We start from the raw sequence: 55,510 nt of genomic DNA, 5'->3' as shown, positions 1-55,510 counted from the left end.
CCTCGGGGTTGCGCCAGGGCGACCTGCCCTGCCGCCGCCCGCCGCCGCTGCCGCCGATCCGCAATGCCAGCGGTCAGGTGGCCCTGCTGGACCGGCGTGAGTGGCTCGAGGCCGCCCAGGCAGCCCTGCGCCGCAGCGCCGAAACCGACAACCCCGACCTAGCCCGCATCCTCTGCTACACAAACCGCTCCCTCGAGCAGCTGGTGCCGATCGCCCGCCGCGCCCTGCACGGCGAAATGGCCGACCAGCTGCCGGTGCTGCCAGGTGAGGTGCTGATCACCCGCGCTGCCGTGATGGCCCCCGCTTGCCGCGAGGGCGAGGACGCCGCCGAGGAGCCCGACATGCTGCTGGGCTCCAACCGGGAGCTGGTGGTGCGCGATGTCATCCCCGAACGCTGCGATCTGGCCGATTTCGGCGTGCCTGATGCGCCGGTGATCGATACCCTCACCGCCCGGGTGGAGGCCGGCGATAGCCAGCTGAGCCTGCGCCTACTGCCGCCCCTGGGCTCGGCGGCCCGGATCGCCCTCGAGGCTGTGTTGGCCCGCCTACGCCAACAGGCCAAGGACGCCGGCAAGCAGGACGGCAAGGGGCTGTGGCGCCGTTTTTTCCTGGTGCGAGATGCCTTTGCCTCCCTCGGTCCGGCCGCCGTTCTCACCGTGCATCGCAGCCAGGGCAGCACTTTTGCCGAGGTGTTTGTGGATGGCGATGTCTTCTGGCCCAGCGACACCGTGCTGCGCCGCCAGCTGGTGTACGTGGCCGTGAGCCGGGCCAGCCAGGCGGTCACGCTCCAGGCCGGCGCTCCGGGTGCCGGGCCCAGCTCCCTCGCCGAGCAGCAGCTCTGGAGCGACTGGTTGCAGGTGGATGGCTGATTGCGCTGGCCTCTCAGGCCAGCCGCAGGCCCTCGATGCCCTGCCAGCCCAGATACACCGCCAGGGCCACGCTCACCAGGCCCACCAGCAGGTCGCCCTTGGCGAACAGCCACTGCTTGCCCCGCTCCAGCAGGGGCAGCATGCGCTCTGGGCCCGCCAGCAGCAGGGCCAGCAGCGGCAGCAGCAGCAGGCTGGCGCTCACCAGGCTAAATACCCCAGTGGCCAGCAGCTCCTGGCCGCGGCCGAGCCCCGCTGACAGCAGGCTGCTGGCGGACTTGGCAAACAGGAACAGATCGTCGGGGCTGGCCACCTGCAGGCCGGCACTGATGGCAAGCAGCAGCGGCAGGGGCAGGGCACAGAACTGATCGAGGCGGCGCGTCCAGCCCGGCGGCCCCGCACCCTCTTCATTTTTATTCAGCAGCTCTTTCACCCCCAGCCCCAGCAGGGCACCGGCGGCCAGTAGGTCGAGGCCGGTGAGGTGGTCACTGCCCTTGTCCATGCTCAGCAGCAGGCTGTGGCCCACCGTGAGCAGCAGGGTTATGGCCAGGGCGGCGGTGACCAGCCAGGCAGCCACAAACAGCCCGCCCCGCAGCAGCGGCTTGGGGCCGAGCAGGAGCAGCAGCAGCAGGCCTATGTGGAGCGGTGAAAAGCCGATCGCCAAACCAAAAGCTGATAGCTCGCCGAGCAGGTTGGTACTCATGGTGGGGTCGTTACCTGGGCATTCCAGCGCACGACCGTGCGCCGTTCCCGCTCGTGGCCAAGCACCGACAGCGTGGCCGTATTCAGGTTGAACAGGGCCCCGCCTGCAGCCCCCAGCCCCAGCCAGGTGCCCGCCAGGCTGCGCAAGATATGGCCGTGGGCTACCAGCGCCACCGCTGGGGTCTGGGGGGAGGCCAGGGATTCAGCCAGGGCGATCACCCTCTGGCAGCGCTGCTCTACTTCCAGGCAGCTTTCACCGTCTGGGCAGCCATGGCTCCATACGCTCCAGTCGGGCACCTGGGCGCGGATCTCGGCGGTGCTGATGCCCTCGTAGCGGCCGTAGTCCCACTCCTGAAGGTCGGGGCAGATCTGGGCGCCCTCCCCCAGGCCCGCCAGCTCGGCGGTGCGCCGGGCCCGTTGCAGCGGACTCACCAGCACCGCCGCAAAGCGCTGGCTCGCCAGCCCTGGCGCTAGGTCCCGGGCCTGCGCTTCACCCTCCGGCAGCAGGGGCAGGTCGGTGCGGCCGGTGTGGCGCCCGTCGCGGGCCCAGCTGGTCATCCCATGGCGCAGCAGCCACAGTTCGAGCTGGGGAGGGGTGTTCAGCTGAGCCATTTCAGCGGCGCACCTCAAACCAGTCGGTGCCGGCGGCGGCTACCTGGCTGCTAGCCACGCTGTTCACCACCGCTTCAGCCGGGCCTTTCTCGCACCACAGCCGCAGCTCGGTGAGCTCCTGCGGGCAGCCCTCAGCTTCTATTTCCACCGAACCATCGGAGCAGTTGCGCACCCAGCCGCTCAGGCCAAGATCCTGGGCCCGCAGCTTGCAGGCGGCCCGGTAGCCCACCCCATGCACTTGGCCGCGCACGATCAAACGCCAGCGTTCCTGCTGGATCTGGGGCCGGGGTTCGTGGGGCTGCACGAAGCGGCGCTCGTCGGCAGCGGCGCGGCGCGCGCGGCTGCGGCTGCCAGGCGTGAGGGAATCACCGGGCATCCAGCCCAGTGGAGGTGCAGCCAGCTGGCGTGCACGTTCGGCGCTGTCCATCCTTCGCTCCGGGTTACGGTCCCCCAGCCGTCAAGCTGCCACAGCCCGTCGCCGGCCGCCACAGCTTTGTCGCAGTTCTGCAGAGGCTCCAGTTGCCAGCGGTGAAATTCATGGCCGCAAAAGCTCTCGCCCGGCCGCACCAGCAAGCCATTGGCCGTGGCGGTAGCCGTGCGATAGCCCAGGCTCAGGGCGCCTTTGCGGGCCTTGAAAGGCAGCACGCCAGCCATCGGCTGCAGCTGCCCCTCGCCATCCGCCAGCTGCTCGCCCAGCAGCAGCAGGCCGCCGCATTCGGCCACCAGCGGCAGCCCCGCCGCCGCAGCCCGGGCCAGGTCGCCCAGGCTGCGCCGGCTCGTCGCCAGCTGGGCCGTGTGCAGCTCCGGGTAGCCCCCCGGCAGCAGCACCGCTCGGCAGCCCTCGGGTAGGGGCTCATCGGCCAAGGGGCTCCAGGCCCGCGGCTCCAGGCCCACCGCCTCGAGCAGCTCGCCGGCCTCCGGATAGCGGAAATGGAAGGCCGCATCGCTGGCGATCGCCACCGGCAGGGGCTGGGAGCTATGTCGCAGCTGGGAGCTCTGGCGCAGGCACCAGCTGATCGGATTTTCGGCGCCTGGCTCGGCTGCTGGTGGGGCCAGCAGGGGCACCAGCTGCTTCAGGTCCAAGTGGCGGGCGGCCAGCTCGGCCCACTGCTCCTGGCGCTGCTCGAGGTCGTGCAGCTCCCCCGGCGGCAGCAGGCCCAAGTGACGGGAGGGCAGCTCCAGGCTGGGGTGGTGCGGCAGCACCCCCAGCAGCGGCACCTCGATGCTGGCCAGGGCTTCCGCCAGCAGGGCGTGGTGGCGCTCGCTGCCCACCCGGTTGAGCACCACCCCGGCCAGCTGCACCGCTGGTGGGCCATGGTCGCGGAAGCCCCGCACCAGCGCCGCCAGGGAGCCCGCCTGCCGCGACGCCTCCACCACAAACACCACCGGCAGGCCGAGCTGGGCCGCCACCGCTGCCGAGCTGCCCTCACTGCTGGGGCCGCGGCCATCGAACAGGCCCATCACCCCCTCCACCAGCGCCAGGTCGGCCCGGCTGCCGTGCCAGCTAAAGCAGCGCTCCAGCCACTCGGGCCCGCACAGCAGGGGATCGAGGTTGCGGCAGGTGTGGCCGCTCACCCGGCTGAGCAGCTGGGGATCGAGGTAGTCGGGCCCCACCTTGAAGGGCTGCAAACCCAGGCCCTGCGCCCGGGCCCAGGCCGCCAGGCACAGGGACAGCAGGGTCTTGCCGCTACCGCTGCTGGGCGCGGCGATCAGACAGGCCATTTAGGGGAGGCTCTCAGGGCAGCGGTCTTAGGGCAGCAGCTTGGCTGCGAGGGGGGCGGCGGCTGCCAGGAGGGGGTTGGTGGAGTCGTGGCCACCGGAGAGCAGGCGGGCCATCTCCATCTCCTCGCTCTCATTGGGCAGGGGCACCACCTCCTCGGCCAGTTCCATGCTCGCCATGCCGCCCGATTCGAGCCGCATGCAGCCGCCCGATTCGGAGCAGAGGATCACGCATAGCGGTGAGCCCTGGCTGCTTTGGCAGATCAGCCGCAGCCCCACCATGGCGCCAGGGTGGGTTTTGGGTACGCCCACTGGCACTGGCATCTGGCGGAAGCGCACGGTTTGGCCGTCGGTGCGCTCGAATTCGGCGCCGATGCCATCGCCCACCCCATCGCCATCCACCGCATAGGTGGAGATCAGGTGCCAGCCCAGCCGGTCGGCCAGCCAGGCCGCCAACAGCAAACCCTTCACCGGGTTGGAGCCCTCCACGTCGAGGTCGAGCTGCACCACGTGGTTGAGGGCATCACGCCGCGAGGGCGGATCAAACACCATCGCCAGGGATTCGCGCCAGCTGCGCAGCCGCAGCCAGTTGAGGTCGTTGATCGGCTGGCCCGCATCGATCCGGGCCACCAGCAGGTCGAGGCAGCGGCGCGGATCCCCCAGCGACGAATCCACCACCAGGCGCCGGGCGCCGGTGGCTAGAGCCGCCATCACCTCAGGGGCCTCATCGAGGCTGCTGTTCCACCACACCCAGCAGGGCAGGTCTGGGGCGATCAGGGGTTGGACCAGATCGAGGTTCTGGCGCAGGGCACCGGTGCCGCCCCTGAGCACCACCACGTCGCCGCAAGCGGAGCCGCCAGCGCCCTCCTCCGGCAGGGGGCAGTAGGCGGCCACCAGGGTTTCTAAGGGCTGGCCGCCGTCGAGGGTGGGGGCCAGGGTGATCAGTCGCCGGGGCATGTGGGCGCTGATCGCCCCTTCCACAAACTGGCCGCGCTGGTCTTCGGCGTGGTGATTGCCGCCAAGCTGGCCGAGCGCCCAGGCCAGCTTGGGATCCATCGGTGCCGTGCTCAGGGGCAAGCCGCAGCTCACCGCCGCAGCGCGGGCCGCCTCCAACACCGTTTCATTGAGTAGGCCCGTGATTGGTCCATCAAGCCGGCCGCAGCGCACCAGCTGCTGCTCCAGCCAGGAGCCCTCCCACACCACCAGGGTGAAGGTGGCGGCGCCGGGGGAGCTGCCCAATTCTCGATCCCAGAGGCGCTCCAGGTAGCCGGGCACCTGGTCGGGGGGTAGGGCGAGGGGGGCCTGGAGGGTGAGCTGGGTCGACATGGGGTCAGACTCGGGATGGGGTCAGGTCAAGAGAAATCAGGGGCGACGCCAGGCCAGGCCGTCTTCGGCCAGCAGGTTGTCGGCGGCGGCAGGACCCCAGGTGCGGGCCTCGTAGGGGTACACGGGCAGCTGGGAGGGGGCGTCCTCGATCAGTTCCAGCAGCGGCGTGTAGAGACGCCAGGCGGCCTCCACCTCGTCACTGCGGGTGTACAGGGTGGGGTCGCCCAGCATGGCGTCGGCCAGCAGGCGCACGTAGCCCTCGTCGCTTGGTTCACCGAAGCTGTTGTCGTACGAGAAGGCCATATCCACCGGCCGGCTGCGCATGCCGGAGCCGGGGGCCTTCACCTCAAATTTGAATTCAGCGCCTTCATCTGGCTGGATGCGCAGGATCAGCTGGTTGGGGGTGGGGGCGCCGCCAGCGGCATCAAACAGGTGCACGGGCGCCTCGCGGAAGGTGAGCACCACCTCGGAGAGCCGCTTGGGCAGGCGCTTGCCGGTACGCAGGTAGAAGGGCACGCCCTGCCAGCGCCAGTTGTTGATGAACAGCTTCATCGCCACGTAAGTCTCCGTGGTGCTTTCCGGGTTCACCCCCGGCTCATGGCGGTAGCCGGCGATTGGTCGGGTGCTGGATCCCCCTGGCCCGTACTGGCCCCGCACGCAACACTTCCAGGGCTCGTCTTCATTGGCTAGGCGCGCCGCTTGCAGCACCTTGGCCTTTTCGTTGCGCATCGACTCGGGGTCGAAGCGTCCCGGTGCCTCCATCGTCGTGAGGGCCAGCATCTGGGTGAGGTGGTTCTGCACCATGTCGCGCAGGGCGCCCGAGCTTTCGTAGTAGCCGGCCCGCTCCTCCACGCCCACGGTTTCGGCCGCCGTGATCTGCACGCTGGAGATGTAGTTGCGGTTCCAGATCGGCTCGAAGATCGTGTTGGCGAAGCGCATCACCAGGATGTTCTGAACCGTCTCCTTGCCCAGGTAGTGGTCGATCCGGAAGATCTGGTTTTCCTGGGCGCAGGTCTGCACCACCCGGTTGAGTTCCTGGGCGCTGCCGTAGTCGCGGCCGAAGGGCTTCTCGATCACCACCCGGCTGCGGCTCGGGTCGCTCAGCAGCCCGGCGGCGGCCAGGGAGCGGCAGCCACTGCCGTAAAAGTTGGGCGACACAGACAGGTAGAAGGTGCGGTTGCCTCGGGTGGCCCGCAGCCGGTCGATGCCCTCTAGCCGCTGGCCCAGCCGCACCACCGAAGGGGGATCCTCCAGATCCACCGGCTCGTAAAACAGCCCGGCGGCAAATTGCTCCCAGGCCACCCGGTGCTCAGCCACCTCTGAGGCCATGGCCTCCGCCATTTTGCCGCGGAATTCCTCATCGCTCCAGGGGCGGCGGGCGCAGCCCAGCACCGCAAATTCACTGGGCAGGCGCCGCTGGCGAAACAACTCAAACAGCGCCGGCACCAGCTTGCGATGGGTGAGGTCGCCACTGGCCCCAAAAATAACCAGGCATTGGGGCGGGATAACCCGCTCCTGGCGGAGTCCTACCCGCAGTGGATTGGTGAGCACAGCGCCCATGAATGCCTGTCTGGTGCCCATGGTTTAACGGGCCTGGCGCCGTCGCCCACCGCTTGCCCCACTTTGTGATGGTTTCTGTGTGGGATTCGCCAAAAAAAAGCCCGCCTTGGGGGCGGGCAGGGGAAGCGGATTTGGCTCGAAATCAATAGGTTTCGACGTGCCAGCGGTCGGCCTTTTTGAGCTGGGGACGCAACTCGGCCCAGTTCAAACCCTTGGCAGTGGCTGCGGCGGTCATCGCCTCGTCGATGCCGGGCTCCATGCCCCGCAGACCGCACATGTAGACGTGGGTCTTGGGATTCTCGATCCAGGAGAAGATCTCCTCGGCGTTCTCGCTGACGCGGTCTTGGATGTACATGCGACCGCCGTTGGCGTTTTGCTGCTCGCGGCTGATCGCCTTGGTGTAGCGGAAGTTTTCGGGAAACTCGCTGGCGTAGCGGTTGAAGTCGTCTTCGTAAAGGAGGTTGGGGGTGGTGGGCACGCCCATCAACAGCCAGGCCTTACCGCGGAAATGCCAGCCGTTCTTCTCCCGCTCGGAGGGCTCAAACATGCGGCGCAGGTAGGTGCGCATCGGCGCGATACCCGTGCCGGTGGCAAGCATGATCACGTTGGCTTCCTCGTCTTCAGGAAGCAGCATCTCCTTGCCCACCGGGCCGGTGATCTTCACCTTGGCGCCGGGTTCGATGTCGCAGAGGAAGGTGGAGCAGACGCCGTTGATCGTCTCGCCGTCCTTCTCGTATTGCAGCTGGCGCACGCACAGCGACACCGTGTTGCCCTCCAGGTTGTCGCCGTGGCGGGTGCTGGCGATTGAGTAGAGGCGCAGCTTGTTGGGCTTGCCGTTGGCATCGGTGCCGTCGGGAATGATGCCGATGCTCTGGCCTTCGACGTAGTGCAGCTGGGGGTCACCACCGGAGAGGTCGAAGGTGATGTGATTCACCCGGCCGATAGCCCCTTCCGCCAGCAGGCTGTAGTTGTCGGTCACTGTGCCGACGAACGGATCCTTCGGCTTGTAAAGGTTGACGGGAACGTCGGCGTGGGACACGGCAGCGGGTTTCGAAGGAGCGGCGTTTGCTTTGGGGGCGGGTGCTGGGCTGGCGCCATCGTCTGCGAGAACGGCGCTGATGCGACCGCCTGTCTGAGCGATTAATTGCATCAGGCCCTGGAGTTGGCCGAATGGCACGGTGAAGCGGCGCTCAGCCTGACGCTGGCGTCTCACCCCGAAGGCTTCCACCACGACGGTGAACATCCGGTTGTCGGACTGGTTGGCGCGACCGGTGGAAACACGCATGCAGACTCAGTCCCCTCAAAAACGGGCTGATCATAGGGAACACGGCCGCAGCGAATTCCCGGCAGACACCGCTAGGTTTGTGCCCCAGCACACTTACGCCGTGCGTCCTTGGCGCAGCTTCTTGCCCGATCAGGTCTGCCCGGCCAACTGGCTGAGCCGGATTTGTTGTCGAATGGGCCTGCGGATTTGACCAATTCCGCCCCAACAGCCATCTGCAGCCTCGACACCATCCAGCAGGAGATGGAGCGTCTGCCCCAGGGCACCAGGCGCCTTGCGGTGCAGTTGCGCCTACCGCTTGATCCCAGCTGGATCTGGTCCGTGCTCACCGATTACGCCAATCTCAATAGCTTTATTCCCAACCTGGCCTCCTCCCGCCAGCTTTGGCGCCGCGGCAATCGGGTGGGTTTGGAGCAGGTGGGCACCCAGCAGTTCTGTGGGCTGCGTTTCAGCGCCAAGGTGGAGCTCGAGATTGAGGAGGATCTCGAGGCGGGCGAGCTGCGTTTTTGCATGTGTCGCGGTGATTTCCGCCGCTTTGAAGGCTGTTGGCAGATCGGCCGCACTGGTGAAACCACCCACCTGCTCTACGAGCTCACGGTGCAGGGCCGGCCCGGCATGCCGATTGGCTTGATCGAGCAACGTCTGCGCGAAGACCTGGCCAACAACCTGCGCGGAGTGCAGCGAGAGGCGGAACGCCGCGCCGCCCAATCCTGATTAAACAGGAGTTGTATTCCTGATTAAACAAGAGTTGAACTAAATAACCCTTCTCTTTTGCCCATTGGGCATTAAAGGAGCTGGATTTGTGTATACCCCCAAGGGGATTCGAACCCCTGTCGCCTCCGTGAAAGGGAGGTGTCCTAGGCCTCTAGACGATGGGGGCGAGGCCACAACGCTGTAGGGCGTTGATGTATTGGAAGCTACGGGGCAGGGGGACCCTTCGTCAAGGAGAGCAGCGCTTCAGGGCCTGTTCTCAGTGGGGGCGACGCGACGATCAGGGCCCCTTGGCGTCAGCGCGGGTTGGACCTGGCCGCTCCAGACCGGCACGCTGACGTGGAAGCAAGCACCCTCGCCGGGTTCCGACACAACCCAGATGCGCCCCCCGTGCACCTCGGCGATGCGGCGGCACACCGATAGGCCCACGCCGTAGCCAGAGGTGGTGCCGGAGGTTTGGGGCAGGCGCACCCGATCCAGAAAAATCCGTTCCTGCTCCGCTTTGGGGATACCCGGCCCGGTGTCGCAAAAGCTCACCTGCACCCACTGGTCGGTGCGGTGCAGCAGGGTCAGGTGCACCCGGCCCCGGTCCGGGGTGAACTTGAGGGCGTTTTCCAGCAGGTTCAGCAATACCTGGCGCATGCGGCGCTGGTCGGCGAACACATCTGGCAGGTCGGCGGGGATGTCGGTGATCAGCTCTAGGTCGCGGCCGATCCAGAGTTTTTCCAGCTCCAGGATCGCCTCGGCGGCCACCTTGCCCAGCGCCAGGCGCTGGGGATTAAAGAGGGCCTCCCACCGGGTTGTACCCACCTCCAGCAGGTCCTTGGAGAGTTCCTGGATGTCGTCGAGGCGGCGGGTGAGTACGTCGCGGAAGCGGGTCTCGTCGATCTGGCCGAGGGTGTGGCTCTGGAGAGCGAGCTTGGCAGCCGTCAGCGGCGTGCGCAGCTCATGGGCCACCATCCGCAGCAGGCGTTCCTGCACCCCAAGGCGCTCGGTCAGGGTTTCGTTTTCCTGGCGCAGCACCAGCAGCTGGTCTTCCAGCTGCAGCTCGCGCTTGGTGCGGCTGCCATCAATTTCAGCGGGCCGCAGGCTCATGCCCAGGCTAGTAACCACCTCCATCTGCTGCCAGCGCGGCAGCCAGCTGCGCAGCTTCTGGGTGATGGCATTGCCGGCGATCACCTGCTTGGGCAGGGGGTCGAGCTTCACCAGGGCCGGGGTGGCCACCAGCCGGTGCAGCTCCAGCAGCTGGGGTTGGTGGCCCGGATCGGCGATCTCCAGGCTCACCTTGAAAGCGCACTCCTCGCTTTTGAGGAACTGGATCAGGTTGCGTAGGTCCTGGCTGGCCAGGTGGTAGCTGGTGGCGACAAGCAGCAGCTTCAGTTCGGGGCGTTCGGTCGCTCCGTCGTTGGCGACCTGGGCGGCCGTGGTGGGGTGATCGGCGCTCACGTGGCCAACCCTATGGGGAATTGGCCAGAGCAGCTCGATTTCGCTATGACTAAATAAACCAATGCCGTGCGCCCTAGGGCCGGGATGTCATGAGCATGCCTTCAAATTCCAGTCCAGTGGCGCCGCGCCCCAGGATTCAGCTCGACAGCAATACAAGGCGCTGGTTTGCCCGCAACCTGGGCCTGTGGCGCTCGCGCCGGCTGTATTTATTTGAGGATGGGGAGGCGCTGCGGCTCGACATGATGCTGCGGGTGGAGATATTCAGTGAGCCGCTGGAGGGTGATGCGGCCTATCGCTTCACTTGGTGGCCCGAGCAGGAGTTTGGCTTCTTCGAGAAAAAGCCCCGCTACGTGCCCACTGGCACCATGGAGGCCAATCTCTGCGGTCACCAGCTCAGCCGCAGCTCCGGCTACTTGAGCGGCGATCCCGCCACAAGTCAGATCCGCCAGGTTGATGAGCACGAGCTGATTTTTGAATCCCACTACCAGGAGTGGCACATCCTTGAGCACACTCGCCTGGTCGACCAAGACCGCTACCGCTCCCGTTCGATCTACTCCTGGAAGAACGGCGCTCTGGATGTGGCTGAAACCCACCACGAGATCAGAGTTGAAGAAGCGGGGGCGCCCATCCCGCACGACGCCCTGCCTTGATGCAGCAGCATGCAGTCAGCAATTTTTCTTTTCCGGTGTTCCTGATGCCCCGTAGTTTTCTGGCTCCCCTGCTGGTGCTTCCCCTGCTGCTGGTCCCGGCAGCAGCCCTGGCAGCTCCAGCCACTGAGGCGGAAATGAACCTCTACACCCGGATTGCAGCCGTAAACGTTTGCATTGCCCGGGGGGCAGGGGTGCCCTTCGATAAAGCGGTGGGCATTGCTGGCGAAACCATCGCCCAGCTGATTCAGGGCCAGCACGATGGCGTGATCAGCCAGGTGGGAGCTAAGCCGCTCAGCATCGACGACCTGCGCAAGGGATCGATCAACTCGGCTGTCCTCGGTGCCGCTGAGATCTGCCCCAAGGAGGTGCCAGCAGATGTGATGGCCAAGGTGCAGGACGCCATCAAGCAGTCGCCCGATGCCAAGCCAGCAGCGAAGCCAGCCACCCCCAAGCCCGTCACCCCTCAGCCCGCCACACCTAAGCCCAATACCACTAAGTAATTCCCATGCCGCTCGTGCGCCTCGCCGATTACCGTCCGGCGCCGTATCTGCTTGAGCGCACCGATCTGACGGTGCAGCTCCACTCCGGCCACACCGAGGTGATGGCCCAGCTGGCCTTCGTGCCCAATCCGCTGGCCCAGCCGGGACCGTTGGTGCTCCAGGGCGTCGACTTGGAGCTGCTGGAATTGCGTCTCGATGGCGAGCTCCTGCCGGCTGAGGCCTTTGAGCTCAGCGCCGACCAGCTGGTGATCACCCAGCCTCCCGCTGGGGTTTTTCAGCTGCAGAGCCGGGTGCGCATCCACCCGGAAACCAACAGCACCCTTGAAGGGCTCTACGCCAGTGGCGGGCTGTTCACGACCCAGTGCGAAGCAGAGGGATTTCGGCGCATCACCTTTCACCCCGACCGCCCCGATCTGCTCAGTCGCTTTCAGGTGCGGATCGAAGCCGATCGGGCCAGCTGTCCGGTGCTGCTCTCCAATGGCAACTGCATCGAAACCGGCGACCTCGACGCCGGGCGCCACTTCGCTGTTTGGGACGACCCTTTCCCCAAACCCTCCTATCTGTTTGCCCTGGTGGCTGGCCAGCTTGAGGAGGTGAAAGACAGCTTCACCACCGCCAGCGGCCGCGCCGTGGCCCTGCGCATCCACGTGGAACCCGGCGATGCGCCTTACACCGCCCACGCCATGGCGTCCCTGAAACGCTCGATGGCCTGGGACGAGCAGCGCTACGGCCTCGAATACGACCTCGATGAGTTCAACATCGTGGCGGTGCGTCACTTCAATATGGGCGCGATGGAGAATAAAAGCCTCAATATCTTTAATTCCAAGCTGGTGCTGGCTGACGCCGAAACCGCTACCGATGGCGAGCTTGAGCGGATCGAGAGCGTGATTGCTCACGAGTATTTCCACAACTGGACAGGTAATCGCATCACCTGCCGCGACTGGTTCCAGCTTTCGCTTAAAGAAGGCCTAACAGTGTTTCGCGACCAGAGCTTCACGGAAGATATGCATGGTGCGGCATTGAATCGCATCGAAAATGTTTCGATGTTGCGTAATAGCCAGTTTCGTGAAGACGCTGGCCCCACTGCCCATCCCGTGCAGCCTGATGCCTATCAGGCGATCGACAACTTCTACACCACCACGATCTACGAAAAGGGATCGGAACTTATTCGTATGTTGCACACCCTGCTGGGTGAGGAGGCGTTTATGCGGGGGATGGCGCTCTATGTGAGCCGCCACGACGGCACCGCCGCCACCTGCGAAGACTTCGTGCAGTCGATGCAGGATGCCGCCCCCGTGCCGCCGCCCTTTGATTTCGCCCAATTTCGCCGCTGGTATCACCAGGCCGGCACGCCGCGGCTGCACATCCAGCGCCACTGGGATGGCGAAACGGGCGTGCTCGAGCTGCAGGTGCAACAACACACCCCAGTGACACCCGGCCAGAGCGACAAGCAGCCGCTGGTGATTCCCCTCGCCCTGGGGCTGCTGGGTCAGGGCGGCGAATCCCTCCCCGTGCGGATCGAGGGAGAAACAGACCCAGCCCGACTAGCTGGAGATGGCACCCGCCTGCTGGTGATCGACCAGCCCCAGCAGAACCTGCGCTTGGTGGGACTCCCTCGCCAGCACCATCCCCCGGCCCTTTCTCTACTGCGCCATTTTTCAGCGCCGGTGATCCTGGAAATGGGCCGGCCCACCGCCGAGTTGGTGCACCTGCTGGCTGCCGATAGCGATCCTTTTGCCCGCTGGGATGCGGGCCAGGTGCTGCTGCGCCAAGCCGTGCTGGCCCGCGCCGCAGGCAGCGCCGATGGCCTGCTGGAAGAGGAGCTGATCGATGCCTTCGGCCGGATCCTGGCCGATCCCTCCCTATCCGAGGCCAGCCGCAGCGTGTTGCTGGCCCTGCCAGGTTTGCCCGAGCTGGAAGATGCCGCCGTCGCCGTTGGCGCTGAGCCCGATCCGCCGGCCCTGTTTGCGGCGCTGCTTGCCCTGCAGCAGCGTTTTGGTGCGGCCTTGGCCGTGCCCCTGACCGCTGCCCTGGAGCGATGCACTCCCCAGTGGAGCCTGGCCTGGCCCGCTGGTAACGGCGATCGCCTGCTTACGGGCACCGTGTGGAGCTGGCGGGTGGCCGCCGGTGATGCTCAGGTTGCGGCGGCCGCAGCGGCGGCGGTGCAAGGCCCCTCGATGACCCTGGCCCGCGCTGGCCTCAGGGCCCTGCAGTGCCATCCGATCGCTGAGCGCCAGCAGGCGCTGGAAGCTTTTTACCAACGCTGGCAGCACAAGCCGGTGATCCTTGATGCCTGGTTTGCCTTAGAAGCATCTGCGCCCTTTGCCGATGGCCTGGAGCGGGTGGCTCGCCTGCTGGAACATCCCCGCTTTGATCCCGCGGCGCCCAATTCGGTGCGGGCCGTGCTCGGGGGGCTCGCCGGTAATACGGCGGTGTTCCATGCCGCCGATGGCTCCGGCTACCGCTTCATGGCAGCTCGCATCGCCGATCTCGACCAGCGCAACCCGATCACGGCCTCGCGCCTGGCCAAGGTATTTAGCCGCTGGCAGAGCTACGGACCAGTCCGTTCAGCCGCGATGCACGCAGCCCTCGAGCAGCTGGCGGCAGCATCTCTCTCCCCCAACACCGGTGAGGTGGTTAGTCAGTGCCTGGGCGCAAACTAATCAGCGCAGGTAGCTCTGGTGCAGCTGGCGAAAGGCAGCTTGGCGGTAGGCAGCCCCCTCAGGCCCGGCGTGCAAACCCCAAAGGCCCTCCCAATAGAAATAGATCACGCCATGGCCCCGCTGCAGCGACAGCTGGGCTTTCTGGGCCAGGGTCGCCATGGTTGGGGTACGGCCACCGAAGCCCGCCAGGATGCCGATCTCCACAGGCATGCCCCAGCTGCGCGCCTTCACCAGAGCCGGTTGGTTGAGGTCCTTTTCGAAGCCCTTCACCGAGTGGGCGTAGTTCTGCACGACGAGGTCGTCGATCAGCTCGCCCAAGGACCAAAGCTCCCAGTCCTGCAGCCAGTGGTTGTAAGCAAAGCGGAAGGGGCCCGGCGAGAGGCTGATCACCGTGCCAGAGGGCTTGAGCTGGCCCCGCAGCTCCCGCAGCAGGGCGGTGAGCTGCTGACGCCGCCAGCGCATCCAGGCCCGATCCGTGTGGTCGTCTGGCGGCTCCCGGCCCGTGGCCGCTCGGAATAGTTCGCGGCTGTAGGGGTCGTAGCCCAGCTCCACCGGCCAGGCGAAGTGGTCGTCGAGTTGGATGCCATCGACGCTGCAGCGCTGCACGATCTCGCCGATCAGGCCAAGAAAGCGCTGCCGCACTCCGGTGTGGGCGGGGTTGAGCCACACCATTGGCTTGCCGTGCATGACCATCTCAGTGCTGCCATCCCGGCGCTGCAGCACCCAGTCGGGGTTTTGGCGCACCACGGCAGCGTCGGCCGGCTCCATCAGGCCGTACTCAAACCAGGGGATCACCTGCAGGCCGCGGCGATGGGCGGCCTTGGTGAAGCGGCAGATCGGATCGAGGTTGGGGTTGGCCTTCTCCAGGGCCGGCTCCATCGGCGCGTGGCGGGAGCGGTGGAAGGTGGTGCCCCGGCTCCACACGTTTGGATAGAGGGTATTGAAGCCCGCTTCTGCCAGCTCCTGCACCGCCCGATCGATGCGGGCGGGGTCGTAGTAGAGGGGGCTGGGGCTATTGGTGAGCCACACGCCGATGCGCCGAGGCGGAGCTGGCTGCGTTTGGGCCAGCAGTGGAGCGTTGGCAGCCCAAGGCAGGGTGAGCAAAATGCTCGCCGCAGCTGGCAAAAAAGCCTTTAAGCGGGCAAAACGACGCAACTTCACCGGAACTGCCCTCAGCGGATCTGGTTTCAGCGGAGCTGCTTTCAGCGGAACATCGAGCTCACCGAGCTCTCCTCGTGGATGCGCCAGATTGCTTCGCCGAGCATCTTGGCCACCGAGAGCACTTGCAGCTGGGGGAAGCGGTCTTCATCGCGGCGGGGAATGCTGTTGGTGACAAGCACCTCCTCGAACAACCCAGGCTCCGACATCCGCTCGATTGCCGGTGGGGAAAACACCGCATGGCTGGCGCAGGCCAGCACCCGGGTTGCCCCCCGCTGCCGCAGCAGCCGGGCACCGGCACAGATCGTGCCGCCGGTGTCGATCATGTCGTCGATCAGGATTGCGGTCTTGCCCACCACATCGCCAATCACGGTGAGGCTTTCGGCCACGTTGTGACCGGAGCGACGCTTGTCGATGATCGCCAGGGGAGCGTCATTCATCTGCTTGGCGAAGGCCCGGGCCCGCGCTACCCCGCCCACATCCGGGGACACCACCACCACTTCGCCAAGGTCGCGGGTGCGCAAATAGTCGACCAGCACCGGCGAGCCATAGATGTGGTCGCAGGGGATGTCGAAATAGCCCTGGATCTGGGCGGAGTGCAGGTCCATGGCAAGCACCCGATCCACCCCTGATTTAGCCAGCAGGTTGGCAACGAGTTTGGCGGTGATCGATTCCCGTCCGGCGGTCTTGCGGTCGGCACGGGCATAGCCGTAATACGGCACTACTGCGGTGATCTGCCGGGCCGAGGCCCGCTTGCAGGCATCCACCATGATCAGCAGCTCCATGAGGTGATCGTTCACCGGGGCGCAGGTGGGCTGGATCAGGAAAACATCGCAGCCGCGGATCGACTCCTGAATCTGGATATAAAGCTCGCCGTCTGCGAAGCGTTTGATCACCCGCGGCCCATCTGGCACGCCCAGATAGGTGCCAATTTCTTTAGCTAGTGCTTGGTTGGCGGTGCCACTGAACAGCCGCAGCCTCCGGGTGTCGTGATTCGACTGGCTCGCGCTGCCCTGGGGTGCCACGCGATCAGCGGTCAGAAAACTGGTCACGGCGGGCGCTAACGCGTCGGCTGAAACCTGATGGTAGAAGCGAGCCCCCCCACCCAGTACAAAAATCCATGACTCTTTCCCTGTCTGGTCGGCAACGCCCGTTGGTGCTGGTGGGAGCCGGTGCAGCGGCTGCGGTGGCGGCGCTGCAAGCAGAGGCGGGGCCACCGCTGGCCTCTGCCCTAGGCCTGCCCTGGGGCAACCCGCTCGCAATTGAGCAACCGCCCCAATCGCTGGCCTCCCTGGCTGAGCAGGGAGCAGGCCTGGTGCCCTTGCCGCTTGATCCCGGCCTGGTGTTGCAGGGATTCGGCCACTGGGCCGAGGCCCTTGGTGCCTGGCGCCAGCCTGTGCTGCTGCTGCTGACGGCCGAGCAGCTGCAGACGGGCCTGCCGGCGGCGATGGCGGCCCTGCTGGCCCAGTGGCAAGTGCCCTTGGCCGGGCTGGTGCAGGCCGGTGGCCCCTGGCAGCCAGACCTGCGCCGCGGCGATGGCCTGCCCTGGTTGGGAACCCTGGAGGAGCCTTTTGACCTGGCCCCTGCTTTGGCCCTGCGATGGGAGCTATTGCTGAGCCGTTGAGTTAGTCGCTGCCGGCCAGAGGGGCTCAGGGGCGCTGCTGCTGATCTCGCGCAGGCTCAGTTTGGTCCCCCGGCTGCTGTTGGGTTCCTGTTCCGGTTCGGGTGCCGGTGCCGGTTCGGGTGCCGGGGCAAGGGGCAGGCTGGTGAATTGCACGCTCTCGGCCTGGTCTAGGCCAGCCGCCAGCAGGCTCAGGGTTTCTGGCTGGCTCAAGTTGGTGACAACCCCCTGGTTGTTGAGTGATTTGAGCAAATTGGCAAGTTGGCCCAGCTGTTCCGGCATGGCCAGCTCCCGCAGCAGGCTGCGCACCACCAGCGTCTGGTTGTCCTGGCGACTCTCCTCAGGCCTGTCTGGATCGCGGTAGCGCACCAGTTGCTCCACCTGGTTGCCCTTGAGCCGTTGGAGCCCGCCCTGAAGGTTGATGCTGAAGCGCTGGCTCTTGTCGTTGTAGCGAAGAGCCAGGGTGGGATTGGCCGCGATGCTGCCGAGGCCATCCACCAGGCTGCGCAGGTTGGAGCGGCCCAGCACCAAAAAGCGCGCTGGCTGGCCCGAGTCGAGGCCTACCAGGTTGCGCACCGCATCAGCGGTGAGGGCTACGCCGCCGATGCGATACAGGCTGCCGAGACTCTGGGGGCGTTTCTGGCCCGGTAGTTGCACGGCCAGGTTGGGCGGCAGGCTGAGCACCTGCAGGGGCCCCTGGGGATTAACCCGCACCAGCAGCAGGGCATCGGCGTTGGCTGCCCCACGGGGAGCGGCCTTGTTGAGCGGATCCCCGGGACGCTCGCTGTCGAGGCCGATCACCAGCAGGGTGATGCTGCGGCTAGGGGGCTTGGCCAGGTCGGCTGGCGTCAGCTGCTGCACCGGTTCTGTGGCACGGTCGCCTATGGGCCAGAGCACACCGATCAGACCCGCGCCCATGGCCATGCCTACGGCTACCGCACCCAGCCGCAACAGGGTGGCTCCCCGGCGGGGTTGGCTTGGGGCGGAACGTCGGGCCATAGGGGCTTGTCGGCAAACCACTTTGGCCCAAGCCTCAACGCCTTGCACCCGATAGGTTGTGGCGGCGCAGATGCGATGGGGAAATCCGCTGATGGCTGCAAGTGCTCCCCATGAGCGCGCCCGGCCCCTGGCCAAGGGCAGCGTCTATCCAGCCAAAGATCTATGCAGCCAGTGCGGTCTGTGTGACAGCCGCTGGGTTGCTTACGTGAAAAACAGCTGCGCCTTTCTGGAGCAGCGCTTTGAGGCTATGGAGGCTGCGGCCCATGGCCGTAGCCGCGACCTCGACAACGAGGAGGAGCTTTATTTCGGGGTGCAGCAGCGCATGCTCACCGCCCGGCTCCAGCAACCGATCGAAGGGGCCCAGTGGACCGGGATCGTCAGCCGCATCGGTGTGCGGGCCCTAGAAACTGGCTTGGTCGATGCGGTGCTTTGCGTTGGCCAAAGCGAGGAGGATCGCTTCACGCCCGTGCCCCGCCTCGCCCGCACCCCGGAGGAGGTGCTCAGCGCCCGGGTGAATAAGCCCACCCTGTCCCCAAACCTGGAGGTGCTGGAGCAGCTGCCCGGCAGCGGCATCCGCAAACTGCTGGCGATCGGCGTGGGCTGCCAGATCCAGGCCCTGCGGGCGGTGCAACCCACCCTGCCCCTCGATGAGCTCTACGTGCTGGGCTTGCCCTGCGTAGACAACGTCAGCCGAGCGGGCCTGCAGACCTTCCTCGACAGCACCGTCAGCTCGCCAGAGACGGTGGTGCACTACGAGTTCATGCAGGACTTCCGCATCCACTTCCGCCACAGCGACGGCCGCGAGGAAACGGTGCCCTTCTTTGGGTTGGACACACCCAAGCTCAAGGATGTATTTGCTCCGAGTTGTTTGAGCTGTTTCGACTACACAAACGCTGGCGCCGATCTGGTGGTGGGCTACATGGGCGCGAGCTTCGGCCGCCAATGGCTCACGGTGCGCAACCCCAGGGGCCAGCTGCTGCTGGATCTGGTGGAGGAGGAGCTTGACGTGGCCCCTGTTACCTCCAGTGGTGAGCGTTTTGCGGCGGTGCAGCAGGGCATCGAGGCCTACGACAAGGCCCTGAAGCTGCCCATGTGGCTGGCCAACCTGATTGGTTTGGTGGTGCAGCGGCTAGGGCCGAAGGGCCTGGAATATGGCCGCTTTTCGATCGACTCCCACTTCACCCGCAACGCCCTCTGGTTGCGGCGTAACCACCCAGAAAAGCTCGAAGCCCACATTCCGGCGTTTGCCAAGGCCATTATTAGTCGATATCGGCTGCCGGCCTCGTGAATCAGGCCCACCGCCACGCCGGGGTGCTGCTGCACCCCACCTCCCTGCCCGGTAAGGGTGGTTGCGGCAGCTTTGGCCAGGCTTCCCACGATTGGCTTGACCTCCTCGGTCGCCATCGCATTGGCGTTTGGCAACTGCTGCCCCTTGCTCCCCCCGACGGCACCGGTTCGCCCTACAGCTCCCCTAGCGGCTCGGCCCTCAACCCCTGGCTGCTGGATGGTGAGCGGTTGCGGCAGGAGGGTTTCCTGGAGCCCCATGACTTAGAGGCCCTACCTGGAGCTGCGATGGCGGCCGGGCCGATGGATTTGTCTGTGGTTGCGGCCCGCAGTACGGCTCTGGGGGAGGCCCTGGCCCGCCGCTGGGGTGCCCAGCCGGCAGAGCAGCAACGGGCTTTTGCCCGCTGGCGGCGCGGCCAACGGCGCTGGTTGCCAGACCACGCCCTATTCATGGTGATCCGCCGGCTCCAAGGCGGCCAGCCCTGGTGGCAGTGGCCGGCGCCCCTGGCCCAGCGTCAGCGCCGCGCCTTAGCGCGAATTGCTACCGAGCGCGCCGACTGGCTGCTGCAGGAGCAGCTGCTTCAGTGGCAGCTGCAGCGCCAGTGGCAGCAGCTGCGCCGTCAGGCAAGCCAGGCCGGCGTGCAGCTGCTGGGAGACCTGCCGTTTTATGTGGCCCACGACAGCGCCGATGTCTGGGCCCACCGCTCCTTGTTCTCCCTGCGCTCCGATGGCTCGCTCACGGCCCAGAGCGGCGTGCCGCCCGACTACTTCTCGGCCACCGGCCAACTCTGGGGCACCCCTGTTTATCGCTGGCCCAGACACCTGCTCAGCGGCTTTAGCTGGTGGCTGGCCCGCCTGCAGCGCCAATTCGAACTGTTTGACCAGCTGCGGCTCGATCACTTTCGCGCTCTGGAGTCTTTTTGGAGCGTGCCCGGTGATGCACTCACCGCCGAAAACGGAAGCTGGCGCTGGTTTCCAGGCTGGCCGTTGCTGGCCTTGCTCTGGCTGCGCCGCGGCAGGCACCTGCCCCTAATTGCTGAGGATCTTGGTGTGATCACCCCAGCGGTGGAGGCCCTGCGTGATGGCTTCGGTTTGCCAGGCATGAAGATCCTGCAGTTCGCCTTTGATGGCGACTCCACCAATCCCTACCTACCAGCCAACATCCGCGGTCGCCGCTGGGTGGTGTACACCGGCACCCACGACAACGCCACCAGCGTTGGCTGGTGGCAGAGCCTCGGTGACGACGCCCGTCAGCGGCTGGCCGAGGCGGTGGGTGCCCCCATCACGGCGCCGGCCTGGCAGCTGCTGGAGCTGGCACTGGCCAGTCCTGCCGACCTAGCGGTGGTGCCCCTTCAGGATCTGCTGGAGCTCGATGACCGGGCCCGCTTCAATACCCCAGGCACCAGCTCGGGCAACTGGACTTGGCGCCTGCAGCAGCCGGTGCCCAGCCTGGACGGGGCCCTGCAGGGCTATGGCGCTATGGCGGCGAGCTACGGCCGGGCTGCGTCTGCTGGTGAGCTGAACTGACCGGGCTGGCCCTTGACTGGCTGCAGGGGCGAGCCGTTCCAGCTCACTAGATCGCCGGCGCTGGGTGGAGGGATGAGGCTGAGTCGGAAGCTGCCACTGAGGGGCAGGCTGATGCTGCCGCTGCTGTTATGCAGGTTGGTGCGAACTCCGCTGGCGCTCTCCAGCGTGAGCTGGCTGGGCTGGCTTAATTGCAGCTCCAGCACTCCGGCCTCTGGAATTTGGCTTGGCTTTGCCCGCCGCAGTTGCCCAACCCCCTGGCCCCTGGCGGCCAGCTCCAGGGGGCGCAGCTCGGGATAAAGCTGCAGTAGGGCTTGATCAGGCCGCGGCGGTTTGGCCTGGTCAGCGGCAGGCAGGGGCGAAATCGGCCGTAGCGCCAGCAGCCCCCGGGCTGCCAGTTGCTGCTGCTGCAGGTTCAGCGCGTAGATCAGTCCCAGGGTTAGTAGGCCGTAGAGCAGGGTGCCCTGCCAGGTGGTGAATACATCGATTGAGCCCGGCGTGAAACGACGCAGCAGGGGCTCTCGCCTTTGGCCCTGGAAACGGCGGTGTTGCTCGCTGCTGGGCAGCGCCGTTTCCAGGCTGCCGGATGGCAGCTCTAGGTGTCGCTCGATCAGCGGCACCATGGTGCGCAGGTAGGTGGCTTCCGGTAGACGGTCGCGCCAGCCTCGCTCTAGGGCCTCCAGCACTGCCGCGCTGATGCGTGTTTGCAGAGCGAGGTCCCGCAGGCTCAGGCCCCGTTCCTCGCGCCGCAGCCGCAGCCGCTGGCCTGCTGCCAGCAACGGATCAGCCGGAGCCTCGGCAGGCCCACTTGGGGCCGCTGATTGACTAGGGCGCCACCAGCGGCCAAAGCGCCACCAGCGGCCGGGGCGGCCTCGCGGGCGCTTTGGTGGCAGCGGGGTGGAGGGGCTCAGGGTGGGGGCGTGGGATTAAGCAGTTGCCATTCTTGGCGATCGAGGCGCCGCCAGCGACCTTCGGGCAATGCGCCCAGCTGCAGGGGGCCGATTGCAAGCCGCTGCAGATCGAGCACGGGGTGGCCAAGGGCCTCGGCGGTGCGCCGGATCTGACGGTTGCGTCCCTCTCCCATCCGCAGTTCGATTTCGGTTGCCTGGGGGCGCCTTTGAATCAGCACCAGCCCCACCGGTTGGCTGGCCTGGCCATCAAGGGGCACTCCGGCAGCCCAGCGCTCCAGCACCCGGTCCTCCGGTTGGCCCTTCACCCACACCCGGTAAGTCTTGCGGTGGCCGTAGCGGGGATGGGTGAGCCGCAGGGTCACCTCCCCCTGGTTGCTCAGTAGCAGGGCGCCGCGGCTGTTGGCATCGAGCCGGCCCACCGGGTGGAGTCCACTGCCGTGGCGCAGTTCGGCTGGCAGCAGGTCCAGCACGGTGGTTCGCCCCTCGGGATCGTGGCAGCTGCAAACCACTCCCACCGGTTTGTTGAGCAGCAGCAGTAGGGGCTGGGGCCGGGCCGCCAGGGGCTCTCCCCGCACGGTGATGCGATCGCGCTCGGGGTCGGCCCGATCGCCCAGCTGGGCCACGGCACCATTTACCTGCACCAGGCCTTGGTCCAGCAGCTGTTCTGCCTGTCGACGGGAGCAGAGCCCGGCGTTGGCTATCAGTTTTTGCAGCCGTTCAGTGGCCATGCCACCCATGTTCGCCCTTAAAAAGAATGGTAGGTTTGCGAAACCAAAGAGTTTCGTAAACCGGCTCGCCATGTCCGCCCTGCCCGCTCTTGGCTCCAGCCCCAGTGCCGGTGCTGCCTCGGCCCAATCAGGTGGCGACCTGGTGCGTAGCTACCTGCGGGACATCGGTCGAGTGCCGCTGCTATCTCATGAGCAGGAGATCACGCTGGGCCGCCAGGTGCAGGAGCTGGTGGGTTTAGAGGAGCTGGAGCAGGAGCTGGAGGTGCGACTGGGCAACAAGCCAAGCCAGGCGGAGTTGGCCCAGGCTGCTGGTCTGAGCGCGCCATTGCTTAAGAAGCGCTTGCAGGCGGGCCGGCGAGCGAAGGAGCGGATGGTGGCTGCGAATTTGCGGCTGGTGGTGAGTGTGGCTAAGAAGTACACGCGGCGGAATATGGAGCTGCTGGACCTGATCCAGGAGGGCACGATCGGTTTGGTACGCGGCGTTGAGAAGTTCGACCCAACCCGTGGCTACAAATTTTCAACCTATGCGTATTGGTGGATTCGCCAGGGGATCACGCGGGCAATCGCTGAGAAGAGCCGGACGATCCGGCTGCCAATCCACATCACCGAAACGCTGAACAAACTGAAGAAGGGTCAGCGTGAACTGAGCCAGCTTCTGGGGCGCACGCCGACGGTGACGGAGCTTGCCGAAGCGGTGGAACTGCCAGAAGAAGAGGTGAAGGATCTGCTGTGCCGTGCGCGCCAACCGGTGAGCTTGGAGACGAAGGTGGGCGACGGTGATGACACCGAACTGCTGGACCTGCTGGCAGGAGATGCGGAACTGCCGGAGGAGCGGGTGGATGGAGAGTGCCTAAAGGGCGACCTGCGAGCGCTGCTGGAGCAACTGCCGGAGCTGCAGGGGCGGGTGCTGAAGATGCGCTATGGCATCCCCTGCGCCGACAACCCTGAGGGTGGCGAGCCGATGAGCCTCACCGGTATCGGCCGCATCCTCGGCATCAGCCGTGATCGGGTGCGCAACCTGGAGCGTGACGGCCTGGCCGGCCTGCGCCGCATCAGCGATGCCGTAGAGGCTTACGTAGCAGGTTGAGCCTGGGTTGCTGCGATCAAGCAGTAGGCCAGCGACATGGCACCAGGGTCTGGATGTCCCAGGCTGCGGCTGCCATGGGGGCGTGCTCGCCCCAATTTTGGCAGCATTTCTGCGGTTGCTTTAGCCGCCACTAGGCAGGTTTCCGCAGCGTTCTGCAGGGCTTGATCGAGGGCCACTCCGGCCTGCAGCTCCGAGCGCAGCTGTAGGCAGTAGGGCTGGAGGGCATCCACCATGGTTTTGTCGCCGGGAACCGCCTTGCCGAGGCCGACCACGGCCTGTAGGGCGGTGTCGAAAGCTACTGCAATCTCCGTAGCTCCAACTTCACTTGCTTGAGCTATCGAGTTGCCGGCAGCCAGCAGGGCTCCACCCCATAGGGCTCCGGAGGTGCCACCGCCGTGGTCAGACCAGGCTTCTCCTGCTTCCATCAGCACTTCCCCGGTGCTGCAGCCCCGGGTGCAGGCGTTGATGGCGCTCTGCCGGGCGCCCCGAATGCCCCGCAGCATTCCGAGGCCATGGTCACCATCGCCGGCCACGGCATCTAGAGCCCCGAGTTCCTCAGCCCGCTGCTCCAAGGCCTTTTCCACCGCCTCGAAGCGGGCCAGTAGGGCGTTTTGGGCCTGGGGGAGTGGGGTAAGGGCGCCCCGGCGGTAGGCAGCACTGTCGGCGGGGGCGCTCCAGAAGCCTTCCAGTTCTGCATCCAACCAGCAGAGGCTGAGGGACACCCCGGCCATATCCAGGCTGGTGACCAGCTCGCCGCACTCACAGTCGGCCAGCACCACCCCTCTGGCCAGGAGCTCCTGGTTCACTGCGCCGAAGAGCACAAACAGCTCCTCGTATTTGAAGCTGCCCAGCCCGTTCAGCAGCACCACCAGCCGTTGCTGGTCCTCGGGCACATCCGCTGGCCGTTCCGCCAGCAGCCGTTCCACGAGTAGGGCCGCCAGGCTGTCGGCATCGGTGAGGGGCCCTTCCGACAGGCCGGGTTCGCCGTGCAGCCCCATGCCAATGGCCATGCGGCCGCTGGGCACTTCAAATAAAGGCTGGCTGGCTCCCGGCAGGGTGCAGCCACTGAAGGCCACCCCCAGGCTGCGGGTGCGCCCATTGGCTTTGCGGGCCAGCCGCTCCACCTCGTCGAGGGGCAGTCCGGCTTCGGCGGCCGCACCTGCCACCTTGTACACAACCAAGCCACCGGCAATGCCACGCCGCAGTTCCGGTTGGTCGATGGGGGCGCTGGCGATGTCGTCAGTGACCGTCACGATGCGCACGTCGATTCCCTGGCGGCGCAGCCTTTCGGCTCCGAGCGTGAAGTGCAACACGTCTCCGGCGTAGTTGCCGAAGCTCAGCAGCAGGCCTGCTCCCCGTTCCACGGCCGATCCCACCCGCAGCACCTGACCTGCCGAGGGCGAAGCAAAGATGTTGCCGCAAACGGCCCCGGCGGCCAGACCCCGGCCCACCAGGCCGGCAAAGGCTGGATAGTGGCCTGAGCCGCCGCCCACGACGACACCCACCTGGCCTGCGGGGATCGGTGCTAAGCGGATCACGCCGCCATCGGTGCGCTGAACGTGGCGGGGATGGGCAGCTACAAAGCCGTCGATGGCTTTGCTGGCGAAGTCGGAGGCGTCTGTAGGCAGGTAGCTCATGGCTTCAACTTATTCAGGCCCGTTTGGCCAAGCTACAAACGTTCACCGGGCGCTGACTACGCTGCCGCCGATGCCGCTGCCACGCCGTGATGGATTCCCCCAGCGAGCTGCCGTTCCAGGTGATCGGCGTGGGGGTGGTGCGCAACGGCGCCGGTGAGGTGCTGATCGATCAGCGCCTCAATGAGGGTTTGCTGGGGGGGTTGTGGGAATTCCCCGGCGGCAAGCAGGAGCCCGGTGAGCCGATCGTTGAAACGATCCGCCGTGAGTTGGAGGAGGAGTTGGCGATTGAGGTGGAGGTGGGCGAGGAGCTGATCGTGGTGGAGCACGCCTACAGCCATAAGAGGTTGTGCTTTGTGGTGCATCTCTGCACCTGGTTGAGCGGCGAGCCCCAGCCGCTGGCCTCCCAGCAGGTGCGCTGGGTGCGGCCTGAGCAGCTGGGCGAATATCCCTTCCCGGCGGCTAACGCCCAGATTATTGCTGCGCTGTTGGGGGCGGGCCCTTAATTCGCGGCAGCTAGCTAAGCTAAGACTTAGCTAGTCAAATAAAACAGCAAGCTGCCCCGGTCGGTCGATCAGCTCGGCGAACGCACCTCAATCAGGCGTCCAGCTTCTGGGTTGAAGGGGTCGCTCAAGCCGAGCTGGATCTGCCAGCAGCCGGCCGGTGCGCTGCTGAGTCGCTCGGGCCACTCCACTGCTAGCAAGGCGCCTAGGGCACGAGCTTCCTCCTCCTCCTGGGCAAATAGTTCGTCGGCGGCGGCGGGCAGCTCCAGCCGGTAGAGATCGAGGTGCACCAGCCCGCCGCCCTTCGGCAGCGGGTAGTGCTGGGCGAGGGCGAAGGTGGGGCTGGTGATTGGTTCCTCAATGCCGAGGCCGGCGGCCAGGCCCTGCACCAGGCAGGTTTTGCCGGCCCCTAGGTCACCTGCTAACAGCAGGATGCTGCCAGCGGGTAGACGCAGCGCCAGTTGCCGTCCGAAGGACTGGGTGGCGGCGGCATCTCTTAGGGCTTGCATCACAGGGCTTGGATCACGGGGCTTGGATCACGAGAGTTGAGGTGCTCCTTGTAGATTGCATTTTCAGCGAGCCCGAAGCCTCGGCGTCTCCGCAGATATTTCCAAATCACGCCCTCCCAGCCGGGAGCGAGCAGTACCCCAAACAAAACCCATGGTGGCTTCACCCGCCTCAACGGCTTCCGCGCCCGTGCTGCAAAGCACTAATACCTACGTGATTGCCGATCTCGGCCTGGCCGATTTTGGCCGCAAGGAGATTGCAATTGCCGAAACTGAGATGCCTGGCCTGATGGCCCTGCGCTCCAGGTTTGGCGCTGAGCAGCCCCTCAAGGGCGCCCGCATTGCAGGTTCCCTGCACATGACGATTCAGACTGCGGTCCTGATTGAAACTTTGGTCGCTCTCGGCGCCGAAGTGCGCTGGGCCAGCTGCAATATCTTCTCTACTCAGGATCACGCCGCCGCCGCGATTGCAGCAGCCAACGTGCCGGTGTTTGCCTACAAGGGCGAAACCCTTGATGAGTATTGGGCCTTCACCCACCGCATCCTTGAGTGGGGCGATGGTGGCACACCTAACATGATCCTCGACGACGGTGGCGATGCCACTGGACTCGTGGTACTGGGTACCAAGGCTGAAAGCGATCTTTCAGTTCTAGATAACCCCTCTAACGAAGAGGAGACCGCCCTCTTCAACAGCATTCGCCAAAAGCTGGCCGCCCAGCCTGGCTTCTACTCCCGCATCTACGCCGAAATTCAGGGTGTTACCGAGGAGACCACCACCGGTGTGGCCCGCCTCTATCAAATGCAGAAGAGTGGCGAGCTGCCCTTCCCGGCGATCAACGTCAACGATTCGGTCACCAAGAGCAAGTTTGACAACCTTTATGGTTGCCGCGAATCCCTGGTGGACAGCATCAAGCGCGCCACTGATGTGATGGTGGCCGGCAAGGTTGCTCTGGTGCTTGGCTACGGCGATGTGGGTAAGGGCTCAGCCCAGTCGCTGCGCGGTCTTGGCGCCACGGTGATGATCGCCGAAGTTGACCCCATCTGCGCCCTGCAGGCCGCAATGGAGGGCTATCGCGTCGTGCGTCTTGATGACGTGGTGGGCGATGTGGACATCTTCGTGACTGCCACGGGCAACTTCAAGGTGATCCGCCACGAGCACCTGATTCAGATGAAGGATCAGGCGATCGTTTGCAACATCGGTCACTTCGATAATGAGATCGATGTGGCATCCCTCAAGCAGTACGCCTGGGACAACATCAAGCCTCAGGTTGATCACATTGTGCTGCCCAGCGGCAACAAAATCATCCTGCTGGCTGAGGGCCGTTTGGTGAATTTGGGTTGCGCTACAGGCCATCCCAGTTTTGTGATGAGCGCCTCCTTCACCAACCAGGTGCTGGCTCAAATTGAGCTGTTCACCAAGGGAGACCAGTACGCCAAGCAGGTGTATGTGCTGCCTAAGCACCTCGATGAGATGGTGGCTCGCTTCCACCTCGACAAGATCGGCGCCAAGCTCACCGAGCTCTCCCAAGAGCAGGCTGATTACATCAACGTGCCGGTAGCCGGGCCCTACAAGCTCGATCACTACCGCTACTGAGGCGAGCCCGATGGGGATTGGCGAACTGGTGCAACAGCTGCCTCAGCTGATCGGTGCGGCAGTGGAGGCCAATCCCTGGCTTGGTTATGGAGCGATTTTTGCGGCGATGTTCCTTGAGAACCTCTTCCCGCCGATCCCCTCCGAATTGATCATGCCCCTCGGGGGCTTTTATGTGCAGCAGGGCCAATTGGCCCTGCTGCCAGTGGTATTGGCAGGGCTGCTAGGCACCGTGCTGGGGGCTTTGCCTTGGTATGGCATCGGCCGGCTGATCAACGAGCAGCGCCTGGAGCAATGGCTGGCGCGCCACGGCCGCTGGATTGGTATCAGCCCCAAGGAGCTGCACCGCAGCCGCGATTGGTTTGCCAAATACGGCACCGCTTTGGTGTTTTGGGGCAGGCTGGTGCCTGGCATCCGCACCTTGATATCGGTGCCCGCGGGCATCGAGATGATGCCCATAGCGCCGTTCCTGCTTTGGACCACCGCCGGCAGCCTTATCTGGACCCTGCTACTCACCTTGGCGGGCCTGGCCCTGGGTGAGGGCTACACAAATGTGGAGAACTGGATCGAGCCGGTGGCCAAGGCTGTGAAGCTGGTGCTGGTGCTGGCTCTCGCAGCCGGCGCCGTCTGGCTGGGGCTGCGCATCTGGAAGAAGCGTCGCGATTCCCACTGAGCCAGACCCGGCTCAGAAGGGCACTTCCTCCTCGCTTGGAGAGCCGCCGCCGAAGCCTCCTCCCATGCCACTTCCCATGCCGCCGCCCCCTTCGCCGTCGCGTTTGGAGCCGAGCAATTCCAGCCGGTCTACCCGGATTACGGGCTTGGTGCGCTCCTCACCGCTGGCCCTGTCGGTCCAGCGGTCAAGCTTGAAGCTGCCGATGATGCCCACTAGGGCCCCTTTGCGGACATAGTCGGCGGCTACCTGGGCTTGTTTGCCCCAGATTTCGAGGTTGAACCAGTCGGGCTCGTCGTCACGGCTGCGGCGGTTGACGGCGAGGGTGAGGTTGGCGACCACACTGCCTGATTCGAAATAGCGGACTTCGGGGTCGCGGCCGGCCCGGCCGACAAGGGTGATGGAATTCACGCCCATGGTGGATGTCTCCTGTTGCTGATGGATCAATGATGCGGCACCCGGTTCGGCTGCCACCTTTCATCAGTTCCACCGTTAGAGCCGTCTGTAACACCCTCGTATGATTCGGCCCTTGCAGGCCGGGCGTCCGTGTTTTTCCGTCGTTTCCAGTTTTCGCGCGATATCGGCATTGATTTGGGCACCGCCAACACCCTCATCTTCGTGTCTGGCAAAGGCATCGTGCTTCAGGAGCCCTCTGTGGTGGCCATGGATCTGGAGCGGGGTGTGCCCCTGGCCGTGGGCGATGAGGCCAAGATGATGCTGGGCCGCACCCCGGGCAACATTCGCGCCGTGCGGCCCCTGCGTGACGGCGTGATCGCCGATTTCGACGCCGCCGAGCAGATGATCAAAACCTTCATTCGCAAGGCCAATGAAGGCCGCGGCATCGTGGCGCCCCGGTTGGTGATCGGCATACCCAGTGGAGTTACAGGCGTGGAGCGCCGTGCCGTGCGGGAAGCCGGCCTGGCCGGCGCCCGTGAGGTGCACCTAATCGATGAGCCGGTGGCGGCCGCCATCGGCGCGGGCCTGCCCGTCACCGAGGCGGTGGGCACCATGATTGTCGATATCGGCGGTGGCACCACTGAAGTGGCGGTGCTCAGCCTGGGCGGAACCGTCATTAGTGAGTCGGTGCGAGTGGCTGGCGACGAACTAAGCGACGCCATCGGCCTTTACCTCAAGAAGGTGCACAACCTGGTGGTTGGTGAGCGCACCGCCGAAGACATCAAAATCCGCATCGGCTCGGCCTTCCCAGACGATGCCCACGACAACACCTCCATGGACGTGCGCGGCCTGCACCTGCTCTCCGGCCTGCCCCGCACCATCAACGTTCGCGCCGGTGATATTCGCGAGGCGATGGCCGAACCCCTCAATGTGATCGTGGAAGCCGTAAAGCGCACATTGGAGCGCACGCCGCCTGAGCTGGCCGCCGACATCGTCGATCGCGGCATCATGCTGGCTGGCGGCGGTGCCCAGGTGCGGGGCATCACCGACCTGATCAGCCACGAGACCGGCATCCTTACCCATGTGGCAGAAGACCCGCTGCTGTGCGTGGTGAACGGCTGCGGCATGGTGCTTGAGGACTACAAGCGGCTGCAGCGCGTGCTCGACACCCCTGACTTCGTGCGTCACCACTCCTAATCTTGATGCCGGCCGGCCGCAGGCTTCGCCTTCCCGCCCTGGGCGCTGTAGTCCAGGCCTGGCCCTGGGCCTTGCTGGTGCTGGCCCTGCTGGCCGTGCGGCTGAGCAAAGGAGCGGGTTTTACTGATGCTTACGCCCTGTTGAGCCGGCCTTTCTGGCCCGGTAGTGCCCAGGGTGAGTGGGTGCGCAGCGGCCAGGCTCTCAACGATCAAACCCGCTTGCGCCAGCTGGATGCCGACAACCGACGGCTGCGCAGCTTGCTGGAGCTGCAGGGTCAGGGGGGCCGCGAATTGGCGGCAGCGGTGATCTCGCGCCAGACAGGGGGCTGGTGGCAGCAGCTAGTGATTGGCCGCGGCGAGTTGCAGGGCCTACGGCCCGGCATGGCGGTGACGGCGCCGGGCGGGCTGATTGGCAGGATTGCCAGCGTTACTCCCACTGCTGCCAGCGTCACCCTGCTCACCGATCCCGGCAGCCGGGTTGGCGTCTGGGTGGGACGGGTTCGGCGCCATGGTTTGCTCACGGGCATTGGCACCAGCCGCCCCTTGCTGCGCTTTCTGGAGAAGGATCCAGGAGTGCGCCCGGGGGATGTGGTCGTCACCTCGCCCGCCAGCACCCTGGTGGCTCCCAACCTCACGGTGGGTGTGATCCAGTCGGTCGACGACCGGGCCGTGCCGGCCACCGAGGCCGTGGTGCAGCTGAGTGCCCCGGTTGAGGCGGTCGACTGGGTGCAGGTGCGGCTGCCATGAGTCGGCTGGCTCGCCACGGTTGGTGTGTGGCTACGGCCTTAGTTGTGCCCTGGTTGGTGCTGGCTGCGCCCGGGCCCCTGAAGTTGGCTGGCATTCCCCCGGCTTGGTCCGTGCTTTGGCTGCTGCCCTGGGCCCTGGCTGATGGACCCCTCTCCGGCGCCCTGGCGGGGGCAGGGCTGGGCTTGTTGCTCGATGCTTTGCACCCCGGCTCGATTACGCAGATCCCTGCCCTGGCCCTGCTGGGCTGGTGGTGGGGTCGGCTGGGCCGCCAGGGGCCGGCGATCGAGCGCAGCTTCAGTCTTGGCCTGCTGGCCCTGTTGGGTGCGGCCCTGCTGGGCGGCAGCCTGATTTTGCAGAGCCGGCTGCTGGGCCCCTGGCCCCTTGAGCCCGCATTGCACACCTGGCTGGCCCAAACCCTGCTCACGGCCCTGCTGGCACCGCTGCTTTGCTCCCTGCAGCTGCTGCTCTGGCGCCAGCAGATCCAGGGCGGGCGAGGCTGAGTAGATGGCATTGATCCAGAGCCGGCGGCGTTTCCTTGAGCTTCTTGGCGGCGGCTCCGCTGCTGCCCTGCTGGCAGCGGGTCTGGGCAGTTGTGGCAGGGCTGGTCCGGGGACTGATTCCGTGGCGGCCCAGGTGCTGAATTTCTGGACCCTGGACCTGGCCCCCAAGTTCAACGACTATTTGCGGGAGCTGATCGCAGCCTGGGAGGGCCAGAACCCCGGGTTGCAGGTGCGCTGGACCGACGTGCCTTGGAGCTCGGTGGAGCGCAAGTTGCTGGCGGCTGTGTTTGCCCGCACCGCCCCGGACCTGGTGAATCTCAACCCCCCTTTCGCGGCCAACCTGGCCAGCAAGGGGGGGCTGCTTAATTTAAGCGATGTGCTGCCGGCGGGGGCTGCTGATGCCTATTTGCCAGCGATCTGGGAGGCAGGCCGCCAGGGGCAGGGGGGGCAGCAATTTGCCATTCCTTGGTATTTGACCGCGCGGATCACCATGGCCAACCGCCGGCTGCTTGAGCGGGCCGGCTACAGCGCCCCACCGGCTTCCTGGGACCAGGTGCCGGCTTTTGCCGAGGCCGTGCGCCGCCGCACGGGCCGCTACGCCTTGTTTGTCACCGTGGTGCCCGACGACTCCGCCGAGCTGCTGGAGACCTTGGTGCAGATGGGGGTGAAGTTGCTAGATGGGGAGCAACGGGCGGCCTTCAATAGCCCCGCGGGGCGGCGGGCCTTTGCCTTCTGGAGTGACCTCTACCGCCGCGGCCTGTTGCCACGGGAGGTGGTGAGCCAGGGCTACCGGAGAGCCATCGAGCTCTACCAATCGGGCGACCTGGCCCAGGTGGCCACGGGCCCCGACTTCCTGCGCAACCTGCAGACCAATGCTCCCGGCATTGCAGCGGTCACGGCACCCTTTGCGCCGCTCACGGGTGCCAGCGCTGAGGCCAACGTGGCGGTGATGAATCTGGTGGTGCCCAAGCAGAGCGTCCTGGCGGCCGAAGCGGCCCGCTTCGCCCTATTTCTCACCAATGGCCCCAACCAGTTGGCCTTCGCCGAGCAGGCGCGGGTGCTGCCCTCCAACCGGCAAGCCCTGCAGCAGCTGGAGGCCAGCCTGGCGACTGCTACTGCTCTTGGGGCTGGGGCGCAGGAGGCTCTGGTGCAGCGGGCCCGGTTGCTGTCGGCCCAGGCCCTTCGCCAGGCCAGGGTGCTGGTGCCGGCGAGCCCGGGGGTGAAACGACTGCAGGCGATTGTGTACACCCAGCTGCAGCGCGCCATGCTCGGCCAGGTGGCCAGTGATGCGGCCTTGACTGCTGCGGCTGACGAGTGGAACCGCTACTCCCGGGCCCGTTGGGGGTGACCCAAGGGAGCATCGAGCGTTATGGTTGCGATTCTTCATCCCGGCGCACCGCCCATGCCTTCGGAGGACAGGCCCATTTCAGACGCCTTCTCCGATTCCCTGGGGCCTGCCCCGGTAGAGCCCAAAGCCACCGTGATGGTGGTAGACGACGAAGCCGCCGTGCGCCGGGTTCTGGTGATGCGCTTGCAGCTGGCTGGCTACAGGGTGATCTGCGCTGAGGACGGCGAGGAAGCCCTCAGCCTGTTTCACCAAGAGCAGCCCGATCTCGTCGTGCTCGATGTGATGCTGCCCAAGCTGGACGGCTTTGCGGTTTGCCGCCGGCTGCGGGCTGAATCCTGCGTGCCGATCATTTTCCTTTCGGCCCTTGATGCGATCGCCGAGCGGGTGTCGGGCCTAGACCTCGGGGCTGACGACTATCTGCCCAAGCCCTTCAGCCCCAAGGAGCTCGAAGCCCGGATCGCCACAATTTTGCGACGGGTTGGCCGCGGTTCAGCTTCTGCCGAGCCTCGCGAGGTGCCCAGCGGTAGCGGTGTGCTGCGGGTGGGTGATCTGGTGGTGGACACCAACCGCCGCCAGGTGACCCGCGACAGCGAGCGCATCGGGCTTACCTACACCGAATTCAGCCTGCTTGAGCTGCTGTTCCGAGAACCGGGTCGGGTCGTGCCCCGGGCCGAAATCCTTGAGCAGCTTTGGGGCTATCCCCCCCGCCGCGCCGCCGATTTGCGGGTCGTGGACGTGTACGTAGCTCGCCTGCGCGGCAAACTCGAGCCCGACCCCCGCAATCCGGAGCTGATCCTCACGGTTCGCGGCACTGGCTACGCCTCCCAGCGGATGGCTGAAGCAAGCCTGGCTGCTAACGGCTAGCGCTCCTGCAGGATGGGCCGATTCAGCCCCCTGTCTGCCTTGTCGGATCTGCGCGAGACCCGTCTGGAGAAAGCCGCAGCCCTAGCCGCCCTCGGCCAGGGTCCCTACGCCCTGCGCTTTGAGCCCAGCCACCGCACGGCTGCTTTGCAGCAGGACCATGCCGACCTAGCCAACGGAGAGGAGCGGCAACTGGAAGTGGCCGTGGCAGGCCGGGTGATGACTCGCCGCGTGATGGGCAAGCTCGCCTTCTTCACCCTGGCTGATGAAACCGGTCCGATTCAGCTGTTTATTGAGAAGGCCACCCTCGAGGCGTCCATGCCGGAGGACCCCGAGGCTTTCGCCCACCTCACCTCTTTGGTGGATGCCGGCGACCTGATCGGCGTGCAGGGCAGCCTGCGCCGCACCGATCGCGGTGAGCTTTCGGTGAAGGTCAAGGGCTGGACCATGCTCTGCAAGAGCCTCCAGCCACTGCCCGATAAGTGGCACGGCCTGGCGGATGTGGAGAAGCGCTACCGCCAGCGCTACTTGGATCTGATCGTGTCGCCCCACACCCGCGAAACCTTCCGGCGCCGGGCCGTGGCGGTGAGCTCCATGCGTCGCTGGCTCGATGAGCGCGACTTTTTGGAGATCGAAACGCCGGTGCTGCAGAGCGTGCCCGGTGGTGCTGATGCCCGCCCGTTTGAGACGCACCACAACGCCCTCGATCTACCCCTCACCCTGCGCATCGCCACCGAGCTGCACCTCAAGCGGCTGGTAGTGGGCGGCTTTGAGCGGGTCTACGAGCTGGGGCGCATCTTTCGCAACGAGGGGATCAGCACCCGCCACAACCCCGAGTTCACCTCGGTGGAGATCTACCAGGCTTATGCCGACTACACCGACATGATGGAGCTCACTGAGCAGCTGATTGCCCACGTGTGCAAACAGGTGTGCGGTAGCACCCAGATCAGCTATCAGGGCACCGACATCGACCTGGCGCCCCCTTGGCGGCGGGCCACCATGCACGAGTTGGTGCAAGCCGCCACCGGCCTTGATTTCAATTCTTTTGATAGCCGAGAGGCGGCGGCTGCAGCCATGGGAGCCCAGGGGCTGGAGGTGCCAGCCCTGGCCGATTCCGTCGGCCGGTTGTTGGTGGAGGCCTTCGAGCAGCGAGTGGAGGCGGATCTGATCCAGCCCACTTTCGTGATCGATTACCCGGTGGAGAACTCACCCCTGGCCCGGGCCCATCGCAGCAAGCCCGGCATGGTGGAGCGGTTTGAGCTGTTCATCGTGGGCCGTGAAACCGCCAACGCCTTCAGCGAGTTGATTGATCCGGTGGACCAGCGCCAGCGGCTTGAGGCCCAGCAGGAGCGCCGTGCTGCCGGCGACGAGGAGGCCCAAGGCGTTGACGAGGACTTCATCCAAGCCCTGGAGGTGGGTATGCCCCCCACGGGCGGCTTGGGAATTGGAATTGATCGACTGGTGATGCTGCTCACCGACAGCCCCTCGATCCGTGATGTGATCGCCTTCCCCCTCTTACGTCCGGAGGCCCGTCAGGCGGTTGGGCCTGGCGCAATGGGATAATCCCTCTAGTAGGCAATCTCCCCCATCCGGGGTCAGCGATTCCATGAGTGGCGAGCGCGTTGGTTTTCGCTTCAAACACGCGGATGCTGTGGTGAAGCGCAACCCCCAGGGTCGCTCGCGCCGGGGCTGGGTGATGGAGCCGGTGGAGCAGACCACCAGCCGTGGCACCAAGATGCCCGCCTACCGAATTCGTTGGCGGGACAGTGAACGTCCCGAGATCGTGCTGCAGCACATGCTGATCGCCGATCCCGACCCCACTCCCCCACCCGATGGTGTCAGCCTGGTGCCCCCGGCGCCCAAGGCTTGAACGCCCAAAGGCTTGAACGCCAAAAGGCTTGAAGGTCAACAGGCTGGACCACAAGCCAGCTCGATCAACTCCAGCCCCTTAGCCGATAGATCGCCAGCCCCAAGTGCTCCTTCAGGGCCAAGGTGCTCAGGTAGAGCGCTTCGGCGTCGGGCACCAAACTCTTGAGCGTGTTGCCCAAGGTGGGTTTGCCGTAGTGGGCACGATCCGGCAGCTGGTAGTCGCAGGCGACCGGCACCACCGTCAGGCCGCTGCGCTGTTGGAAGGTGGCCAGTGAGCGGGGCATGTGAAAGGCACTGGTGACCAGCAGAACCCGGCTCCAGCCCCGCCGCCGGCCCAGGGCACCGATATCGCGAGCCTCCTCGGCGGTGGTGTGGGAGCCGGGGTTGATCAGGATCCGATCGGCTGGCAGCCCCAGCTCCTCGGCCAGATCCCTGGCCCAGAGCGCTTCAGGTGGGGCGGGATCATGGCCCGTGAAGCTCACCCGTCCGCCGCTGGTCACCAGCAGGGGAGCCAGGCCCCGGCGCACCAGTTGCACGCCGCGCAGCAGCCTGTCGCCCCCTTCCGCCACTTCGACACCCTGCCGGGGTGGCAGGGCCGGCCGCAAGCCGCCGCCCAGCACCACCACCGCGTCGGCACGGGGCAGCTGCCGCGGGGTGAGCGCCGCCGCCCGATCCTCCAAGCCCCAGATCAGCTGGCGGCTGCTGAGCGGCATGGCACACAGCCAGATCAGTCCCACCCCCGTGCCACTTAGCCAGAGGCTGGCCTGACGTCGCCGGCGACTGCCTTGCTCACTGCCTTTGGCCGCCGCAGCCAGGCCCAGGAGTTGTAGCAGCAGCCCTAGACCCAGCGGGTAGAGCAGCAACGGCAGCAGTTTGGACAACAGAAAACCCATGGCGGCAGGTGGTTGGGCTGGGCGTCAGCGGCTGTGATTGTGGGCTCTCCAGGATTCTGAACAGCCTGTACGGAATACAGCAGGGCTCGGGCTTGGGACACGTCGACCGGCGGAGCTCTGCCTTTGTTTTCAGCCCTGGCGCCGGCGCAGCTGCTCTAGAGCCTGTTCGGCCTCGAAGCTGGCCCAGTCCTGCTCCAGGCTGGAGGCCTTTGGCGGGCGGGGACGGCTCTCCAGTTCGCGCAGATCGCGCTCCACGGCAGCGAAGCTCACCCCCAGTTCCCCGAGGCGTTGCCAGCGCAGCCGGCCCTGTTCCATCAGGCCCAGTTGGTGGGCTTCAGCTCGCTCGGCCAGGGCTGTGGCGCCGGCGGCGCGGGCCTTGGCAAGCCGTTCCTGCCAGCAGCGGATTTCAGCGGCCAATTGCAGCAGGGCCTGGCGCTCCTGTTCCGCCTGCCTTTGCAACTGGCGCCGCTGCCCCACCAGCCGGGCCTGGCGATCCCGCGCTTCCTGCTCGCCAAGCAGGGCTTCCTGGCTGGGGTTGGCGGCGAGAAAGGCCGCAAGTTGCTGATCCAGCTGCGCCTCCAGCTCGTCGAGCCAGCTCACGGGGCGGGCTGCCCGGCGGGCGTGGTGATCAACGGCGCCTCGATCTCTTGCTGGAGCGGTGTGATCGCCGCTTCGCGGGAGCGCAGCAGCAGCTGGGTGAGTCGGGCGATTGCCCCCTCGCCCAGGTCCTGGCTGCCGATGCGATCAAAGGCGCCCCGATACAGCTCCTCCAGTTCGGCGATCAGACCCTCGCGCACCTGGCGCATGGTGGCCCGTTGCTCTTCACGACCCATGGTTCTCCTGCCTGATGTCAGGAGTCTGCCGTCACCAGCAGGTGCAGCGAAAGGTCGTCGGCCGGATCGCTCCAACGGCCAGCGCCCCGCCAGCCGGCGCCGGCGGCGAGGGCGAGGAAGGCCACCGGGTCGTATTTGACGCTGTACTCAGTGATCAGCGGCTCGCCCATCGCAAAGCTCCAGGCCTCCCCCGCCAGCTGCACGGTTTGCGCTTCGCGGCTCACCAGGGCCATGGCGATGCGGCTGTGCTCGGGTTGCCACCGGGCGGAGTAGGCGAAGGCGTCGGGGTTGAAGCTGCCCGCCAGGTCGCGGTTGAGCCGTATCAGCAGGTTGCGGGCAAAGGCCGCCGACACGCCGGCGGCATCGTTGTAGGCGGCCTCCAACCGTGCCACGGCTTTGGGCTGGTCGATGCCGATCAGCAGCCTGGCGCCAGGGCCCAGCAGTTGGCCCAGCTGCTGCAGCAGCGCCTGCGCTTCCTCGGGGCTGAAGTTGCCGATTGAGCTGCCTGGATAGAAACCCAAGCGCCGCTGGCCGCTGAGTAAGGGGTGCTCGGGCAGCTGCCGCAGGGCGCTGTAGTCGCAACAGATGCCGAGCACGGGCACTGCCGGGTGGCGCGCCTGCAGGGCCACGCAGCTCTGCTGAAGATGATCGGCGCTGATGTCGAGGGCTACATAGGCCGGTGGCTGCAGCGCCTCGAGCAGGGGCCCCACCTTGCGGGCATTGCCGGCGCCAAACTCCAATAGCACCCCTTCCCCAAGGGCCGCCGCCAGCTCAGGCGCCCGCGCTTCCAGCAGGGCAGTTTCGGTGCGGGTGAGCCCGTATTCCGGCTGCTCGCAGATCGCCTCAAACAGCCGTGAGCCTTCGGCGTCGTACAGCAGCCAGGCCGGCAGCTGACGCGGTTGCTGGGCCATGCCCTCGCGCACCAGCCGCCGCATGTCGGCCGGTTCGGGGTGGAGGTCGATCAGTTGCATGTCAGCCGCCATCGCGGGCTAGGCGTAGGCCACCGGCCAGCCAGCGGCTCGCCGGTGGATAGAAGTTGCGGTAAGTGAGCCGTTCGTGGCCAGGCGGGGTGAGGAAGCAGCTGCCGCGCAGCACCATCTGGGAACTCATGAACTTGCCGTTGTATTCCCCCACCGCCCCGGCCGCTGGCGCGAAGCCCGGATAGGGCCGGTAGGGGCTGGCGCTCCACTGCCAGAGCACTCCGAAGGCCTGGTCAAGTTGGGGTGCCAGCAGCTCCCATTCGGCTTCGCCCGGCAGCCGGGCACCCGCCCAGCGGGCGTAGGCATCGGCTTCAAACCAGCTCAAGTGCCGCACCGGCAACTCGGCCCGCCGCGGCTGACACCCCGCCAGTGAAAACTCCTCGTCGCCGTCGCGCCAGTAGCGCGGTCCCCGCCAGCCCCGGGCCTGCACCACCGCCCAGCCCTCGCTCATCCACAGCTCCGGCCTCTTGTAGCCGCCATCGGCAATGAAGGCTGCAAATTCGCCGTTGCTCACCAAACGGGAGCTAAGCGCAAAGGGTTCAAGCCATTGGCGGTGCCTGGGCGCCTCGTTGTCGAAATGAAAGCTGCCACCCGGATGGCCGATCTCCACCAGCCCCCCCTCGTGCTGCAGCCAGGTGGGCTCTTGGGCAACGCTCGCCTGATAAGCAGCCTCCGGCTCTGGGCCATATGCCGGCTCGAGCGGGTTGCGGCTGAAGCCATCCAGCAGGTCCATCAGCAGCAGCTCCTGGTGCTGCTGCTCGTGCTGCAGCCCCAGTTCCACCAGCTCCAGCCGGGGATCGCCCGGCTCCAGCTGCTCCAGCAGGCTGAGCAGGGCCCCATCTAGCCGCTGCCGCCAGGCCAGCACCTCGGCCAGGGCCGGCCGGCTGAGCAGGCCCCGCTGGGGCCGGGGGTGGCGGGCTCCTACTGAGTCGTAATAGCTGTTGAAAAGAAAGCCCCAGTCCTCTGGCGACACGGGGCTGCGCAGCACAAACTGCTCAAAAAACCAGGTGGTGTGGCCCAGGTGCCACTTGGGCGGGCTGGCATCGGCCATGCCCTGCAGGCACACGTCTTCGGGCTGCAGGGGAGCCACAAGCTCGAGGCTGCGTTGGCGCACCTGCGCATAGCGCGCCTTCAGCTCCTGCCCCATGCCGCTGCCGCCAATCTGGGGCTAATTCAGGCCCGACCTTAGGGACCTTGCCTACGATCCCGCCACGCATTGCACGCGGATATGGCCGGCATCACTTCAGGGTTCGTGGGCGCCGTTGGCAACACGCCCCTGATCCGGCTCAATGCCCTGAGCGAGCAAACGGGTTGCGAGATCCTCGGCAAGGCCGAGTTCATGAATCCTGGGGGGTCGGTGAAGGATCGCGCCGCCCTGGGCATCCTGCTGGAGGCGGAGGAGCAGGGGCTGCTGCAGCCTGGAGGCACGGTGGTGGAAGGCACCGCTGGCAACACCGGCATTGGCCTCACCCACCTCTGCAATGCCCGCGGCTACCGGGCCCTGATCGTGATCCCCGACACCCAGTCGGCCGAGAAGATCGGCCTGCTGCGCAGCCTCGGCGCCGAGGTGCGCACGGTGCCGGCGGTGCCCTACCGCGACCCCAACAACTACGTGCGGCTTTCGGGCCGGATCGCCGCCGAAACGCCCGGGGCCGTGTGGGCCAACCAGTTCGACAACCTGGCTAACCGCCGTGCCCATTTCAACTCCACCGGTCCGGAGATCTGGCAGCAAACCGATGGGGCGGTGGATGCCTGGGTGGCGGCCACTGGCACCGGCGGCACCTATGCCGGGGTTGCCCTTTATTTGAAGCAGCAGAACCCAGCCGTGCGCTGCGTGCTGGCCGACCCCCACGGCAGTGCCCTACACAGCTGGGCCAGCCGGGGTGAGCTGGTCAGTGAGGGAAGTTCGATCACCGAGGGGATTGGCAACAGCCGCGTTACCGCCAACCTGGAGGGTGCTCCCATCGATGATGCAGTGCGCATCGACGACCAGACCGCGCTCGAGACGATCTATCAGCTGCTGTGGCAGGAGGGCCTGTTTTTGGGCGGCTCGGTGGGCATCAATGTGGCCGCGGCGGTGGCAACGGCCCGGCGGCTTGGTCCTGGTCACACGATCGTGACCGTGTTGTGCGATAGCGGCGATCGCTACCGATCTCGGCTCTATGACGCCGATTGGCTGGCGGGCAAGGCGTTACACCAACCCCAGCGGCCCTCGCTGGAGGTGGGCTGATGGCGGTGCAGGTGGGTCAGTTGATCGGTGAGCGCTACCGGCTCGAGCAACGCCTCAGCTCCGCCCCGCCGGCAGAGGCTCCCCAGGGGGAACTCTGGCGCGCTAGCGATCAGCTAGCCGCCGAGGCGCCGATGGCCTTGCGGCTGCTGGGCCCAGCCATCGACCCGGCTCGGGCGCGCCAGCTCTGGGGCCAGCTGCAGGGGCTGCTCCATCCCCAGGTGCCCCGGCTCGGGGCGGCCATTCAGGCCCAGGAGGGTTTGTGGCTGGTGCGCGAATGGCAGGCCGGCCGTACCTACCAACTGCTGCTGCAGGCCCGTGCCGAGCGCCAGTTGGTCTTCGGTGCCGGCGAGGTGCTGCTGCTGCTGCGCCAGCTGCTGCCGGTGCTGGCCGTGTTGCATAGCCAGGAGCTGGTACACGGCGACCTCAGCCCCGCCAACCTGCTGCGCCGCGACAGCGACGGGCTGCCGGTGTTGCTCGATTTCGGCCTGGTGGCAGGCACGGCCGCCGCTACCCCGGGCTACGCCCCACCCGAGCGGGTTCGGGTCGCCGATCCCGAGCCCTGGATGGATTTGCATGCCCTCGGGGTGATGGCCCTGGTGCTGCTCAGCGGCGAGGAGCCCGCCCGGCTACTGGATCCGGTCACCATGGCCTGGCGCTGGCCGGCGGCCCTCACGGCTGAACCGGCCTTGCAGGCTCAAATCGGCCGCTTGCTGGAGCGCCAGCCCGGCGAGCGCTTCGCTTCCGCCTCCCAGGCCCTGGCTGCCTTTCAGGCCATACCCATGCCAGAGAGCACCGGTCCGGTGCCCCGCGCTGACCGCACCGTCGCCCTGGTGCCCCCACCACCTCCTCCACCTGCACCAGCAGCACCTGCACCAGCAGCACCTGCACCCCCAGCACCTGAAGCTCCTGCTGAACCCGCACCGGAGCCGCCCCAGCCGCCTTCGCCCGCGTTGCGTAGCCGCTTGGAGGAGCGCGAGGAGGTCGCTGAAGGCGGCGTCTGGCCTGTGGTCATTGCCCTGGTGTTGTCGGCGGTCGTGGGCACTGCCCTGGGCTGGTGGTGGCTGAGCCGCGGTCGCTTGACCCTCCCCACCCCCGATGCGGCCCTGCAGTTGCCCAACAGCCTGCCGCCGGCGGAGGTGGATCAGCGCCAGCAGCTGCTCAACCGGCTGCGGGCCATGCAGGTGGATCGGGGCTGGTTCTTGAAGTTGGTGGACGCCAGCCTGCTGGCCCAGTTTCCAGAGCGGGGCGGCCGCCTGCCCAGCGATTCCCTCGACGACTCTCCTCTGCGCAAGGTTTGGAATGAGCTTGCAGAGGAGTGGCTGGCTCGGGTGGAGCAGCTACCCCTAGAGATTCGGCGCCGCTTGGGTTCCTACACAAACGGTGACTGGGAGAGGCGCCAGCAGGCCCTGGTTAGCCAGGGACTCAGCTCAGCGGTATTGCGCCAGCTGGTCTCGGGCAGTGCCCAGAGCCTGCTGCCCGGCCGCCCCGGCGCTGACATCCCGGCCGAGCCCTTTCGCCAGCTGTGGTTTGCCGCGGCGGAGCAGGGCCTGGCCAACGTGCAGATCGAGGCGATTCAGGCCCAGGCCCAGGCAACCCAGGTGATTTCAGCCCAGGTGGAGGCTGGTGGGGCCCGGCTGTTCCCGGTGCGGTTGCCGCCGGGCTATCGCCTGGTGCTGGGCGTGAACGGCTCGCCTTTGATGCAGATGAGTGTGTTTGGTGCCGATGGCGAGCTGCTGGAAGCCAAGGGGCCCCTGCGGGTGGTCAGTTTGGGGGTGCAGAAGAACTCCCCAGTGCAGTTGCTGGTGACCAACGAGGGCGTGGCGCCGGCCCTGATCACCCTGTCGTTGCGGGCCGATCCGCCCCCTGTCGAGACGCCGCCGGTGGCTGTCCCCGAACCCTCACCGCAGGCGCCGGCGGCCCAGCCAGAGCCTCCCCAGGCTCCGGCAGTGCCCGAACAGCCCGCCGGCCAGCCACCACCGCCCGTGCCACCGCCCGTGAATTGACTCCAGCGAGGGGGTGGGGTGTTGGGCGTCTCCCGGGTTCTGTACAAGTTGTACGGAATCCGTGAGGCATATGGGCGGGTAGGTCGAGCGCTCCGGCCCCCCAATTCAGAGCCGGGCGATTGCGGCCTTGGCGTCCTTGATGTCCTGCTTGCGCCGCTCCTCGTGACGCTTGTCGTGCAGCTTGCGGCCCTTGGCCAAGCCGATTGTCAACTTGATCCAGGAGCCCTTGAGATGCAGGTTCAGGGGAATCAGGGTGAGGCCTTTTTGATCTAGGCCAATCCGCAATTTGTCAATTTCGCGGCGGTGGGCCAGCAATTTGCGCACCCGCAACGGCTCGTGGTTAAAAAATGCGCTGGCATGGCTGTGGGGCGAAATGTGCACGTTGTGCAGCTGCAGTTCTCCCTTGCGAATCAGGCAGAAGCCATCGCGCAGGTTTGATTGCCCGGCCCGGATCGACTTCACCTCGGTGCCAAATAGCTCCAGGCCACACTCCAGGGTTTCCAGAATTTCGTATTGATGCCGGGCAAAGCGGTTGTCAGCCAGCAGCTTGTTGGCGGCATCGCGCTGGGCCTTAGCGCTCTTCTTGCCCCCGCCCTTGGCCATCGCTGCTCCGCAACCGTCCCCTTGATCTCCCGACCCTAGGGAGCCCCCGGTACCCTCGCTGCATGGCCATCGTCTCCTCGGGATCTTCGGCGCCCCGCGGCCGCCCCAGCCGCGACGAGCCACCAGCGCGTCTTGTGGATCCCGCTCCCGTGCTCGAGGAGCTCCCCGCCGCAGCCAGTGGCCTGCCCCGGGAGGACAGTCTCCGCCCTAAGCGCCTTGCCGATTACATCGGCCAGAGCGAGCTCAAGCAGGTGCTGGCCATCGCGGTGGAGGCCACCCGCGCCCGCCAAGAGGCCCTCGACCACGTGCTGCTCTACGGCCCACCGGGCCTGGGCAAAACCACCATGGCTTTGGTGCTGGCCGAGGAGTTGGGTGTGCGCTGCCGCATCACCAGCGCCCCGGCTCTAGAGCGCCCCCGCGACATCGTTGGCCTGCTGGTCAACCTGCAGCCCCATGAGCTGCTGTTCATCGACGAGATTCATCGGCTCAACCGGGTGGCCGAGGAAATTCTTTATCCAGCGATGGAGGATTACCGCCTCGATCTCACCGTGGGTAAGGGCACGACGGCCCGCACCCGCAGCCTGGATCTGCCCCCTTTCACGCTTGTTGGCGCCACCACTCGGGCCGGATCGCTGAGTTCACCGCTGCGGGATCGCTTCGGCCTGATTCAGCGGCTTGAGTTCTACGGACTCGATGAGCTTCAGCAAATTGTGGAGCGGGCTGCTGGCCTGCTCCAGATCAAGCTCGAGGGTGGGGCCGCCTTGGAAGTTGCCCGCCGCTGTCGCGGCACCCCCCGCATTGCCAATCGCCTGCTGCGTCGGGTGCGCGATGTGGCATCGGTGCGGGGCCATGGCCGCATCGGCGCGCCCCTGGTTGCGGAGGCCCTAAGCCTGCATCGCGTTGACGACCGCGGCCTCGATGCCAGTGACCGGCGTTTGCTCACCTTGATGCTCGAGGGCTACGGCGGCGGCCCCGTGGGCCTCGACACCCTGGCTGCCGGTCTCGGCGAAGATTCCTCCACCCTCGAAGCGGTGGTGGAGCCCTACCTGTTGCAGCTGGGTTTTCTGCAGCGCACCCCTCGGGGCCGGCTGGTTACTCCGGCGGGCCGCAACCACCTGGGCTGGCCGGCTAATGCGGCCGCATGACCAGCAGCCAACAATGATTCCTACGTTGTTTTCCTTGCTGCTGGGCCTGCAACTGCTGCTGCCCCAGCTATTTGATCAGGCCCTCAGCGCCAGCCGGCAGGGGCGCTTTGATGAGGCTCTACCCCTCTGGAACCAGGTGCTGGAGGTGGCCCCGGACGATGCGGCGGCCTGGAGTAATCGCGGCAATGTGCAGCTCGCCCTGGGCGATCCCCGCGCTGCCATTGCTGACCAGACCAAGGCGATGCAGCTCGACGGCGAGAGCCCCGATCCCCACCTCAATCGCGGCACAGCCGAGGAGGCCCTGGGCCAGTGGGCTGCCGCCGAAGCCGACTACCTCTGGATCTTGGAGCGCGCTCCGAGCGATGAGGGTGAACCGCGCGCCTCAGCCCTTTACAACCTCGGCAACGTGCAGGGCTCCCTGGGTGACTGGCAGGAAGCGCGCCGTTGCTTTGAAGCCGCTTCCCTAGCTAGGCCAGGCTTTGCCATGGCCCGCTCCAGCGCCGCCCTGGCGGCCTTCCAGCTGGGCGATCGCGCCGAGGCCGAGCGGCAGCTGCGCAACCTGATCCGCCGCTATCCCCTGTTTGCTGATGCCCGAGCTGGCCTCACCGCCCTGCTCTGGCATAAGGGGGCTCGCGGTGAGGCCGAAAGCAACTGGGCCGCGGCCTCCGGCCTCGATCCCCGCTACCGGCAGCAAGAATGGTTGCTTGCGACGCGGCGTTGGCCCCCCGAGCCGGTGGCAGCTCTGGCGCAATTCCTCGCTTTGGCCCCTTGAACGATGGCCCTCGAATGACGGCAACACCCTGCAGCTGGAATTGGCAGGCCCTGGGGCTTGAGCAGGCCCTGGCCGAGGTGCTGCCGGAGCTGATCCAGTTGCGGCGTCATATCCATCGCCATCCCGAGCTCAGTGGCCATGAGCAGCAGACCGCTGCCCTGGTGGCAGGTGAGCTGCGGCGCTGGGGTTGGCAGGTGCGCGAGGGTGTGGGCCGCACCGGCGTGCTGGCGGAGCTGGGGCCAGAGCAGGGGCTTGATGGCTTGCCTGCCCCCCTGGTGGCCCTGCGGGTGGATATGGATGCCCTGCCTGTGGAGGAGCGCACCGGCCTCGACTACGCCTCCATCCAGCAGGGCCTGATGCATGCCTGCGGCCACGATCTGCACACCGCCGTGGGGCTGGGGGTGGCCTACCTGCTGGCGGAGCTTGCCGAGCGCCACCCCGAGCTGCTCACGGCCAGGGTGCGGCTGTTGTTTCAGCCCGCTGAGGAAACGGCCCAGGGGGCGGCCTGGATGAAGGCCGATGGCGCCATGGACGGCGTGGCAGCCCTGTTTGGTGTGCACGTGTTTCCCAGCCTGGCGGCGGGCACGATCGGCGTGCGCAGCGGCAGCCTTACGGCGGCGGCCGGTGAGCTGGAGGTGGAGGTGCTGGGCGAGGGCGGCCACGGCGCCCGACCCCACCAGAGCACTGACGCCATTTGGATTGCGGCGCGGGTGGTGAGTGGTCTGCAGGAGGCGATCAGCCGCCGCCTTGATGCCCTGCATCCGGTGGTGGTGAGTTTCGGGCGGATCGAGGGCGGTAAGGCCTTCAACGTGATCGCCGACCATGTGCGCCTGCTCGGCACGGTGCGCTGCCTCGACACCGACGTGCACGCCCAGCTGCCAGGCTGGATCGAAGACACGGTGCAGGCCCTCTGCCGCGGCCATGGCGGCGAGGCCCGGGTGCGTTATCGGGTGATTTCACCGCCCGTGCACAACGACCCTGCCCTCACCGAGCTGGTGGCGGATGCTGGGGTGGAGCTGCTCGGCCGCCAGCAGGTGCAGTGGCTCGAGCAGCCGTCTTTGGGAGCAGAGGATTTCGCCGAACTGCTCGATGGCATCCGCGGCACCATGTTTCGGCTGGGGGTGGCGGGGCCTCAGGGCTGCACGCCGTTGCATAGCAACAGCTTCGCTCCCGACGAAGCGTCCCTGCCGGTGGGCATTGGCGTGCTCACCTTGAGCCTGCTGCGCTGGATGGAGCGGCGCCCGTGAGGCAAAGGCCCTGGCTGCGGGGGTTGCTGGCCCTCTCCTCGCCCCTGTTGATCCTGGTGGCATTGCTTGTGCTGCTGCAGCGCCGCGGCGTCGATCGGATTCCAGCCCTGCCAGCTCTGCTGATCGGCACGGGCCTGCTTGTTACCAGTGCGGTGGGCCGGCGGCGACGACGGCGTGAGCTGCTGGCGGCCCTGCGCCACGATGGGGATGTATGACCAATCCCTCTCCCGATCTTGCGGCCCTGCGTGAGGCCATTCTTTGCGGAGACCCCAGCCGGGCCATGCCCGCCCTGGTGGGTTTGCGGGAGGTGCCGGTGGAGCAGGCCGTGCCCTTACTCCTGCTCGGGCTGGAGCAGAGCATGTTCATGGTGCGCTCGCTCAGCTGCGCCGGCCTTGGGGTGAAGCAAAACGAGGCCGGCTGGCAGGCGCTGGTGGCCGCGATGCAGGGCGATGAGGACGCCAATGTGCGGGCCGAAGCTGCTAACTCCCTGGTGAGCCACAGCCTTGAGCGGGCCTGGCCCCTGCTGCGTGATGGGTTTGCAGCCGATCAGCAGTGGCTGGTGCGCTGCAGCATCCTTTCGGCTCTTGCTGAGCAGCCAGCCATTGATCCGGCCTGGTTGCTGGAGCTGGCGTCGATGGCGATCACAGACGCTGATGGCACGGTGCGGGTGGGCGGCGCCGAGATCCTGGCCCGCTTGGTGCGGGAGCAGGGCACTGCCGAGGCCCGGGTTCTGTTGCAGCAGCTTCAGGCCGACCCCGACCACCGGGTGGTGGCCGCGGCGCTCAATGGTCTGCAGAGCTAGGTTGGATGGGTCACTAGGGGTGCCCCGCTGCCGGCCTTAATCAGTTGTGCAGCTTTGGGCTGAGATCACACCCTCCGAACCTGATCCGGGTCATGCCGGCGCAGGGAAGTGGAATTGGATTGTGAAACCACTCTCAGGCTGCGCCCCGCCCTATTTGCAGCCTCAAATGCGTAGCGCCTGGATTGAGAAGCGTCGCGGCACCGCGAACTATTCCCAGATGTATTACGCCCGCCAGGGCGTAGTGACTGAAGAGATGGCCTATGTGGCCAAGCGGGAAAACCTGCCCGAATCGTTGGTGATGGAGGAGGTGGCTCGGGGCCGCATGATCATCCCGGCCAACATCAACCACCCCAATTTGGAGCCGATGGCGATCGGCATCGCCAGCCGCTGCAAGGTGAACGCCAACATCGGCGCCTCCCCCAATGCTTCCGATCTCGATGAGGAGGTGGCCAAGCTGCGCCTAGCGGTGAAGTATGGCGCCGACACGGTGATGGATCTTTCCACCGGCGGCGTCAATCTCGATGAGGTGCGCACGGCGATCATCAATGCCTCGCCGGTGCCGATCGGCACGGTGCCCGTATATCAGGCGCTCGAGAGCGTGCACGGCTCCATCGAGAAGCTCGACGCCGACGACTTCCTGCACATCATCGAGAAGCACTGCCAGCAGGGCGTTGACTACCAAACGATTCATGCCGGCCTGCTGATTGAGCACCTGCCGCTAGTGAAGGGTCGCCTCACCGGCATCGTGAGCCGCGGTGGCGGGATCTTGGCCCAGTGGATGCTTTATCACCACAAGCAGAACCCCCTGTTCACCCATTTCGATGACATCATCGAAATCTTCAAGCGCTACGACTGCAGCTTCTCCCTTGGGGACTCCCTACGTCCGGGTTGTCAGCACGACGCCTCCGACGCCGCCCAGCTGGCTGAGCTCAAAACCCTCGGCCAGCTCACCCGCCGCGCCTGGGAGCACGACATCCAGGTGATGGTGGAGGGTCCGGGCCATGTGCCGATGGATCAGATCGAATTCAACGTCAAAAAGCAGATGGAGGAGTGCAGTGAGGCCCCCTTCTATGTGCTGGGCCCGCTGGTCACAGACATCGCCCCCGGCTACGACCACATCACCAGTGCCATCGGCGCGGCGATGGCCGGTTGGTATGGCACGGCCATGCTCTGCTACGTGACTCCGAAGGAGCACCTGGGCTTGCCTAATGCCGAGGATGTGCGTGAGGGACTGATTGCTTACAAGATCGCTGCCCACGCTGCCGACATCGCCCGCCATCGCCCCGGCGCCCGCGATCGCGACGATGAACTCAGCCGCGCCCGCTACGCCTTCGACTGGAACAAGCAGTTCGATCTCTCGCTTGATCCAGAGCGGGCTCGCGAGTATCACGACGAAACTCTTCCTGCAGATATCTATAAACAGGCCGAGTTCTGCTCGATGTGTGGCCCCAAGCACTGCCCAATGCAAACCAAGATCACTGATGAGGATCTTGATCAGCTGCAGAAGGCACTGCAGGCTTCTGGCTCCATCAGCTAGTGAGGATTTCATTTGTTTTTTGACTGCTGTTTGTTGACAGCCTGCCGCCCGCGGCAGTGGACCAAGAACCTGCTGGTGTTCGCAGCGCCGCTGTTCGCCTTTCGCTTCGAGCCTGATGAGTGGCTGCTGGCGGGGGGAGCACTGGTGGCGTTCTGTTTGATCTCCAGCGCTATCTATCTGCTGAATGACTGCATGGATGTGGCGGCCGACAGGCTCCACCCCACTAAGCGAAAACGGCCGATCGCCGCCGGCCTAGTGAGCGTGCCAACTGCTCTCACCACAGCTGCGGTTCTGGCGGCAGCCAGCCTAAGCCTGGCGGCCTGCGTCGCGCCGGCTCTGGCAGGTGTGGTGCTGATGTACGGGTTGATCCAGGTGGGCTACTGCCTGAGGCTTAAGCGGATGCCGCTGCTTGATCTTTTCTGCATCGCTTCGGGCTTTCTACTTCGGGCGATCGCCGGCGCGGTGGCAACGATGCTGCAGCCTTCCCCCTGGTTTCTGCTCACGGTGGGCTTGCTGGCGCTGTTTCTCGCGATCGGGAAGCGCAAGGCGGAGCTGCGGGTTGCTCAGGATCGGGGTGTGATCACCCGGAGGGTCTTGGACCGCTACTCACTGCCGCTACTTTTGCGGCTGGAGAGCACCGTGGCCACCAGTGCTTTCGTTTGCTACTCGCTCTGGGCTGCGGGTCCGGCCTTGCGAGGGGCTTCCACCAGCTGGATGCTGCTCACGGTGCCATTCGTGCTGGTGGGAATTTTTCGCTACCAGCTGCTCAGTGACCCGGATGAAGTGGAACGGCGCAGCATCCTGGATCCAGATAGCACCAGCGAGAAACCTGAAGAGATCCTATTGGGTGACCGGGGCATCAAGTTGACTTTGGCGGCCTGGTTGGTTACAACAGCAGTGATTGGTCTTGTCAATCGAGCAAGTTGATACGACGTGGCGGATCAGCTGATTGCACTGTTCGATTCCGAGGTGACCCCGGCGCTGATAGACTGCCTGTGGTGCTTTACGGCTCATCCGAAGTCATACCGGAGGTAGCTCCGCTACTGGTTCTCGCCACCCAGAAGTCTGAGCAGGCCCTTGATGTCATAAACTAAATCGTCGTGTATTCGGTGATCGATTAGATCCCATCGAGCCGCAGGTTATTAATGGCTAGTCTACTAAGGGAGGCCAGCTGATTTGGAATCCGTTTTTGTTCCGGTAGCTGTTGGAGTCTTCTCGAAGAGGTACTTCGCGCACTTAATGCGTAGGCACAGGGGCCCTCTCTCAGGAAAGTATTTGCTTAACTTTTGTGATGCTAGGGGGCTTGAGGAGATGAGAAATACTTCGCTAAAGCGGGGCTGTCAAGGCTGATTTGAGAAGGCGGATGACTCCGCCACACCGAGTAATGGATTTCCCAAGAATTGGGTATCTATCTCGTCACCTTCAAGCACAGCAGGAAGGGGTGGTGGTTGCAGGGAGAAGTGGTGCAGGCATATTAGAATGAAACTGAGGGCTTTAAGGCTACCGACAAATGCACAGTGATGGAGGCGGCCCTAGAAGACCTGGTTACGTTCTTGCACTTCCCGCAGGAGCACTGGCGCATGGTCACGATCACCTTCCCAGCTGCGATCTCATCAACCAGCAAGGCTGGAAACGATCCCGTCTACCGGTCAACCAGATTGATGCAAAGCGCCCATCATCCTGATTGACACGGGGCAACTGGAGCATCGCCTATGTGTCTGCAAGCACACCATGGCCAAAATCCAGTAGCTCCAGGAGCCGCTGGAGATCACCGTACCGGTTCATGGCGCCTGCAGCTAAAAGCCGCCAAAATCCGCGACAGTCTCCTATTCACAAGTATCTAAATCATTGATCAATGATTGATATCCAACGAGAAATAAGTCGTTGCTAAAACTTTTAAAAAGAATATTTCTGACAGTATTCTTGTCTAATTTACGCCTAGTCCGTTTTGCGTCTTTTATGGCAGACACCAATGAGCTTACGGAGCTTGGCTTGCACAAATGACCTATTCCTGTATTTAAGATTGCCGATCTAACACCAGGCATGTTTGAAGCAACAGGAATGGCGCCATAGGACATTGCTTCAATTTGCACCATGCCGAAGGCTTCAAATCTATTAGTACTTGGTAGTAGCAATACATCAATCGTTTTATAAAACTCAATGAGATCTAAATCTTCCAATTTGCCAACGAGCTTAATATTAAAAGAATTGACCAGCTGCGAGCTGATTTCTGAATATATAGACCCACCGGCGATTTCCTTGTAGTCACCAGCTATCCAAAAAACTATATGATCTTCCTTGAGTTCATTGGCAGCCTTGATAAGTATATCAATGCCTTTTTCACGCACTAGGCGCCCTACAAATCCACAAATTAAAGCATTTTCCGCTTGTTTTTTTGTTAATAATGAGAAATCATTGTCTCTATCCTCTAGCCGATTTGGTGGGCTGATCGCTATCATCTTTGGCAGATAGTTTTTAAGGACGGAAGAACTTGTGGAATAATCCTTCGACAAAACTACAATACTTTTAGCCCTTACGAGAGCAATATGCATAGATGCTCTCGTTGAGAGAACAGCAAGCTTGTTAAATATGCTACCAACCAGGGCCATGTCACAATGATATGTAGCAATAATCGGCTTAACTGTTAGCAAAGATAAAAGTCCGCTTTCAAGCATCGGAAGATGCAAGTTGACTACATCGCTTCTTTTAGATAAATGCATAAAGAGCCTGATGAACTCGCTTGAAATATAGCCTTTGTCAAGCCTAAAAAGAATCTTGGCCCTGTAAATGCAGTAGCCATTTATTCTTTCTACTTGTTTAAGCTCTGGTGCATGAAGTCCTGTTAAAATTCTGACATCATTTGATTTTGAAAGAGATTCAGCTAATGCTCGTGCATACTCGCTTACACCACTAATATAAGGGTAAAAATAATTAAGAACGATAAGAATCTTCCTGCGTTCCATTTGCCTTAAGACCTGCCAACAATTATAACACCTGTCATAATAATACCAATTCCAGTCAATCTGCCTGCTGAGGGCTTTTCACCAAGAATTAGGATCGACAATAAAATCGTATAAATATACACAATAGCCAGCAAGGGCTGCAGCTTTGTCAAATCCATGCTTCGCAATAAATAAGTCCACAATATAATGGGCACCAAATAGCATATGCCACCAAGCCATGCGTATTTATTTAAAATTACTTGAGCAATAATTTCCGGAATCGGAAGTGATAGTGACAGACTTTCGCTTAACTTCTTCAAAAAGATAGTTCCTATGGCTGCTATTAGTGATCCAAGATTAATCAGAAAAAAATTAGTTAATGTCACAAGACTTCCTCATGATAAAGATCACATTCTCGCCGTCATTACGGCTTAAAATAGGTACTGCTAGAAAGAATTGAATCAAGGTGCGCAGTAATCTGCATAAATCAGGAAAGGAAAAAAGTATTTCCTCTTGGTGGCGTAAGGGAAGTCATAATAGCCATCTGAAAATGATGATATAATGCTGAGTCCCCAAACTGTTTTGAACATATTTTCCCATTCTTGAGCTGATTTTATATTAAGGTGCGTTGGATCACTAAAAGCTTTCCAGTCCTTCCCTTTTAATATATGAGCACCTCCAAATTTATTTGGCATGACTGCAATTACAGTTCCATTGACCGTAAGTTTGCAATTCATTTCTTGAAATATGTTGACCAGCAGGGCGTCCTCAATGTGTTCAAACACATGAAGGGCGACAATCGAGGACAAGTGGTTGTCAGGTATATCTCTCATTGACTCTAAAAACTTTGCTTTAGGTGCAATTTGCCTGGCAGCACTCAGTGCGTAAGTGTTCGTCTCAACTCCATACACCTTAGCGTGCTTCGATAGTCTTTTTGCAAAATGCCCAACTCCACAACCAAACTCTAAAACGGGGCCTACACCTGAATACTTTCTCCATAGCTTTTCATACATGATTAAGGCGGGACGATCGCCGTCCTGAGAATTATTCGAATAATATTCCTTATATCATTTTAAAAAAGCTTCATGGGAGTAGTCTTTGGTGAATTGAGCTTATCGCAAGAAAAAGAATTCTATCATCTTCCGACTGTCCTAGGCTTTTTGGGGACTTTGGTTCCCAATTGCAGTCAAATTTAAACTGACTCCAGCCAGGTTTGTATCTCACTGCAATTTTATGTGAACTTGCAGCTACACTAACAAGGACCTTGCCGTTTTCATCTTCCACGTAGACTTTCCCCGTCGAGGGCGGGTCATAGACAGTAAACTGAATTTCAAGAATGCCGGAACCTTGTTTTTTGGGACCGTAAGTTTCGATTGTGAAGCCTTTTTGTGTCCAGCAAAACGTTTTTTCGCATTTGTACCATCTAGCGCCTTGCAAGGAAAATGGTATGGAAAAAGCAAGACTTTTGGCTGGGTAAATTTTCAAGTTATCATCTTGCCAAGCCGGCTGAACATTATCCTTGATCGGGCCCAGGAAAAGTTGCTTTTTATATTTACTCTTGCTAGTTGCTAACCAATCAATACCTTTTGTATTTTTTAGAGTGTTGTACTGAATGTTATGCCTGTATCCGCTTACGTCGATAGACGTATTTTCTGGCGATGGCATCAAAACCTTGGCGCCACCCATGCTAAAAAACAGAGAATAATAATTTGTTTTCATGAATCTGTCCTGCCCCGACCAGTTTGATCCATCCAGGTAAACAACTTGTCCTTTGCGGGCTATATCTTTTGCTTCAATCGCGCTATTTGTCAAACTTCTTTCTCCTCCGGTTCGCCTAATAAGAGTATTCGCTCTATTCAAAAAGTCTGCATTGATGTAAAGTATTGAACTTAATCCAATTACGCTCAGCCAGGCTGTCCTTGCAGTCGGGATTCTTTGAATGTTTAAACTTATCTGAATTAGAAAGATGCTGGATAGAGCCAATGCCCAGCTGGGGCCAAGAAGCTGAAGGACTTTGTGCTCCCCGTAGTCATAAGATGTCTTTTCAAGGTATAATATAAAAGCTGTAGACGTGAAAAATAGAGGCATTATACCTGTTCTTAAGTCGCGCATTTTGAACGCCAAAAGAAGGCCTAAGAGCGTAACCGATATGGATAACGATAGCTGGAGAAGTGTTGGATAGTCTCCCCACATTAAAATTCCATTGATAAATCCGCCAATCCATGCAATTGTATTATGGTGTAGATACCACGAGTGCCAGTCGGCATCCTTGGGTAGGCTGGACAGCGTAAAAATATTGTTTATAACCTGAATTGCCGGTATATTTCCTAAGGCTAATATAATGGCTCCGCTTAAGACTAGGCTCCTTATTGTCTTCCATGGGTTGATTGCCAAGCTTTTCTGCATGTAGTCAATAAAAACTGATATTAAAAGCATCAGGCCGCCATACAATAGGATTTCGCCGTAAAAGTGTGTTCCGATCGCGATCCAAGTGGCCATTAGGGCATGTCGTTTAAGCGGATCTAGTCTTCGATGCAGGGTAAGAGCTGTTAACATTGATAAACATGCAGAGCCGACCACTGTTGCGATGTTGCTATTGGTTAGAGCTCCTATAAAGCCTGTGGATAATGAGGATGCGAGTGTTGCTAGACAGCTGTATGCGTTCAATTTTTTTATCTTTTGCGTCGAAAGTATTAGCTTTGAAGCTCTCCATGTGATCAGCGAGGCATATCCAGATATTAGATAGATATTGCTCCCTTTTGTGGTGCTTGACAGGCTTGTTATCCATCCAAGTAGGGTGTATGTCCCTGACCTGTTCAGAGTCGAATCATGTCCGATATACGGACAACCCCATTCATTTAAGGCTTTGCTTGTGGGGGCGAATAGCGAATGTTTCACTGACCACTCTTGCCCACAGAAGTAGAAAAGACTATCGTTGTTGGGCCCTTCTATTAGCCAGTAACTATTCATTCTGAAAAGAGTAAATATAATAATCGATGCTGCTGTAGTCGTACCAATTGCCCAAATAAAGTCGGGTAAAATACTTGCCGTTGTCTTCCGAGGATTTTTAATCAGCCAAATAAAAATCCCCAGGCTGGAGGCAATGCTCAAGCAGGGGAATAGTATCCGCCCTGCGATCCACTGGTTTAGGTTTGCTAGTAGTAGCAAGTAGATTGCTAGCCATAGTATCCGGCGAATCTCTACCCGACCCTTTTCGCCCCCCTCTCCGCCTGCGCTGGCCAATACGCATGCCAGAAGCAAGGCTATGCCTGCTAGTAAGGATGCCAATCGTAGTCGCTTGCGGTGGTATTTTCTTGCTATATTATACGTTGTCCTCCTTCAGACGGTATTGGGCGGTTGGCATGCAGGGCGTAAATCTTCACCTGTACGTCCTTAGGCTCCACCGCCTCGAGCAATTAGTTCAGGACCTAGATTTCTACACCTGCTTTGGTTAGGTAGATGATCTGGGCCTTCGCTGCCTCTAGGTAGGCCTGCAGCAGCAGGGATGATAAATTCGATTGCGATCGGCTGAAGTTGCTCCCCACCAGCTTGTCGAGCGTCTGGCGGCCACCTTTTCTAATACTTCTAAAACTACCAACCACCCCCGCCAGCTGAGGATGCAAGGAGCGCAGCCGATTGGATCCTCATCCCCTAGCGAATTGAGAAAGCTGATCAGATCGCTTGCAGCAGCATGAGTTGTTGGGAGCTCAGAAGCGAATAAATCTGAGCAGTTTCTGGGCACCCACCATGCTCGGCGGCTCCAGTCAGAGCTTCTGGGACAGGCTTTTAATAGGCCCTGGGTCTCTCAGCCTTGTGCGTTGATAGAGGGAAGGCTGGTGGATGATTGGTCCCCAACCCCACTATAAAAGGCTCTGCTGAGTTTCTCGGCGGAGGTCAGTATTTTGATCAGCCCAACCCTTTGGCAGTTGTCACCACGTTCTCCACGGTGAAGCCAAACTTCTCAAGGCAGACCGGGCCAGGTGCCGAAGCGCCGAAGCGGTCGGTAGAGATGCAGGCGCCATCGAAGCCGGTGTATTTGTGCCAGCCGAAGGAGCTGGAGGCTTCCACCACAATGCGCTTGCGCACGGCGGCGGGCAGCACGCTTTCGCGGTAGGCGGCATCCTGCTCTTCGAACAGCTCGATGCAGGGCATCGAAACCACGCGTACGTTTTTGCCTTCGGCGTGCAGCTTGGCTGCGGCTTTGGTGCAGAGCTCCAGCTTGGTGACGGTGCCGATCGGCACGGTGCCCGTATATCAGGCGCTCGAGAGCGTGCACGGCTCCATCGAGAAGCTCGACGCCGACGACTTCCTGCACATCATCGAGAAGCACTGCCAGCAGGGCGTTGACTACCA

General features: G+C 63.7%; 53 protein-coding genes, 1 tRNA gene, 3 pseudogenes and 1 riboswitch (1 of these 58 cut by a window edge). Of the genes and pseudogenes, 29 read left to right on the top strand and 28 right to left on the bottom strand.

The annotated features are described in order from the left end of the window. Positions 1-869, top strand: the 3' portion of a protein-coding gene (locus KBY99_RS08250; RefSeq protein WP_254998478.1) for an ATP-dependent RecD-like DNA helicase. The gene continues 598 nt to the left of window position 1, outside the view; 869 of the gene's 1,467 nt are visible here — the last part of the coding sequence; the start codon falls outside the window, past its left edge; the stop codon is at positions 867-869. Positions 870-882: 13 nt separating this feature from the next. Here the strand turns inward: KBY99_RS08250 and KBY99_RS08245 are convergent, their stop codons facing one another. The 7 genes from KBY99_RS08245 to KBY99_RS08215 form a co-directional block, all read right to left on the bottom strand. Further along, positions 883-1,569 carry a GAP family protein gene (locus KBY99_RS08245; protein ID WP_254998477.1) on the bottom strand — a complete coding sequence of 229 codons (687 nt, stop codon included), beginning with the start codon at positions 1,567-1,569 and terminating at the stop codon, positions 883-885. Next, positions 1,566-2,180 (bottom strand): histidine phosphatase family protein, encoded by a 615-nt coding sequence (locus KBY99_RS08240; RefSeq protein ID WP_254998476.1) that lies wholly within the window; start codon positions 2,178-2,180, stop codon positions 1,566-1,568. Before KBY99_RS08240 ends, KBY99_RS08245 begins: the two co-directional genes overlap by 4 nt. A 1-nt stretch (position 2,181) precedes the next feature. Next, positions 2,182-2,484: an acylphosphatase gene (locus KBY99_RS08235; protein WP_254961377.1), complete on the bottom strand. Its 303-nt coding sequence runs from the start codon at positions 2,482-2,484 to the stop codon at positions 2,182-2,184. Then, entirely contained in the window at positions 2,433-3,902 is a 1,470-nt protein-coding gene (locus tag KBY99_RS08230; RefSeq protein WP_254998474.1) for a cobyrinate a,c-diamide synthase, read from the bottom strand. The genes KBY99_RS08235 and KBY99_RS08230 overlap by 52 nt, the downstream gene beginning before the upstream one ends. Before the next feature lie 27 nt (positions 3,903-3,929). Then, the gene (locus KBY99_RS08225) at positions 3,930-5,225 is read right to left on the bottom strand and encodes a glucose-6-phosphate dehydrogenase assembly protein OpcA (RefSeq protein ID WP_254998472.1); all 1,296 of its coding nucleotides are present in this window, start codon (positions 5,223-5,225) and stop codon (positions 3,930-3,932) included. Between the two features lie 36 nt (positions 5,226-5,261). Next, positions 5,262-6,785, bottom strand: a complete 1,524-nt coding sequence (gene zwf / locus KBY99_RS08220; RefSeq protein WP_254998471.1) for a glucose-6-phosphate dehydrogenase — start codon at positions 6,783-6,785, stop codon at positions 5,262-5,264. 142 nt (positions 6,786-6,927) lie between these two features. Then, positions 6,928-8,070: an FAD-binding oxidoreductase gene (locus KBY99_RS08215; RefSeq protein ID WP_254961381.1), complete on the bottom strand. Its 1,143-nt coding sequence runs from the start codon at positions 8,068-8,070 to the stop codon at positions 6,928-6,930. Between the two features lie 240 nt (positions 8,071-8,310). On the opposite strand from KBY99_RS08215, the gene KBY99_RS08210 reads away from it, so the two are divergent. Beyond that, positions 8,311-8,781 (top strand): SRPBCC family protein, encoded by a 471-nt coding sequence (locus KBY99_RS08210; protein WP_106633068.1) that lies wholly within the window; start codon positions 8,311-8,313, stop codon positions 8,779-8,781. A gap of 93 nt (positions 8,782-8,874) precedes the next feature. Here KBY99_RS08210 and KBY99_RS08205 read toward each other — a convergent pair. Both KBY99_RS08205 and KBY99_RS08200 read right to left on the bottom strand, forming a co-directional pair. Further along, a tRNA-Glu gene (locus KBY99_RS08205) sits at positions 8,875-8,947 on the bottom strand. Positions 8,948-9,024: 77 nt separating this feature from the next. Beyond that, on the bottom strand, positions 9,025-10,224 hold the full coding sequence (locus tag KBY99_RS08200; protein WP_254998470.1) for a histidine kinase: 1,200 nt from the start codon (positions 10,222-10,224) through the stop codon (positions 9,025-9,027). An 89-nt stretch (positions 10,225-10,313) separates the two neighbouring features. Between KBY99_RS08200 and KBY99_RS08195 the strand changes: the two genes are divergently transcribed. From KBY99_RS08195 to pepN, 3 genes are read left to right on the top strand one after another with little or no spacing between them, the layout of a single operon-like run. After that, entirely contained in the window at positions 10,314-10,874 is a 561-nt protein-coding gene (locus tag KBY99_RS08195; protein ID WP_254998468.1) for a hypothetical protein, read from the top strand. Positions 10,875-10,918: 44 nt separating this feature from the next. Continuing rightward, a complete protein-coding gene (locus tag KBY99_RS08190; RefSeq protein ID WP_254998467.1) occupies positions 10,919-11,374 on the top strand; it encodes a cAMP phosphodiesterase in 456 nt (151 codons plus the stop codon). 5 nt (positions 11,375-11,379) lie between these two features. Next, positions 11,380-14,037 (top strand): aminopeptidase N, encoded by a 2,658-nt coding sequence (gene pepN / locus KBY99_RS08185; protein ID WP_254998465.1) that lies wholly within the window; start codon positions 11,380-11,382, stop codon positions 14,035-14,037. On the opposite strand, the gene KBY99_RS08180 is transcribed toward pepN, so the two are convergent. Together KBY99_RS08180 and KBY99_RS08175 are read right to left on the bottom strand one after the other, a co-directional pair. Continuing rightward, entirely contained in the window at positions 14,038-15,192 is a 1,155-nt protein-coding gene (locus tag KBY99_RS08180; RefSeq protein WP_409996552.1) for a glycoside hydrolase family 10 protein, read from the bottom strand. It lies immediately after the preceding gene. Between the two features lie 47 nt (positions 15,193-15,239). Further along, positions 15,240-16,247: a ribose-phosphate pyrophosphokinase gene (locus tag KBY99_RS08175; RefSeq protein ID WP_254998464.1), complete on the bottom strand. Its 1,008-nt coding sequence runs from the start codon at positions 16,245-16,247 to the stop codon at positions 15,240-15,242. A 68-nt stretch (positions 16,248-16,315) separates the two neighbouring features. On the opposite strand from KBY99_RS08175, the gene KBY99_RS08170 reads away from it, so the two are divergent. Beyond that, positions 16,316-16,819, top strand: a complete 504-nt coding sequence (locus KBY99_RS08170) for a hypothetical protein (protein WP_254998463.1) — start codon at positions 16,316-16,318, stop codon at positions 16,817-16,819. On the opposite strand, the gene KBY99_RS08165 is transcribed toward KBY99_RS08170, so the two are convergent. Then, a complete protein-coding gene (locus tag KBY99_RS08165) occupies positions 16,802-17,815 on the bottom strand; it encodes an LCP family protein (protein ID WP_254998462.1) in 1,014 nt (337 codons plus the stop codon). The two genes, KBY99_RS08170 and KBY99_RS08165, sit on opposite strands and share 18 nt — an antisense overlap. Before the next feature lie 91 nt (positions 17,816-17,906). Here KBY99_RS08165 and KBY99_RS08160 point away from each other — a divergent pair, with 91 nt between their 5' ends. Then, positions 17,907-19,103: a Coenzyme F420 hydrogenase/dehydrogenase, beta subunit C-terminal domain gene (locus KBY99_RS08160; protein WP_254998461.1), complete on the top strand. Its 1,197-nt coding sequence runs from the start codon at positions 17,907-17,909 to the stop codon at positions 19,101-19,103. Further along, on the top strand, positions 19,100-20,626 hold the full coding sequence (malQ, locus tag KBY99_RS08155; protein WP_254998460.1) for a 4-alpha-glucanotransferase: 1,527 nt from the start codon (positions 19,100-19,102) through the stop codon (positions 20,624-20,626). Before KBY99_RS08160 ends, malQ begins: the two co-directional genes overlap by 4 nt. Here the strand turns inward: malQ and KBY99_RS08150 are convergent. Next, positions 20,590-21,402, bottom strand: a complete 813-nt coding sequence (locus tag KBY99_RS08150) for a helix-turn-helix domain-containing protein (protein ID WP_254998459.1) — start codon at positions 21,400-21,402, stop codon at positions 20,590-20,592. The genes malQ and KBY99_RS08150 overlap by 37 nt on opposite strands. Positions 21,403-21,530: 128 nt before the next feature. Next, positions 21,531-22,262: a pseudouridine synthase gene (locus KBY99_RS08145; protein WP_254998458.1), complete on the bottom strand. Its 732-nt coding sequence runs from the start codon at positions 22,260-22,262 to the stop codon at positions 21,531-21,533. A gap of 70 nt (positions 22,263-22,332) precedes the next feature. On the opposite strand from KBY99_RS08145, the gene KBY99_RS08140 reads away from it, so the two are divergent. Further along, complete coding sequence (locus KBY99_RS08140; RefSeq protein WP_254998456.1) at positions 22,333-23,349, top strand: RpoD/SigA family RNA polymerase sigma factor; 1,017 nt, start codon at positions 22,333-22,335, stop codon at positions 23,347-23,349. On the opposite strand, the gene KBY99_RS08135 is transcribed toward KBY99_RS08140, so the two are convergent. Continuing rightward, on the bottom strand, positions 23,334-24,986 hold the full coding sequence (locus KBY99_RS08135; protein ID WP_254998454.1) for a dihydroxyacetone kinase family protein: 1,653 nt from the start codon (positions 24,984-24,986) through the stop codon (positions 23,334-23,336). The genes KBY99_RS08140 and KBY99_RS08135 overlap by 16 nt on opposite strands. 98 nt (positions 24,987-25,084) lie before the next feature. Between KBY99_RS08135 and mutT the strand changes: the two are divergent. Beyond that, positions 25,085-25,489 (top strand): annotated as a pseudogene (gene mutT / locus KBY99_RS08130) (8-oxo-dGTP diphosphatase MutT); the annotation flags it as partial. Between the two features lie 68 nt (positions 25,490-25,557). Here mutT and tsaE read toward each other — a convergent pair. After that, complete coding sequence (tsaE, locus tag KBY99_RS08125) at positions 25,558-25,995, bottom strand: tRNA (adenosine(37)-N6)-threonylcarbamoyltransferase complex ATPase subunit type 1 TsaE (protein ID WP_254998453.1); 438 nt, start codon at positions 25,993-25,995, stop codon at positions 25,558-25,560. A gap of 151 nt (positions 25,996-26,146) precedes the next feature. Here tsaE and ahcY point away from each other — a divergent pair, with 151 nt between their 5' ends. Further along, complete coding sequence (gene ahcY / locus KBY99_RS08120) at positions 26,147-27,586, top strand: adenosylhomocysteinase (protein ID WP_254998452.1); 1,440 nt, start codon at positions 26,147-26,149, stop codon at positions 27,584-27,586. Between the two features lie 10 nt (positions 27,587-27,596). Continuing rightward, positions 27,597-28,256, top strand: a complete 660-nt coding sequence (locus tag KBY99_RS08115; RefSeq protein ID WP_254998451.1) for a DedA family protein — start codon at positions 27,597-27,599, stop codon at positions 28,254-28,256. A gap of 12 nt (positions 28,257-28,268) precedes the next feature. Here KBY99_RS08115 and KBY99_RS08110 read toward each other — a convergent pair whose 3' ends face one another. Beyond that, positions 28,269-28,670, bottom strand: coding sequence for a single-stranded DNA-binding protein (locus tag KBY99_RS08110; RefSeq protein ID WP_254998449.1), 402 nt, complete (start codon positions 28,668-28,670; stop codon positions 28,269-28,271). A 129-nt stretch (positions 28,671-28,799) separates the two neighbouring features. Between KBY99_RS08110 and KBY99_RS08105 the strand changes: the two genes are divergently transcribed. The 7 genes from KBY99_RS08105 to KBY99_RS08075 all read left to right on the top strand — a co-directional run bounded on the left by KBY99_RS08105 (position 28,800) and on the right by KBY99_RS08075 (position 35,171). After that, positions 28,800-29,846, top strand: a complete 1,047-nt coding sequence (locus KBY99_RS08105; RefSeq protein WP_254998448.1) for a rod shape-determining protein — start codon at positions 28,800-28,802, stop codon at positions 29,844-29,846. Between the two features lie 5 nt (positions 29,847-29,851). Further along, on the top strand, positions 29,852-30,592 hold the full coding sequence (gene mreC / locus KBY99_RS08100) for a rod shape-determining protein MreC (protein ID WP_254998447.1): 741 nt from the start codon (positions 29,852-29,854) through the stop codon (positions 30,590-30,592). After that, a complete protein-coding gene (locus tag KBY99_RS08095; protein ID WP_254998446.1) occupies positions 30,589-31,092 on the top strand; it encodes a rod shape-determining protein MreD in 504 nt (167 codons plus the stop codon). The genes mreC and KBY99_RS08095 overlap by 4 nt, the downstream gene beginning before the upstream one ends. A gap of 4 nt (positions 31,093-31,096) precedes the next feature. Beyond that, positions 31,097-32,440: an ABC transporter substrate-binding protein gene (locus KBY99_RS08090; protein ID WP_254998445.1), complete on the top strand. Its 1,344-nt coding sequence runs from the start codon at positions 31,097-31,099 to the stop codon at positions 32,438-32,440. 135 nt (positions 32,441-32,575) lie between these two features. Then, positions 32,576-33,304 carry a response regulator transcription factor RpaB gene (gene rpaB, locus KBY99_RS08085; RefSeq protein ID WP_106632950.1) on the top strand — a complete coding sequence of 243 codons (729 nt, stop codon included), beginning with the start codon at positions 32,576-32,578 and terminating at the stop codon, positions 33,302-33,304. Between the two features lie 39 nt (positions 33,305-33,343). Continuing rightward, a complete protein-coding gene (gene lysS, locus KBY99_RS08080) occupies positions 33,344-34,864 on the top strand; it encodes a lysine--tRNA ligase (RefSeq protein ID WP_254998443.1) in 1,521 nt (506 codons plus the stop codon). A gap of 43 nt (positions 34,865-34,907) precedes the next feature. After that, complete coding sequence (locus KBY99_RS08075; RefSeq protein ID WP_094559041.1) at positions 34,908-35,171, top strand: hypothetical protein; 264 nt, start codon at positions 34,908-34,910, stop codon at positions 35,169-35,171. Positions 35,172-35,235: 64 nt separating this feature from the next. On the opposite strand, the gene KBY99_RS08070 is transcribed toward KBY99_RS08075, so the two are convergent. From KBY99_RS08070 to egtB, 5 genes are all read right to left on the bottom strand, one after another. Further along, the gene (locus tag KBY99_RS08070; RefSeq protein WP_254998441.1) at positions 35,236-36,063 is read right to left on the bottom strand and encodes a YdcF family protein; all 828 of its coding nucleotides are present in this window, start codon (positions 36,061-36,063) and stop codon (positions 35,236-35,238) included. A 129-nt stretch (positions 36,064-36,192) separates the two neighbouring features. After that, positions 36,193-36,663 (bottom strand): hercynine metabolism protein, encoded by a 471-nt coding sequence (locus KBY99_RS08065; protein ID WP_254992995.1) that lies wholly within the window; start codon positions 36,661-36,663, stop codon positions 36,193-36,195. Continuing rightward, complete coding sequence (locus tag KBY99_RS08060) at positions 36,660-36,896, bottom strand: hercynine metabolism small protein (RefSeq protein ID WP_254961026.1); 237 nt, start codon at positions 36,894-36,896, stop codon at positions 36,660-36,662. Before KBY99_RS08060 ends, KBY99_RS08065 begins: the two co-directional genes overlap by 4 nt. Before the next feature lie 17 nt (positions 36,897-36,913). Continuing rightward, complete coding sequence (gene egtD, locus KBY99_RS08055; protein WP_254998439.1) at positions 36,914-37,879, bottom strand: L-histidine N(alpha)-methyltransferase; 966 nt, start codon at positions 37,877-37,879, stop codon at positions 36,914-36,916. Further along, positions 37,869-39,023, bottom strand: a complete 1,155-nt coding sequence (egtB, locus tag KBY99_RS08050; protein WP_254998438.1) for an ergothioneine biosynthesis protein EgtB — start codon at positions 39,021-39,023, stop codon at positions 37,869-37,871. Before egtB ends, egtD begins: the two co-directional genes overlap by 11 nt. Positions 39,024-39,104: 81 nt before the next feature. On the opposite strand from egtB, the gene KBY99_RS08045 reads away from it, so the two are divergent. Then, a complete protein-coding gene (locus KBY99_RS08045; RefSeq protein ID WP_254998437.1) occupies positions 39,105-40,106 on the top strand; it encodes a cysteine synthase A in 1,002 nt (333 codons plus the stop codon). Further along, positions 40,106-42,109, top strand: coding sequence for a serine/threonine protein kinase (locus KBY99_RS14830; RefSeq protein ID WP_261352383.1), 2,004 nt, complete (start codon positions 40,106-40,108; stop codon positions 42,107-42,109). Before KBY99_RS08045 ends, KBY99_RS14830 begins: the two co-directional genes overlap by 1 nt. Before the next feature lie 105 nt (positions 42,110-42,214). On the opposite strand, the gene smpB is transcribed toward KBY99_RS14830, so the two are convergent. Beyond that, positions 42,215-42,712 (bottom strand): SsrA-binding protein SmpB, encoded by a 498-nt coding sequence (gene smpB, locus KBY99_RS08035; RefSeq protein ID WP_254929619.1) that lies wholly within the window; start codon positions 42,710-42,712, stop codon positions 42,215-42,217. Positions 42,713-42,774: 62 nt separating this feature from the next. On the opposite strand from smpB, the gene ruvB reads away from it, so the two are divergent. The 7 genes from ruvB to KBY99_RS08000 all read left to right on the top strand — a co-directional run bounded on the left by ruvB (position 42,775) and on the right by KBY99_RS08000 (position 49,142). Continuing rightward, on the top strand, positions 42,775-43,857 hold the full coding sequence (gene ruvB, locus KBY99_RS08030) for a Holliday junction branch migration DNA helicase RuvB (RefSeq protein ID WP_254929618.1): 1,083 nt from the start codon (positions 42,775-42,777) through the stop codon (positions 43,855-43,857). A 13-nt stretch (positions 43,858-43,870) separates the two neighbouring features. After that, positions 43,871-44,629: a tetratricopeptide repeat protein gene (locus KBY99_RS08025; protein ID WP_254998436.1), complete on the top strand. Its 759-nt coding sequence runs from the start codon at positions 43,871-43,873 to the stop codon at positions 44,627-44,629. A gap of 14 nt (positions 44,630-44,643) precedes the next feature. Continuing rightward, entirely contained in the window at positions 44,644-45,876 is a 1,233-nt protein-coding gene (locus tag KBY99_RS08020; RefSeq protein WP_254929616.1) for an amidohydrolase, read from the top strand. Further along, a complete protein-coding gene (locus tag KBY99_RS08015) occupies positions 45,873-46,091 on the top strand; it encodes a DUF3188 domain-containing protein (RefSeq protein WP_254929615.1) in 219 nt (72 codons plus the stop codon). Before KBY99_RS08020 ends, KBY99_RS08015 begins: the two co-directional genes overlap by 4 nt. Then, entirely contained in the window at positions 46,088-46,678 is a 591-nt protein-coding gene (locus KBY99_RS08010) for a HEAT repeat domain-containing protein (protein ID WP_254929614.1), read from the top strand. The genes KBY99_RS08015 and KBY99_RS08010 overlap by 4 nt, the downstream gene beginning before the upstream one ends. Before the next feature lie 5 nt (positions 46,679-46,683). Continuing rightward, positions 46,684-46,802, top strand: a riboswitch (TPP riboswitch). A gap of 42 nt (positions 46,803-46,844) precedes the next feature. Beyond that, on the top strand, positions 46,845-48,215 hold the full coding sequence (gene thiC, locus KBY99_RS08005) for a phosphomethylpyrimidine synthase ThiC (RefSeq protein WP_254998435.1): 1,371 nt from the start codon (positions 46,845-46,847) through the stop codon (positions 48,213-48,215). Positions 48,216-48,248: 33 nt separating this feature from the next. Further along, positions 48,249-49,142 carry a decaprenyl-phosphate phosphoribosyltransferase gene (locus tag KBY99_RS08000; RefSeq protein WP_254998433.1) on the top strand — a complete coding sequence of 298 codons (894 nt, stop codon included), beginning with the start codon at positions 48,249-48,251 and terminating at the stop codon, positions 49,140-49,142. Positions 49,143-50,041: 899 nt separating this feature from the next. On the opposite strand, the gene KBY99_RS07995 is transcribed toward KBY99_RS08000, so the two are convergent. The 5 genes and pseudogenes from KBY99_RS07995 to KBY99_RS07975 all read right to left on the bottom strand — a co-directional run. Continuing rightward, positions 50,042-51,178 (bottom strand): glycosyltransferase, encoded by a 1,137-nt coding sequence (locus KBY99_RS07995; RefSeq protein ID WP_254998431.1) that lies wholly within the window; start codon positions 51,176-51,178, stop codon positions 50,042-50,044. A gap of 5 nt (positions 51,179-51,183) precedes the next feature. Next, on the bottom strand, positions 51,184-51,543 hold the full coding sequence (locus KBY99_RS07990; RefSeq protein WP_254998430.1) for an EamA family transporter: 360 nt from the start codon (positions 51,541-51,543) through the stop codon (positions 51,184-51,186). A gap of 75 nt (positions 51,544-51,618) precedes the next feature. Further along, complete coding sequence (locus KBY99_RS07985; RefSeq protein WP_254998428.1) at positions 51,619-52,170, bottom strand: class I SAM-dependent methyltransferase; 552 nt, start codon at positions 52,168-52,170, stop codon at positions 51,619-51,621. 70 nt (positions 52,171-52,240) lie between these two features. After that, positions 52,241-54,268 (bottom strand): hypothetical protein, encoded by a 2,028-nt coding sequence (locus KBY99_RS07980; RefSeq protein ID WP_254998426.1) that lies wholly within the window; start codon positions 54,266-54,268, stop codon positions 52,241-52,243. A gap of 795 nt (positions 54,269-55,063) precedes the next feature. Next, positions 55,064-55,393: pseudogene (locus KBY99_RS07975) on the bottom strand (transketolase-like TK C-terminal-containing protein); the annotation flags it as partial. On the opposite strand from KBY99_RS07975, the pseudogene KBY99_RS14920 reads away from it, so the two are divergent. Then, a pseudogene (locus tag KBY99_RS14920) lies at positions 55,386-55,510 on the top strand (phosphomethylpyrimidine synthase ThiC); the annotation flags it as partial. The pseudogenes KBY99_RS07975 and KBY99_RS14920 sit on opposite strands and share 8 nt — an antisense overlap.

The sequence above is a fragment of the Cyanobium sp. Maggiore-St4-Cus genome, from assembly GCF_024345615.1.
GTDB classification, from domain to species: domain Bacteria; phylum Cyanobacteriota; class Cyanobacteriia; order PCC-6307; family Cyanobiaceae; genus Cyanobium_A; species Cyanobium_A usitatum.
Note: the sequence above shows the minus strand (reverse complement) of the source record. Positions and strands in the feature narration are given on the sequence as shown.

Bases quoted from the DNA above. Each gene is read 5' to 3' on its own strand.
- KBY99_RS08240 (WP_254998476.1), bottom strand. From the start codon at position 2,180: ATGGCTCAGCTGAACACCCCTCCCCAGCTCGAACTGTGGCTGCTGCGC.
- KBY99_RS08070 (WP_254998441.1), bottom strand. From the start codon at position 36,063: ATGGGTTTTCTGTTGTCCAAACTGCTGCCGTTGCTGCTCTACCCGCTG.
- KBY99_RS08210 (WP_106633068.1), top strand. From the start codon at position 8,311: ATGGAGCGTCTGCCCCAGGGCACCAGGCGCCTTGCGGTGCAGTTGCGC.
- rpaB (WP_106632950.1), top strand. From the start codon at position 32,576: ATGGTGGTAGACGACGAAGCCGCCGTGCGCCGGGTTCTGGTGATGCGC.
- KBY99_RS07985 (WP_254998428.1), bottom strand. From the start codon at position 52,170: ATGTATGAAAAGCTATGGAGAAAGTATTCAGGTGTAGGCCCCGTTTTA.
- KBY99_RS08135 (WP_254998454.1), bottom strand. From the start codon at position 24,986: ATGAGCTACCTGCCTACAGACGCCTCCGACTTCGCCAGCAAAGCCATC.
- KBY99_RS08195 (WP_254998468.1), top strand. From the start codon at position 10,314: ATGAGCATGCCTTCAAATTCCAGTCCAGTGGCGCCGCGCCCCAGGATT.
- KBY99_RS08160 (WP_254998461.1), top strand. From the start codon at position 17,907: ATGGCTGCAAGTGCTCCCCATGAGCGCGCCCGGCCCCTGGCCAAGGGC.
- KBY99_RS14830 (WP_261352383.1), top strand. From the start codon at position 40,106: ATGGCGGTGCAGGTGGGTCAGTTGATCGGTGAGCGCTACCGGCTCGAG.
- egtB (WP_254998438.1), bottom strand. From the start codon at position 39,023: ATGGGGCAGGAGCTGAAGGCGCGCTATGCGCAGGTGCGCCAACGCAGC.
- KBY99_RS08245 (WP_254998477.1), bottom strand. From the start codon at position 1,569: ATGAGTACCAACCTGCTCGGCGAGCTATCAGCTTTTGGTTTGGCGATC.
- KBY99_RS08165 (WP_254998462.1), bottom strand. From the start codon at position 17,815: ATGGCCCGACGTTCCGCCCCAAGCCAACCCCGCCGGGGAGCCACCCTG.
- KBY99_RS08010 (WP_254929614.1), top strand. From the start codon at position 46,088: ATGACCAATCCCTCTCCCGATCTTGCGGCCCTGCGTGAGGCCATTCTT.
- KBY99_RS08190 (WP_254998467.1), top strand. From the start codon at position 10,919: ATGCCCCGTAGTTTTCTGGCTCCCCTGCTGGTGCTTCCCCTGCTGCTG.
- KBY99_RS08045 (WP_254998437.1), top strand. From the start codon at position 39,105: ATGGCCGGCATCACTTCAGGGTTCGTGGGCGCCGTTGGCAACACGCCC.
- KBY99_RS08025 (WP_254998436.1), top strand. From the start codon at position 43,871: ATGATTCCTACGTTGTTTTCCTTGCTGCTGGGCCTGCAACTGCTGCTG.
- tsaE (WP_254998453.1), bottom strand. From the start codon at position 25,995: ATGCAAGCCCTAAGAGATGCCGCCGCCACCCAGTCCTTCGGACGGCAA.
- KBY99_RS08075 (WP_094559041.1), top strand. From the start codon at position 34,908: ATGAGTGGCGAGCGCGTTGGTTTTCGCTTCAAACACGCGGATGCTGTG.
- pepN (WP_254998465.1), top strand. From the start codon at position 11,380: ATGCCGCTCGTGCGCCTCGCCGATTACCGTCCGGCGCCGTATCTGCTT.
- KBY99_RS08170 (WP_254998463.1), top strand. From the start codon at position 16,316: ATGACTCTTTCCCTGTCTGGTCGGCAACGCCCGTTGGTGCTGGTGGGA.
- KBY99_RS08095 (WP_254998446.1), top strand. From the start codon at position 30,589: ATGAGTCGGCTGGCTCGCCACGGTTGGTGTGTGGCTACGGCCTTAGTT.
- zwf (WP_254998471.1), bottom strand. From the start codon at position 6,785: ATGGGCGCTGTGCTCACCAATCCACTGCGGGTAGGACTCCGCCAGGAG.
- ruvB (WP_254929618.1), top strand. From the start codon at position 42,775: ATGGCCATCGTCTCCTCGGGATCTTCGGCGCCCCGCGGCCGCCCCAGC.
- KBY99_RS08090 (WP_254998445.1), top strand. From the start codon at position 31,097: ATGGCATTGATCCAGAGCCGGCGGCGTTTCCTTGAGCTTCTTGGCGGC.
- KBY99_RS08225 (WP_254998472.1), bottom strand. From the start codon at position 5,225: ATGTCGACCCAGCTCACCCTCCAGGCCCCCCTCGCCCTACCCCCCGAC.
- KBY99_RS08215 (WP_254961381.1), bottom strand. From the start codon at position 8,070: ATGCGTGTTTCCACCGGTCGCGCCAACCAGTCCGACAACCGGATGTTC.
- KBY99_RS08020 (WP_254929616.1), top strand. From the start codon at position 44,644: ATGACGGCAACACCCTGCAGCTGGAATTGGCAGGCCCTGGGGCTTGAG.
- KBY99_RS08230 (WP_254998474.1), bottom strand. From the start codon at position 3,902: ATGGCCTGTCTGATCGCCGCGCCCAGCAGCGGTAGCGGCAAGACCCTG.
- egtD (WP_254998439.1), bottom strand. From the start codon at position 37,879: ATGGCGGCTGACATGCAACTGATCGACCTCCACCCCGAACCGGCCGAC.
- KBY99_RS08110 (WP_254998449.1), bottom strand. From the start codon at position 28,670: ATGGGCGTGAATTCCATCACCCTTGTCGGCCGGGCCGGCCGCGACCCC.
- ahcY (WP_254998452.1), top strand. From the start codon at position 26,147: ATGGTGGCTTCACCCGCCTCAACGGCTTCCGCGCCCGTGCTGCAAAGC.
- KBY99_RS08115 (WP_254998451.1), top strand. From the start codon at position 27,597: ATGGGGATTGGCGAACTGGTGCAACAGCTGCCTCAGCTGATCGGTGCG.
- KBY99_RS08145 (WP_254998458.1), bottom strand. From the start codon at position 22,262: ATGGCCACTGAACGGCTGCAAAAACTGATAGCCAACGCCGGGCTCTGC.
- thiC (WP_254998435.1), top strand. From the start codon at position 46,845: ATGCGTAGCGCCTGGATTGAGAAGCGTCGCGGCACCGCGAACTATTCC.
- KBY99_RS08060 (WP_254961026.1), bottom strand. From the start codon at position 36,896: ATGGGTCGTGAAGAGCAACGGGCCACCATGCGCCAGGTGCGCGAGGGT.
- smpB (WP_254929619.1), bottom strand. From the start codon at position 42,712: ATGGCCAAGGGCGGGGGCAAGAAGAGCGCTAAGGCCCAGCGCGATGCC.
- KBY99_RS07995 (WP_254998431.1), bottom strand. From the start codon at position 51,178: ATGGAACGCAGGAAGATTCTTATCGTTCTTAATTATTTTTACCCTTAT.
- mreC (WP_254998447.1), top strand. From the start codon at position 29,852: ATGCCGGCCGGCCGCAGGCTTCGCCTTCCCGCCCTGGGCGCTGTAGTC.
- KBY99_RS08140 (WP_254998456.1), top strand. From the start codon at position 22,333: ATGTCCGCCCTGCCCGCTCTTGGCTCCAGCCCCAGTGCCGGTGCTGCC.